Origin of the sequence: Streptomyces sp. NPDC096324 (assembly GCF_044763015.1) — a bacterium.
In the GTDB taxonomy this organism is placed as follows: domain Bacteria; phylum Actinomycetota; class Actinomycetes; order Streptomycetales; family Streptomycetaceae; genus Streptomyces.
This window is the reverse complement of the sequence record NZ_JBIWFK010000007.1, coordinates 282,422-339,832: the sequence shown is the minus strand read 5'-3', so window position 1 is coordinate 339,832 and position 57,411 is coordinate 282,422. Positions and strand designations below refer to the sequence as shown.

The 57,411-nt window shown below is 72.2% G+C and carries 48 protein-coding genes (2 of these 48 only partly in view); 24 read left to right on the top strand and 24 right to left on the bottom strand.

All coding sequences use genetic code 11. The features are described 5' to 3' along the window. On the bottom strand, nt 1–615 hold the 5' end (the start) of the coding sequence (locus ACIQ7M_RS21375; protein WP_403646522.1) for a fatty acid--CoA ligase family protein. 1,014 nt of this gene lie to the left of the window's left edge; 615 of the gene's 1,629 nt are visible here — the first part of the coding sequence; it begins with the start codon at nt 613–615; its stop codon lies off the left edge, out of view. Between the two features lie 98 nt (nt 616–713). On the opposite strand from ACIQ7M_RS21375, the gene ACIQ7M_RS21370 reads away from it, so the two are divergent. The 3 genes from ACIQ7M_RS21370 to ACIQ7M_RS21360 all read left to right on the top strand — a co-directional run bounded on the left by ACIQ7M_RS21370 (nt 714) and on the right by ACIQ7M_RS21360 (nt 3,211). Next, nucleotides 714–1,862, top strand: coding sequence for a lipid-transfer protein (locus ACIQ7M_RS21370; RefSeq protein ID WP_386977949.1), 1,149 nt, complete (start codon nt 714–716; stop codon nt 1,860–1,862). Nucleotides 1,863–1,997: 135 nt separating this feature from the next. Next, the gene (locus ACIQ7M_RS21365; protein ID WP_403646972.1) at nt 1,998–2,423 is read left to right on the top strand and encodes a Zn-ribbon domain-containing OB-fold protein; all 426 of its coding nucleotides are present in this window, start codon (nt 1,998–2,000) and stop codon (nt 2,421–2,423) included. Then, on the top strand, nt 2,420–3,211 hold the full coding sequence (locus tag ACIQ7M_RS21360) for an enoyl-CoA hydratase/isomerase family protein (protein WP_389844467.1): 792 nt from the start codon (nt 2,420–2,422) through the stop codon (nt 3,209–3,211). The genes ACIQ7M_RS21365 and ACIQ7M_RS21360 overlap by 4 nt, the downstream gene beginning before the upstream one ends. 327 nt (nt 3,212–3,538) lie before the next feature. On the opposite strand, the gene ACIQ7M_RS21355 is transcribed toward ACIQ7M_RS21360, so the two are convergent. After that, entirely contained in the window at nt 3,539–5,866 is a 2,328-nt protein-coding gene (locus ACIQ7M_RS21355; RefSeq protein ID WP_355759601.1) for a serine/threonine-protein kinase, read from the bottom strand. 392 nt (nt 5,867–6,258) lie between these two features. After that, the gene (locus ACIQ7M_RS21350) at nt 6,259–6,993 is read right to left on the bottom strand and encodes a VOC family protein (protein ID WP_386977943.1); all 735 of its coding nucleotides are present in this window, start codon (nt 6,991–6,993) and stop codon (nt 6,259–6,261) included. Between the two features lie 499 nt (nt 6,994–7,492). Between ACIQ7M_RS21350 and ACIQ7M_RS21345 the strand changes: the two genes are divergently transcribed. Beyond that, entirely contained in the window at nt 7,493–8,140 is a 648-nt protein-coding gene (locus ACIQ7M_RS21345; RefSeq protein WP_355759605.1) for a TetR family transcriptional regulator, read from the top strand. A gap of 206 nt (nt 8,141–8,346) precedes the next feature. Here ACIQ7M_RS21345 and ACIQ7M_RS21340 read toward each other — a convergent pair whose 3' ends face one another. Beyond that, on the bottom strand, nt 8,347–8,910 hold the full coding sequence (locus ACIQ7M_RS21340; protein WP_403646517.1) for a nitroreductase family deazaflavin-dependent oxidoreductase: 564 nt from the start codon (nt 8,908–8,910) through the stop codon (nt 8,347–8,349). 86 nt (nt 8,911–8,996) lie between these two features. Next, complete coding sequence (locus ACIQ7M_RS21335) at nt 8,997–10,184, bottom strand: acyl-CoA dehydrogenase family protein (RefSeq protein ID WP_403646514.1); 1,188 nt, start codon at nt 10,182–10,184, stop codon at nt 8,997–8,999. Nucleotides 10,185–10,322: 138 nt separating this feature from the next. On the opposite strand from ACIQ7M_RS21335, the gene ACIQ7M_RS21330 reads away from it, so the two are divergent. After that, nucleotides 10,323–11,516, top strand: a complete 1,194-nt coding sequence (locus tag ACIQ7M_RS21330; RefSeq protein ID WP_403646511.1) for a thiolase C-terminal domain-containing protein — start codon at nt 10,323–10,325, stop codon at nt 11,514–11,516. 179 nt (nt 11,517–11,695) lie between these two features. Next, entirely contained in the window at nt 11,696–12,352 is a 657-nt protein-coding gene (locus ACIQ7M_RS21325; protein WP_403646508.1) for a pyridoxal 5'-phosphate synthase, read from the top strand. 51 nt (nt 12,353–12,403) lie between these two features. Here the strand turns inward: ACIQ7M_RS21325 and ACIQ7M_RS21320 are convergent, their stop codons facing one another. After that, the gene (locus ACIQ7M_RS21320; protein WP_403646505.1) at nt 12,404–13,294 is read right to left on the bottom strand and encodes a GNAT family N-acetyltransferase; all 891 of its coding nucleotides are present in this window, start codon (nt 13,292–13,294) and stop codon (nt 12,404–12,406) included. 88 nt (nt 13,295–13,382) lie between these two features. Between ACIQ7M_RS21320 and ACIQ7M_RS21315 the strand changes: the two genes are divergently transcribed. After that, nucleotides 13,383–14,009, top strand: coding sequence for a GNAT family N-acetyltransferase (locus ACIQ7M_RS21315; RefSeq protein WP_386977926.1), 627 nt, complete (start codon nt 13,383–13,385; stop codon nt 14,007–14,009). Between the two features lie 84 nt (nt 14,010–14,093). On the opposite strand, the gene ACIQ7M_RS21310 is transcribed toward ACIQ7M_RS21315, so the two are convergent. Beyond that, nucleotides 14,094–14,471: a Zn-ribbon domain-containing OB-fold protein gene (locus ACIQ7M_RS21310; protein ID WP_403646501.1), complete on the bottom strand. Its 378-nt coding sequence runs from the start codon at nt 14,469–14,471 to the stop codon at nt 14,094–14,096. A 62-nt stretch (nt 14,472–14,533) separates the two neighbouring features. Next, complete coding sequence (locus ACIQ7M_RS21305) at nt 14,534–14,986, bottom strand: DoxX family protein (protein WP_355759621.1); 453 nt, start codon at nt 14,984–14,986, stop codon at nt 14,534–14,536. 351 nt (nt 14,987–15,337) lie between these two features. Here ACIQ7M_RS21305 and ACIQ7M_RS21300 point away from each other — a divergent pair, with 351 nt between their 5' ends. Then, nucleotides 15,338–16,537, top strand: a complete 1,200-nt coding sequence (locus ACIQ7M_RS21300) for a flavin-containing monooxygenase (RefSeq protein ID WP_403646499.1) — start codon at nt 15,338–15,340, stop codon at nt 16,535–16,537. Between the two features lie 202 nt (nt 16,538–16,739). Here the strand turns inward: ACIQ7M_RS21300 and ACIQ7M_RS21295 are convergent, their stop codons facing one another. Continuing rightward, nucleotides 16,740–17,798 (bottom strand): PucR family transcriptional regulator, encoded by a 1,059-nt coding sequence (locus ACIQ7M_RS21295; protein WP_403646497.1) that lies wholly within the window; start codon nt 17,796–17,798, stop codon nt 16,740–16,742. 238 nt (nt 17,799–18,036) lie between these two features. On the opposite strand from ACIQ7M_RS21295, the gene ACIQ7M_RS21290 reads away from it, so the two are divergent. The 4 genes from ACIQ7M_RS21290 to ACIQ7M_RS21275 all read left to right on the top strand — a co-directional run bounded on the left by ACIQ7M_RS21290 (nt 18,037) and on the right by ACIQ7M_RS21275 (nt 26,323). Continuing rightward, nucleotides 18,037–18,450, top strand: coding sequence for a hypothetical protein (locus ACIQ7M_RS21290; RefSeq protein WP_403646495.1), 414 nt, complete (start codon nt 18,037–18,039; stop codon nt 18,448–18,450). Between the two features lie 102 nt (nt 18,451–18,552). After that, on the top strand, nt 18,553–20,586 hold the full coding sequence (locus ACIQ7M_RS21285; RefSeq protein ID WP_403646492.1) for an SPFH domain-containing protein: 2,034 nt from the start codon (nt 18,553–18,555) through the stop codon (nt 20,584–20,586). Nucleotides 20,587–20,660: 74 nt separating this feature from the next. Beyond that, entirely contained in the window at nt 20,661–25,583 is a 4,923-nt protein-coding gene (locus tag ACIQ7M_RS21280; protein ID WP_403646489.1) for a DNA repair ATPase, read from the top strand. A gap of 275 nt (nt 25,584–25,858) precedes the next feature. After that, entirely contained in the window at nt 25,859–26,323 is a 465-nt protein-coding gene (locus ACIQ7M_RS21275; RefSeq protein ID WP_403646486.1) for a CBS domain-containing protein, read from the top strand. Nucleotides 26,324–26,333: 10 nt separating this feature from the next. Here ACIQ7M_RS21275 and ACIQ7M_RS21270 read toward each other — a convergent pair whose 3' ends face one another. Next, on the bottom strand, nt 26,334–26,738 hold the full coding sequence (locus ACIQ7M_RS21270; protein WP_403646483.1) for a MerR family transcriptional regulator: 405 nt from the start codon (nt 26,736–26,738) through the stop codon (nt 26,334–26,336). A gap of 405 nt (nt 26,739–27,143) precedes the next feature. On the opposite strand from ACIQ7M_RS21270, the gene ACIQ7M_RS21265 reads away from it, so the two are divergent. From ACIQ7M_RS21265 to ACIQ7M_RS21245, 5 genes are all read left to right on the top strand, one after another. Then, nucleotides 27,144–28,655, top strand: coding sequence for a SulP family inorganic anion transporter (locus ACIQ7M_RS21265; protein ID WP_403646480.1), 1,512 nt, complete (start codon nt 27,144–27,146; stop codon nt 28,653–28,655). A 219-nt stretch (nt 28,656–28,874) separates the two neighbouring features. Next, the gene (locus ACIQ7M_RS21260) at nt 28,875–29,474 is read left to right on the top strand and encodes a hypothetical protein (protein WP_403646969.1); all 600 of its coding nucleotides are present in this window, start codon (nt 28,875–28,877) and stop codon (nt 29,472–29,474) included. After that, nucleotides 29,471–30,769 carry an SLC13 family permease gene (locus tag ACIQ7M_RS21255; RefSeq protein WP_403646477.1) on the top strand — a complete coding sequence of 433 codons (1,299 nt, stop codon included), beginning with the start codon at nt 29,471–29,473 and terminating at the stop codon, nt 30,767–30,769. Before ACIQ7M_RS21260 ends, ACIQ7M_RS21255 begins: the two co-directional genes overlap by 4 nt. Nucleotides 30,770–30,933: 164 nt before the next feature. Beyond that, complete coding sequence (locus ACIQ7M_RS21250) at nt 30,934–33,159, top strand: acetate--CoA ligase family protein (protein WP_403646475.1); 2,226 nt, start codon at nt 30,934–30,936, stop codon at nt 33,157–33,159. A gap of 106 nt (nt 33,160–33,265) precedes the next feature. Continuing rightward, nucleotides 33,266–34,117, top strand: a complete 852-nt coding sequence (locus ACIQ7M_RS21245) for an enoyl-CoA hydratase/isomerase family protein (RefSeq protein ID WP_403646966.1) — start codon at nt 33,266–33,268, stop codon at nt 34,115–34,117. A 37-nt stretch (nt 34,118–34,154) separates the two neighbouring features. On the opposite strand, the gene ACIQ7M_RS21240 is transcribed toward ACIQ7M_RS21245, so the two are convergent. After that, entirely contained in the window at nt 34,155–35,123 is a 969-nt protein-coding gene (locus ACIQ7M_RS21240) for a hypothetical protein (RefSeq protein WP_403646472.1), read from the bottom strand. Between the two features lie 179 nt (nt 35,124–35,302). Here ACIQ7M_RS21240 and ACIQ7M_RS21235 point away from each other — a divergent pair, with 179 nt between their 5' ends. Then, nucleotides 35,303–35,917 (top strand): flavin reductase family protein, encoded by a 615-nt coding sequence (locus tag ACIQ7M_RS21235; RefSeq protein ID WP_403646470.1) that lies wholly within the window; start codon nt 35,303–35,305, stop codon nt 35,915–35,917. Between the two features lie 40 nt (nt 35,918–35,957). Here the strand turns inward: ACIQ7M_RS21235 and ACIQ7M_RS21230 are convergent, their stop codons facing one another. Further along, a complete protein-coding gene (locus ACIQ7M_RS21230) occupies nt 35,958–37,319 on the bottom strand; it encodes an MFS transporter (protein ID WP_403646467.1) in 1,362 nt (453 codons plus the stop codon). A gap of 71 nt (nt 37,320–37,390) precedes the next feature. On the opposite strand from ACIQ7M_RS21230, the gene ACIQ7M_RS21225 reads away from it, so the two are divergent. Further along, nucleotides 37,391–38,392 (top strand): GlxA family transcriptional regulator, encoded by a 1,002-nt coding sequence (locus ACIQ7M_RS21225; protein ID WP_403646464.1) that lies wholly within the window; start codon nt 37,391–37,393, stop codon nt 38,390–38,392. Between the two features lie 52 nt (nt 38,393–38,444). Here ACIQ7M_RS21225 and ACIQ7M_RS21220 read toward each other — a convergent pair whose 3' ends face one another. From ACIQ7M_RS21220 to ACIQ7M_RS21210, 3 genes are all read right to left on the bottom strand, one after another. Further along, on the bottom strand, nt 38,445–39,494 hold the full coding sequence (locus ACIQ7M_RS21220) for a Zn-dependent alcohol dehydrogenase (protein WP_403646461.1): 1,050 nt from the start codon (nt 39,492–39,494) through the stop codon (nt 38,445–38,447). A 75-nt stretch (nt 39,495–39,569) separates the two neighbouring features. Then, on the bottom strand, nt 39,570–40,742 hold the full coding sequence (locus ACIQ7M_RS21215; RefSeq protein WP_403646458.1) for an acyl-CoA dehydrogenase family protein: 1,173 nt from the start codon (nt 40,740–40,742) through the stop codon (nt 39,570–39,572). Nucleotides 40,743–40,786: 44 nt separating this feature from the next. After that, entirely contained in the window at nt 40,787–41,698 is a 912-nt protein-coding gene (locus ACIQ7M_RS21210; RefSeq protein ID WP_355765400.1) for an SDR family NAD(P)-dependent oxidoreductase, read from the bottom strand. 96 nt (nt 41,699–41,794) lie between these two features. On the opposite strand from ACIQ7M_RS21210, the gene ACIQ7M_RS21205 reads away from it, so the two are divergent. Further along, a complete protein-coding gene (locus ACIQ7M_RS21205) occupies nt 41,795–42,730 on the top strand; it encodes a cyclase family protein (RefSeq protein WP_403646454.1) in 936 nt (311 codons plus the stop codon). Between the two features lie 586 nt (nt 42,731–43,316). Here the strand turns inward: ACIQ7M_RS21205 and ACIQ7M_RS21200 are convergent. From ACIQ7M_RS21200 to ACIQ7M_RS21185, 4 genes are all read right to left on the bottom strand, one after another. Further along, on the bottom strand, nt 43,317–43,763 hold the full coding sequence (locus ACIQ7M_RS21200) for an ATP-binding protein (protein ID WP_403646451.1): 447 nt from the start codon (nt 43,761–43,763) through the stop codon (nt 43,317–43,319). Between the two features lie 494 nt (nt 43,764–44,257). Continuing rightward, a complete protein-coding gene (locus tag ACIQ7M_RS21195; RefSeq protein ID WP_403646448.1) occupies nt 44,258–45,298 on the bottom strand; it encodes an acyl-CoA dehydrogenase family protein in 1,041 nt (346 codons plus the stop codon). 9 nt (nt 45,299–45,307) lie between these two features. Then, the gene (locus ACIQ7M_RS21190) at nt 45,308–46,462 is read right to left on the bottom strand and encodes an acyl-CoA dehydrogenase (RefSeq protein WP_386983801.1); all 1,155 of its coding nucleotides are present in this window, start codon (nt 46,460–46,462) and stop codon (nt 45,308–45,310) included. Further along, nucleotides 46,462–47,649, bottom strand: a complete 1,188-nt coding sequence (locus ACIQ7M_RS21185; protein ID WP_403646444.1) for an amidohydrolase family protein — start codon at nt 47,647–47,649, stop codon at nt 46,462–46,464. Before ACIQ7M_RS21185 ends, ACIQ7M_RS21190 begins: the two co-directional genes overlap by 1 nt. 162 nt (nt 47,650–47,811) lie before the next feature. Between ACIQ7M_RS21185 and ACIQ7M_RS21180 the strand changes: the two genes are divergently transcribed. Further along, nucleotides 47,812–49,344, top strand: coding sequence for a class I adenylate-forming enzyme family protein (locus tag ACIQ7M_RS21180; RefSeq protein WP_403646441.1), 1,533 nt, complete (start codon nt 47,812–47,814; stop codon nt 49,342–49,344). Nucleotides 49,345–49,747: 403 nt separating this feature from the next. Here the strand turns inward: ACIQ7M_RS21180 and ACIQ7M_RS21175 are convergent, their stop codons facing one another. Beyond that, nucleotides 49,748–50,260: an EF-hand domain-containing protein gene (locus tag ACIQ7M_RS21175; protein WP_355765418.1), complete on the bottom strand. Its 513-nt coding sequence runs from the start codon at nt 50,258–50,260 to the stop codon at nt 49,748–49,750. A 264-nt stretch (nt 50,261–50,524) separates the two neighbouring features. Further along, the gene (locus tag ACIQ7M_RS21170; protein WP_403646436.1) at nt 50,525–50,908 is read right to left on the bottom strand and encodes an STAS domain-containing protein; all 384 of its coding nucleotides are present in this window, start codon (nt 50,906–50,908) and stop codon (nt 50,525–50,527) included. Nucleotides 50,909–51,314: 406 nt separating this feature from the next. Between ACIQ7M_RS21170 and ACIQ7M_RS21165 the strand changes: the two genes are divergently transcribed. Together ACIQ7M_RS21165 and ACIQ7M_RS21160 are read left to right on the top strand one after the other, a co-directional pair. After that, entirely contained in the window at nt 51,315–51,896 is a 582-nt protein-coding gene (locus ACIQ7M_RS21165; protein ID WP_355765424.1) for a sigma-70 family RNA polymerase sigma factor, read from the top strand. A 119-nt stretch (nt 51,897–52,015) separates the two neighbouring features. Continuing rightward, nucleotides 52,016–53,305, top strand: coding sequence for an MDMPI N domain containing protein (locus ACIQ7M_RS21160; RefSeq protein WP_403646963.1), 1,290 nt, complete (start codon nt 52,016–52,018; stop codon nt 53,303–53,305). A gap of 111 nt (nt 53,306–53,416) precedes the next feature. On the opposite strand, the gene purU is transcribed toward ACIQ7M_RS21160, so the two are convergent. Beyond that, nucleotides 53,417–54,301, bottom strand: a complete 885-nt coding sequence (gene purU, locus ACIQ7M_RS21155; RefSeq protein WP_355765427.1) for a formyltetrahydrofolate deformylase — start codon at nt 54,299–54,301, stop codon at nt 53,417–53,419. A gap of 102 nt (nt 54,302–54,403) precedes the next feature. Next, nucleotides 54,404–54,904, bottom strand: a complete 501-nt coding sequence (locus tag ACIQ7M_RS21150) for a hypothetical protein (protein WP_355765429.1) — start codon at nt 54,902–54,904, stop codon at nt 54,404–54,406. A gap of 117 nt (nt 54,905–55,021) precedes the next feature. Here ACIQ7M_RS21150 and ACIQ7M_RS21145 point away from each other — a divergent pair, with 117 nt between their 5' ends. Beyond that, nucleotides 55,022–56,323 carry an ABC transporter substrate-binding protein gene (locus ACIQ7M_RS21145; protein ID WP_403646431.1) on the top strand — a complete coding sequence of 434 codons (1,302 nt, stop codon included), beginning with the start codon at nt 55,022–55,024 and terminating at the stop codon, nt 56,321–56,323. A 100-nt stretch (nt 56,324–56,423) separates the two neighbouring features. On the opposite strand, the gene ACIQ7M_RS21140 is transcribed toward ACIQ7M_RS21145, so the two are convergent. After that, nucleotides 56,424–57,411, bottom strand: the 3' portion of a protein-coding gene (locus ACIQ7M_RS21140; protein ID WP_403646428.1) for a hypothetical protein. It continues 674 nt past the right edge of the window; the window shows 988 of its 1,662 coding nt (coding positions 675–1,662); its start codon lies beyond the right edge, outside the window; its stop codon occupies nt 56,424–56,426.

The window sequence follows — 57,411 nt, the reverse complement described above, 5'->3', positions numbered from 1 at the left end:
GCCCGAGGTGAAGACGATGTCCGAGGGGGAGCCGCCCGACACGGCCTCCCCGCGGCGGCGCACCTCGTCCCGGCCGACGCCCTCCCCGTCCGCGAGGAAGTCCTTGAACGTACGGAAGTCGGCGGGGGCGTCGTCCGCGAGGACCACCACCCGCTCCAGGTGCGGAAGGCCGGGGAGCGGGCCGGCGCCGGGTCCGGGGGGCGCTCCCCCGGCCGCTTCCCCGGGCTCCCCCGCCGCCCGGCGCAGCGAGGCCACGTACGACGTGCCGAGGAACGTTCCCGTCACGAAGAGCAGCCTCGCCCGGCTCCTGGCCAGGACGTACGCCGCCTCGGCGCCCTTGAAGCGGGTGTTGAGGGGGACCAGGACCGCCCCCGCGGACACCGCGCCGAGGGCGGCGACGATCCAGTCGAGGGTGTTCGGGGCCCAGATGGCCACGCGGTCGCCCGCGCGGACGCCGCTCGCCACGCAGGCGGCCGCGGAGCGTTCGACCCGCGCCCCCAACTCCGCGTAGGAGACGCGTATCCGGCCGTCGACGACGGCCTCGCGGTCCGCGAAACGGGCCGCCGCCGACCGTACGAGTCCGGGGACGCCGCCCCACTCCAGGTCACCGCGCATCGTGTACCTCCCGCCGGAGCACCACTAGCTGACTGACCGTCAGATTAGCTGTAGCCTGACGGACTGTCAGCAGCCGGGACCGTGTGCGGAGGTCACCCATGCCAGGGCTCAAGGACGCCACAGCCGTCGTAGGAATCGGGCAGACCGCCTTCGCGAAACGACTCCCGGAGTCCGAGAAGACGCTGGCCTGCCGCGCGGTCCTCGCCGCCCTCGACGACGCCGGCATCGCACCCGAGGAGGTCGACGCCCTCGCCTCCTACACCATGGAGGAGACCGACGAGGTGGAGGTCGCCAAGGCCGTCGGGCTCGGTGACCTCACCTTCTTCAGCAAGGTCGGCTACGGCGGCGGCGGTTCCTGCGCCACCGTCGCGCACCTGGCCGCGGCCATCACCGCCGGCCAGGCGACCGTGGGCGTGGCCTGGCGCTCGCGCAAGCGGGGCAGCGGCCCGCGCCCCTGGAAGAACACGGCCGTCCAGCTCCCCACCCCGGCCCAGTGGACCCGGCCCTTCGGACTGCTGCGGCCCGCCGACGAGATCGGCATGCTCGCGCGCCGGTACATGCACGAGTACGGGGCCACCCGCGACCACCTCTTCAACGTGGCCCTCGCCTGCCGCAACCGCGCCAACCAGAACCCGGCCGCGATGATGTACGAACGTCCGCTGACCCGCGAGATGTACATGACCGCCCGCTGGATCAGCGAGCCGCTCTGCCTCTTCGACAACTGTCTGGAGACGGACGGCGCGCTCGCCTGCGTGATCGTGTCCGCCGAGCGGGCCCGCGACTGCCGGCAGCGGCCCGTCTACGTCCACTCCGCCGCGCAGGGCCTGCCCGCCCAGCACCACGGGATGGTCAACTACTGGAACGACGACCCGCTCACCGGGCCCGCCTGGACCGCCGCCCGGCATCTGTGGAAGCACGCCGACCTCACCCCCGAGGACGTGGACGTGGCACAGATCTACGACGCGTTCACGCCCCTGATACCCCTCTCGCTGGAGGGATACGGCTTCTGCGGGCGCGGGGAGGGCGCGGCCTTCACGGAGGGCGGCGCGCTGGAGATCGGCGGACGGCTGCCGGTCAACACCGGGGGCGGCGGGCTCAGCGAGGCCTACGTGCACGGCTTCAACCTCATCAACGAGGGCGTGAAGCAGTTGCGGGGCACGAGCACGGCACAGGTGCCGGGAGCGGCGACCTGTCTGGTCACGGCGGGGGAAGGGGTCCCGACCTCCGCCCTCCTGCTGAGGAGCTGAGGAGCCGGGATGGCCGACATGACAGAGACGACCGGGGCGGACGTGAGCACCCGGGCCGGCACGACCGCGACGGCCGGCGACGGCGTGCGTACCGGGGACGACGGACGGGACGGGAGGGACGGGACCGAGGAGCCTCTGCTGTCCCCCGTCCCCGACGACGACGGGGCGCCCTTCTGGGAGTACGCCGCCCGGGGCGAACTCCGCGTCCAGGCCTGCGCCGACTGCGGTGAACTCCGCTTCCCGCCGCGCCCCTGCTGCCCGCACTGCCACTCCTTCGCCGACGAGTGGCGCAGGATGAGCGGGCGGGGCCGGATCTGGTCGTACGTCGTCCCCCATCCGCCGCTCCTGCCCGCCTACGCCGCGCTGGCCCCGTACAACGCGATCGTGGTGGAGCTGGACGAGGCGCCGCGGATACGGCTGGCGGGGAACCTGGTGAGCGGGCCGGACGCGCCCCTCGGCTCGGTTCCGGCGGGGCGGCTCCGGATCGGGGCCCGGGTGCAGGCGGTGTTCACCGAGGTGAGCGGCGTGACCGTGCCGCGCTGGGTCCTGGAGCGGGCGTGAGCGGGGAGGCGGGAGGCGGCGGGCTCGTGGTGAGCGTCGACAAGGACGCCGGGGTCGCCGTCCTCACGCTCGACCGGCAGGACCGGCTCAACGCCATCGACCTCCCGACGGCCGCCGAACTGGTCGCCGCCTGGCGCGAGTTCCGGTTCGACGACACGGTACGGGCGCTCGTCGTGACCGGCGCGGGACGACGGGCCTTCTGCACCGGGATCGACCGCGGCGCCGAGGTGCCGCAGCCGGGCTCCCCGTACATGGTGGACGATCCGCTCGCCGCGATCGGACCGAAGGCCAACGGGCTGTGGAAGCCGGTGATCGCCGCCGTGAACGGGATCGCTTGCGGCGGCGCCTTCTATCTGCTGGGCGAGGCGGAGTTCGTCGTCGCCGACGAGGAGGCCACCTTCTTCGACCCGCACACGACGTACGGGATGGTCAGCGCGTACGAGTCGGTCTACCTCGCGCAGCGGATGCCGTTCGGGGAGGTGGCGCGGATGGCGCTGATGGGGACCGCGGAGCGGGTCTCCGCGCGCCGGGCGTACGAGGTGGGGCTGGTGTCCGAACTGACGGCGCCGGGCGAGGCGTTGGCGGCGGCCGTCGCCTGCGCGGCGGTCATCGCGTCCTACCCGTCCGAAGCCGTCCAGGGGACGGTGCGGGCCCTGTGGTCGGCGCAGGAGGCGACCCGGGCGGCGGCCCTGGCGCACGCTCCGCAGCTCGTCTCCCTGGGGAACCTGCCCGCCGAGCGGCAGGCGGAACTGTTCTCGGCACGCAGGCCGGGATTCCGGCTGCGCTGAGGGCCCGTGGGACGGCGGCCGGCAGAACGCCGCTCCCGCCGGACCGGAGGAACCCTCGCACCGCACCGGAGCGGACCGGTCCGGCGCTCGCTCCCTGTGGCGGGCCGGTCACGCGGGGCGTAGCCTCGGCAGCCGGAACGGCTTCCGCAGGCCGTCCGCGTGTACGACGGCCGCCGTCCGGAGACCCTTCCGTGCCCGGTACGGCGGCCGTCACAGAGGCTCGGGCGCGATGGCGTCACGGAGTGCGGCCCCGGTCCCGGCGGGCGGTGTCCGCCCGTCCCGACGGCCGTCCCGACGCCCGGGCGTCTCCCGTGGTGCGAGCGCGGCTCACGTGGTGCGAGCGGTCCCGGTGCCCTTCTCCGCGTCCAGCGCGTACACGCAGCGGTCCTTGCTGCACGCGTACACGACACCGTCCTTGACCACGGGTGCCCCGGTGATCTCGCCGCCGGTGGCCAGCTTCCAGCGCAGGCGCCCGTCGTCGGCCTTCAGGGTGTACAGGAGGTGGTCCGTGGAGCCGAAGTGGATACGGCCGTCGGCCACCGCCGGAGCGCCCACCAGGTCGCCCCCGGCCTGGAATCTCCACTTCGGGGTGCCGGTGACGGCGTCCAGCGTGTACAGGCCCTTGCCGCTGCCCACATGGACGTGTCCGGCGGCCACCAGGACCGGCTCGGTGGAGGCGCGGGACTCGGTGGCGATGCGCCAGCGGTCGCGGCCGTCGGTCGCGTCGAGGGCGTACACCGTGCCGAGGTAGTCGGCGAGGTAGACGCCGCCGCCCGTCACCGCCGGGCCCGGGGCGAAGGTGGGCGGGCAGAGGAAGACCGCCGGAGCCTCGAAGTGCCAGCGGACGTGACCGCTGGCCACGTCGATCGCGAGGACGCGGGTGCCCGCGGAGATGTAGACGTAGCCGTCGGGCGCGTGGGTCATGCGGACCGGGACGCCGCTGCAGGACGCCGCGTCGCCGATCGGGTACGACCAGCGCTCCTCGCCCGTACGGGCCTCCAGGGCGCGCAGCCGGGCGTCCTTCCAGACGTACACCGTGCCGTCGTGGATCGACGGACCGGACTCCGGGGACTCGAAGTCCGTCTGGGCGCCGCTGATCTCCCAGAGCTTCTGTCCGTTCGCGGCCTCCCACGCCTGCACGCCGCCGCCGCGGGTGCCTGTGAGAACCGTTCCGCGGTCGGCCTGGAGGGAGTACACCCAGGCGTCCGTGGACAGGCGCCACAGGTCCGCGCCCTCCCTGGCTTCGAGCGCGTACAGCGTCGGCCCGTCGGAGGCGTGGATGCGGCCGTCCGCCACCGCCATCGACCAGGCCACGTCTCGCGTCTTGAAACGGCGCCGCCCGGTCGCCACGTCGAGGGCGTGGACCTCGAAGGAGGTGACGTAGACGAGGTCGTCGGCGACCGAGGGCGTGCCCCATACGTCGTTCGACATGCGGAAGCGCCAGGGGCGCCAGCCCGCCGACGCGTCGGGCGTCGGGGGCGCGACCGTGGGGACGGGCGCCGGTTCGGCGCCGTTCACGCCGATGCGCGGCCGGGACCAGGACGCCGCGAGCCCGGCCTCCGGCGGCGGCGCCTTCACGGCCGCGGCACGGGCGTCGAGGACCCGCGGGCCGGGACCGATGGGCACCTTGCCGCCCGCGAGGCGCACGGGACCGGTGTCGGGCGCCCCCACGGGCACCGGGGCGTGCGAGGGGGGCGGGGGCACGGGACGCCCCCCGCCGCTGCGACCGCTTCCCCCGGCCGGCTGCTTGACCGGCGGACGGCCGCCGCGACGCGTCTCGATCAGGCCCACCGCGCGCTCGGGCAGCCAGGCCGAGGCCGTACCGCTGTCGTCGGAGCCGGAGCCGAAGAGGTGGGGCGCGAGCTGGGCCTGGAGGTCGGCGGGGTTGGGGCGGGCCGTGGCGTCCATCTGCATGCAGGACTCGATGAGCGGGCGCAGCTCGTCGGGCAGGCCTTCGAGGTCCGGACCCTCGCGGAGCAGCATGAAGACCGTCTCGACGGGGTTGGCGCCGTGGAAGGGGGCGTGACCGGTGGCGGCGAAGACGAGCATCGAGCCGAGCGAGAAGACGTCGCTCGCGCCGGTGACGCTGCGCGAGTCCTTCGCCTGCTCGGGAGACATGTAGGCGGGGGTGCCGACGGCGACGTTGGTCATGGTCAGACGGGTGTTCGAGACGCCGGACGCGATGCCGAAGTCGATCACGCGCGGCCCGTCCTCGACCACGAGGACGTTCGACGGCTTCAGGTCGCGGTGGACGAGTCCGGCGCCGTGGATCGACTGCAGCGCCTCCGCGACACCAGCCGCCAGCCAGCGCACGGCCTGGGCCGGGAGCGGCCCGCACTCGTTCACTATCTCCTCGAGCGAGGGCGCGGGCACATAGGCTGTGGCCAGCCACGGCACGGCGGCGCGGGCGTCGGCGTCGACGACGGCGGCCGTGTAGAAGCCCGACACGGCACGGGCCGCCTCGACCTCGCGCGAGAAGCGGACCCGGAACAACTGGTCCTCGGCGAGCTCGGTCCTGACCGTCTTGATCGCCACGCGCCGGCCCGAGGCCGAGCGCGCGAGATAGACCAGCCCCATGCCGCCGGCACCCAGCCGTCCCAGCACCTCGAACGGCCCGATCCGGCGCGGATCGTGCTGCGTCAGCTGATCCACCACTTGCCTGCCACCTCCCCGTACGGGTCACGTCATCCACGTATGAACGCGGCCCAGTGCAGCGTCTCACCACCGCACCGCCATGGCGGCACGCACCCCGATTCTTCCTGGCCGAGCCGCCGGTTGCGAACCCGGGGCCGGATCGGGGTGTCTTGTGACAAAACAACCGCCCCGGCAGGAGTACGGCCGCCAGGGCGCCATGGTTCAGGGCCGAAATGCGCCCCTCACCCCAGAAGTACCCCGCTCAGGGCCCCGGAAGTGCCGTCCCTCACGTCGAAAAGCCGTGCCCCTCCCCGCAGAAGCGTTTCGGCCTTCGCGGGCGAAGTACCCCCGGAATCCTTCAACGTTGAAGGACCCTCAGCGCCGACGCGGCGTCACGGCTGGTCGAGGCACCTTCAGCGTTCGAGCACCGCGAACGACGCACCCTGATTGTCGCTGACGACGGCCACCCGCCCGTACGACGTGTCGAAGGGTGTCACCTGGACACGGCCGCCGAGCCTGTTCACCGTCCCGAGTGTCCGCTCGCAGTCCTCGACTCCGAAATGGACGAGGAAATGGGGCGGCATCTCGGCCGGAAAGACGCCCGTCACGGGAACGCGGCCGAAATCGGGGGTCGCGTCGGGCCCGAACAGCGCGTCGTGGAACAGGGCGCCGTAGAAGCGGTCGACCGTCGCGGTGTCGCGGGCGTACAGCTCGGCCCAGCAGAACGTGCGGCGCTCGTGCCGCTTGGCGAAGCCGGCGTGCGTGCCGGGCTGCCAGAGGCCGAAGACGGCGCCCTCGGGGTCGGTGGCGAGGGCGGCGGTGCCCAGCTCGCCGGACAGGCCCACCGCCGTGGGCACGGCGATGATCCGGCCGTCCGCCGCCACGATCCGCCGGGCGAGCGCCTCCGCGTCCGGCGTCGCGAAGTACACCGTCCACACGGTGGGCATCCGCCCGTCGAGCTTGGGCGTGAGGGCCGCGACCGGCTCACCGTCCAGCTCCGCCCAGCCCTCCGGGCCGGACTCCTCGGGGAACGTCCAGCCGAAGAGCTCGCCGTAGAAGCGCTTGCCCGCCTCCACGTCGGGGAGCTGGGCGTCGACCCAGCAGGGCACACCCTCGGAGAACCCTGCGACAGCGGCTGATTCGGCCATGCGGCCAAGCTAACGGCCCTTCCGGCATCCCGCAGAGCGTGCGCACCTGCCCCGGTGACGCCCCGTCCCTGCTCAGGGGCCCCGCGCGGGGATCCGTGGGGCTGCCCGGCGGCGTTCCCGGCAGCCTGCCCGGTGGTGTTCCCGGGGCGTTCCCGACGGCCTGCCCGGGGCCTTCCCGGCGGGCCTGCCCGGTGGTGTTCCCAGGGCGTTCCCGACGGCCTGCCCGGAGGCGATCCCGGCGTGCTCCCGGCGGTGATTCCGGCGTGGTTCCGGCGGCGTTCCCGGCGGCGTTCCCGGCGGCCTGTGCGGCGGGCTTGTCCGGGTGTTCCCGGGCGCCTTCGGTGAAGGTGTCCGGGAACCCGCGGAAGCCCTGCCGCGCCCCTCGTCGAAACCGCTCCGAAGCCTCGCCGAACCCGCTCCGAACCCCGGCGATGCGCGGCCGCACCCCATTTGCAGTCGGCCGAATCGCGCTCCGATCACCCCTCGGTAAGCTGACGGCATGACAGGACAAGTGCGTACCGTCGACGGCCGCGTGGCCGGACGACGTGGGCAGGCGACCCGGCAGAAGCTGCTCGACTGCCTCAGCGAGATGCTCAGCTCATCGCCCTACCGGGATGTCAAAGTCATTGACGTCGCCCGGAAGGCAGGCACTTCACCCGCGACCTTCTACCAGTACTTCCCGGACGTCGAAGGCGCCGTCCTGGAGATCGCGGAGCAAATGGCCGCCGAGGGCGCCGCGTTGACCCAGTTGCTCGAAGGCCGTTCCTGGGTCGGCAAGGCCGGCTGGCAGACCGCGCAGGAACTCGTCGACGGCTTCCTGGAGTTCTGGCGGAAGAACGACGCGATTCTGCGCGTCGTCGATCTGGGCGCCGCCGAGGGCGACAAGCGGTTCTACAAGATCCGCATGAAGATCCTGAACTCCGTCAACAACTCCCTGACGGATTCGGTCACCGAGCTCCAGGCCAAGGGCAAGGTCGACAAGGACGTGAACCCGGCCGCGATGGCCGGTTCCCTCGTCGCCATGCTCGCGGCGGTCGCCTCGCACCAGAAGGGTTTCCAGACCTGGGGCGTCAAGCAGGCCGAACTCAAGCCGAATCTCGCGCTGTTGGTGTACCTGGGCGTGACCGGGAAGAAGCCGACGAAGTAGTTTCCCGCGCCTGAGCGCCCCAGCTCCTGTCATGCGGGCGGCAGTTCGTTCCGGAGGAACCTTCCGGTGGACCGCCGCCCGCTGCGCTGCGCGGACGCAGAGGGACCCCGGACACCGAGGAACCGCCGACCCCGCGCCCCCACCGGACCGCCCTCTCAGCCCGGCTGGCCTCTCAGCCCGGCCGCCCCCTCAACCCGGCCCGCCTCTCATCCCGACCGGCCTTCGCCCTCCGCCGGTTCGGCCGGCACAGCGCGGCGCACGATCCTGAAGAGCCGTATCTCCCGGTCCACCCGGGCCTGATAGGTGGCGTACGGCGGCCAGAACGCCAGCACCGTCCTCCAGACCGCGTCCCTCTCCGCGCCCGTGAGGAGCCGGGCGGTCACGGGAATGTCCTCGCCCTTCCAGTTGATGACGGCGTCGGGCCGGGCGAGCAGGTTCGCCGTCCAGGCGGGATGGTCAGTGCGGCCGAAGTTGGACCCGACGAGAATCCACCCGGTCCCACCCGCACCGCCCACCGAACCCGAACCCGACGCCCCAGCCTCCGACTCCGCCCCCGCCTCCGGCATGCAGGCCAGTGGGGTACGACGCTCCAGACCGCTCTTGGCACCGCGCGCGGTGAGGACGACCCCCGGCAGCATCTGGGCGCTGAGCAGCACCTTCCCCCGTGTGAGCCGGTGCACGGCACGGTCGAGGGCCGGGATGAGGTGCGGGGCGGCCTTGGCGAACATCCGGGTGGAGGACACCCTCTGCACCAGCCGCACACCGGGCATCCGTCTCGCCCCGGTCCCCGTCCCCGCCCTCTTGCCCGCTCCGCCTTCCGCGCCACCGCCCGTACGCGAACGCCCGGCCGCCGCCATCACACCGTCACCTCTCCGCCGTCGAAGAGCCGCGCCGCGTCGGCCGCGTGCGCGCGCAGCCGGTGGACGGGGCCGAAGAGCAGTTCGTCGCCCGAGGCGCGCTTGAAGTAGAGATGGACGTCGTGCTCCCAGGTGAAGCCGATGCCGCCATGGAGCTGGACGCCCTCGGAGGCGGCGGTGCGCAGCGCCTCCAGCGCCTGGGCCAGCGCGAGCCCGCCCACCCGCTCGCCGCCCGTCCCGGCGGCCCACGCCGCGTAGTAGGCCGCCGAACGGGCCGACTGCACGCCCACGTACACGTCCGCGAGCCGGTGCTTGACCGCCTGGAAGGAGCCGATCGCCCGACCGAACTGCTCACGCCTGCCCACGTGTTCGACGGTGCGTTCCAGTACGCGGTCGGCGGCGCCCACGGCCTCCACGGCGAGGACGGCGGCGGCGGTGTCCCCGACGGCGGCCAGCGCCCCGGGCACGTCGGCGTGGTCGTCACCCAGCAATGCGGCCTCGACGTCGCGGAGTTCGAGCCTGGCCTGCGGCCGGGTCGCGTCCAGGGAGGTCTGCCGCGTGCGTACGAGCCCGTCGGCGTCGTCCCTCACCAGGAACAGCAGCGTCCGTGACCGCGCGAACCCGCCGGTGTGCGCGGCGACCAGCAACAGCCCGGCACTGTGCCCGTCGAGCACCTGCGCCGCCTGCCCGTAGAGCCGCCACACTCCGTCCGCCCGGCGCGCCTGGACACCCCCGGCACGGCCGCCGCCGGCCCAGTCGCCCTGGTTGTCGCCGGTCAGGGCGAGGGCGGTGGCCAGGCCCGTGCCGGGGACGGCGAGGGCGGCGGTCAGCGCACCCGAGGCCAGCGAGGGCAGCAGGGCGGTGCGCTGCGCCTCGGTGCCGAGGGCCAGGATCAGCGGGGCGGCGAGGACGGCCGAGGACAGCAGGGGCGAGGGGGCGAGAACGCGCCCCGACTCCTCGCAGGCCAGGGCGAGTTCGGTCGCCGAGCAGCCGACACCGCCGTACGCCTCGGGGAGGGCGAGCCCGGGCAGCCCGAGCTCGCGCGCGAGGCTCTCCCAGAGAGCCCGGTCGTAGCCGGAGGGGGTCTGTTCGGCGGCCCTCAGCTCCTGCGCTCCGCACCGCTTCGCCAGCACCTCCCGCAGCGTGCGGCGGATCTCCTCCTGCTCCGCGGTGAGACGGACGTCCATGGGCGGGCTCCTCCCTCGTCGGGGGGCTGATCCGGACAAGCTGATCTGACGGGCCGTCATGTTAGGGCGGAGGGTCCCAGAAGCACAGGGGTGCGACGGCCTCCCGGCAGGCCACTTATCTGATGTACCGTCAGATTCATGACGCATGCCACCCCTGGCCACAGCCGTCGGAAGGTCGCCGTCGTCGGCATATCCCTGTCCGACTGCGGCCGCGTGGACGAGGCGACCCCGTACGCGCTGCACGCGCAGGCCGCGCGCCGCGCACTGGCCGACTCCGGCCTGGACCGCTCGGTGATCGACGGTTTCGCCTCGGCGGGCCTCGGCACCCTCGCTCCCGCCGAAGTGGCGGAATACCTGGGACTGCGCCCCACGTGGGTCGACTCGACCTCCGTCGGAGGGTCCACCTGGGAGGTCATGGCGGCCCACGCGGCCGACGCCGTCGCGGCGGGCCACGCGAACGCCGTCCTGCTCGTCTACGGCTCCACCGCCCGCGCCGACATCAGGGCGGGCCGCCGCACCGGCAACCTGTCGTTCGGTGCGCGGGGCCCCCTCCAGTTCGAGGTCCCGTACGGCCACACCCTCATCGCCAAGTACGCGATGGCCGCGCGCCGCCACATGCACACGTACGGCACCACGCTCGAACAGCTCGCCTCGGTGGCCGTCCAGGCCCGCGCGAACGCGGCCCGCAACCCGGAGGCCATGTTCCGCGACCCGGTCACCGTCGACGACGTCCTGTCCGGGCCGATGATCGCGGACCCGTTCACCAAGCTGCACTGCTGCATCCGCTCCGACGGCGGCGCGGCGGTGCTGCTGGCTGCCGAGGAGTACGTGCGCGACTGCCGTACGGCCCCGGTGTGGGTGCTCGGGACCGGCGAACACGTCTCCCACACCACCATGTCCGAGTGGGCCGACTTCACCGTCTCCCCGGCGGCGGTGAGCGGCCGGCTCGCCTTCGAGCGCGCCGGAGTCCGCCCGGCCGAGATCGACTTCGCCGAGATCTACGACGCCTTCACCTACATGACCCTCGTGACCCTGGAGGACCTCGGCTTCTGCGCCAAGGGCGAGGGCGGCGCCTTCGTGGACGCGGCGAAGGGGCGACTGCTGGTGGACGGGGACCTGCCGGTGAACACGGACGGGGGCGGACTGTCGGCCCAGCATCCGGGCATGCGCGGCCTGTTCCTGCTCGTGGAGGCCGTACGGCAGTTGCGCGGTGACCTCCCGCAGGAGCGCCAGGTGCGGCGCCCGGACGGCACCCTGCCCGAGCTGGCGGTGGCGTCCGGGACGGGAGGCTGGTTCTGCTCGTCGGGGACGGTGGTGCTGGGGCGGGGGTGAGGAGCCCGGGGTGAAGGCCCCGGGATGCGCGCCCTGGGATGCGTGCCCACCCGCCGCGCGCCCTGGGGCTGCGGGTACTGCCGTGGGATCGCGGGTGCTGCCGTGCGGTCGCGGGTACTGCCGTGGAATCGCGGATGCTGCCGTGGGGCGTCGGCGCGCCCCGGGTGATACTCGGAGCCATGGAACCGGACCTTCATGAGCTGCTGAGATCGCTGCGGGTGTGGGACACGGAGCTGCCCGGCTTCGCCCCGGAGGACGCTCCGGCGGACCCGCTGACCCTGTTCACCCGGTGGTTCGCGGAAGCGGTGGCGGCCGGTCAGGCCGAACCGCACACGATGACCCTCGCGACGGCCGACGAGGACGGTTCGCCCGACGTCCGGACGGTGATGCTGCACGGCGCGGACGACGACGGCTGGGCGTTCGCCTCGCACGTGACGAGCCGCAAGGGACGCCAGCTCGCCGCGCGGCCGTACGCGGCCCTCGGCTTCTACTGGCCCGCGCGGGGCCGCCAGATCCGGCTCCGCGGCCCGGTCACGGCCGCCTCGCCCGAGGAGAGCCAGGCGGACCTGCACGCCCGCTCCACGGGGGCGCTGGCCGCGGCCCTGGTGGGCCGACAGAGCGAAGTCCTGCCCTCACGCGCCGAGTTGGACCGGGCCTCGGACGCGGCCTGGGAGCGGGCCGAGAGCACCCCGGACTCCCCCGCCCCCACCTGGACGCTCTACCGCCTCCGTCCGGACGAGGTCGAGTTCTTCCAGGGTGACGCCCGCCGGCGCCACGGCCGGCTCGTCTACCGCCGTACGGAGACCGGCTGGGCCACCGAGCTGCTGTGGCCGTGAGCCGCCCGGCCCCGCACACCCGGCCGGGCCACCCGGACCCGCACACCCGCCCTACCCCTGGTACCCCTCGCACCCCTCGTACGTGAAGTCGTACGCCGCGAAGTCGGAGACGGGGCGGTAGCCGATGCGCTGGTACAGGCCGTTGCTGGTCGGGTTGGCGAGGTCGGTGAAGAGCAGCACCTCCCGGACCCCGGAGGCGACCGCGGCGCGGCTCACCTCGGCGGTGACGGCACCGGCGTACCCCCGGCCGCGCAGATGCGCCGGGGTGTAGACGGGGGCGACCCGGAGCTGTCCGGCGACGGGCGGTGTCACGCCCGCCATGGCGACGGGAGTGCCCTCGGGGTCCTCCCAGAGGGTGATGCCGCCGTACGAGATCCGGTCGTCGGCCCAGGCGCCGCCGTCGCGGTGGGCACCCTCGCCGATGGCCTCGGCGAACTCCGTGTACCAGCGGGCGAGCAGGTCCCGGTCGCCCGCGTCCGCGATCCTGGGACGGCCGGGCGGTGCGGGCTCGGGCACCGCCAGGTCGCCCAGCCGGTAGAGCCGCTCGCTCCGGAGCGGCACCGTCCTCGCCCCGGTCCGCCGCTCCCATGCCCCGGCGAAAGCCGCGACGGTGTCCGTGTCGGCGTTGACCCCGGGCACCTCGATCTCCGCGTCCGCCAGCAGCGCGGCGAGGGTCTCGGCGCCCCGCTCGTCCAGCGGGGTGAGGTTCAGCCGGTACGGCGGCGTACGGAAGAAGGCCGCCTGGACCGCCCCGTCCCGCTCCAGGGCTCCGAAGACGGGCGCCTCCTTCCCGTACGGGTTCACCCCCCGCCTGCGCAGCGCTTCCGTCACGGTCAGCGCGACGGTGTGCCGCGCGGGCCGCGACCGGAGGAAGTCTCCGGCCCGGGCGAGAAACGCGTCGAGGTCGTGGGTGAGCTGCCAGGCGTACGTCACGGAGGTCATGTCGGATGATCCCTCGCGGCCACGGAGCCGTGCCTCCGAATTTCCTCCAGGGAGTGACCCGTGGGACCGGAGCGGCTTGAATGGCTGGATGACCGACGCGCATGTGCAGTTCTCCGTGCAGCCCGCCCCCGAGCTGACGGGCCTCGGTCTGCGGCTGCGCCCCTGGGACCCGGAGTCCGACGCCGACGTGTCGGCGTATCTGCGCGGGCTGTCCGATCCCGAACTCCAGCGCTGGAACACCCCGCTCAGATTCGTCCGGGACATCGGCACCGCCCGTGAGTCGCTGCGGACCCGTGTGGCGGCGGCGGTCGGCGGCACCGGGATCTCCTTCTGCGTCACCGAGGCCGAGACCGGCGAGACGCTGGGCCACATCGGCGTCAACGAGATCGACCACGTCATGAGCTGCGCCCGCGTCGGCTACTGGGTCCTCCCGGAAGCTCGCGGCGGCCGGGTCGCCACCCGTGCCCTCACCCTCGCGACCCGCTACGGCTTCACCGACCTCGCCCTGCACCGCCTCGAACTGGGGCACGCCGTGGGCCACGAGGTGTCCTGCCGGGTCGCCGAGCGCTGCGGATTCCGGCACGAGGGGACTCTGCGCGGCGCGATGTTCGAGGCGGGCCGCCATGACGCGTTCCGCGACGTGCACCTCCACGGCCGCCTCGCGACGGACCCCGAGCCGGCACCCGACCGAAAGCCGTCACCCACCGGCACGTGAGCCGGCACCCACCGGCACGCGAGGCCGCACCCGACCGGAAGCCGTCACCCACCGACACACGAGACGGGCCCCGACCGGAAGCCGTCACCCACCGGCACGTGAGGCGGGCCGGAACACGGGAATCCCCGCCCGGAAGGCGACCTCCAGGTCCATCCCGATCCGCAGCGCCGCCTCCTCGCAACCGATCACCTCGGTCATCATCCGGGGCCCCTCGGCCAGGTCGACGACGGCGGCCGCGTACGGCACGCGCTCGCCGAACGGGGGCAGGTCGTTGCGGTGGACGACGGACCAGGTGTAGAGCGTGGCGCGTCCGCTCGCGGGGCGCCAGCTCACGTCCTCGGACCAGCAGTGCGGGCAGAACTCCCTGGGGTAGTGGTGAACGCGGTCGCAGGCCGCGCAGTACCGGATCAGCAGCCGCCCCTCAGCCGCCGCGTCCCAGTACGGCCGGGTGAACGCGTCCACCTCGGGAACGTCGGCCCCGGCCTCGGAGCCCCCCGCTCCCGACGGCCCCCGCGATGTCCCGCTCACCGGAAGAGTCCCAGGGCGTCGTCCAGGGACCACGTCTGCCAGGACATGGCGAACAGGCCGACGGCCGAGACCAGCGCCATCATCGCGTTCTGCCCCTGCTCCGCCCAGTCGTGGATCATGAGGGTGAAGTAGAGGAGGTTGAGGAGCAGCCCCGCGACCAGCGCGACCGGGGTCAGCAGCCCGACCACGAGCCCGAGACCGAGAGCCAGCTCCGCGTACACCACGACGTACGCCATCGTCCGGGGACGCGGCGCGACGATCGTGTCGAACCCCGAGCGCACGGCGTTCCACCGGTGCTTGGAGGCGACATCCGCCGCCCACGCGATGCCGGTGCCGCGCTCGAACCAGCCCTTCTTGTCCTTGTGCCGCCAGCTCTCGAGCCACCAGAGGCCGAGCCCGATACGGAGCACGGCCAGCCACTCCGCCCCGTCGAGCCAGATCGTGTCCATGGCCGAACCTCCCGCGAAGGCACCATATCTGACGGAACGTCAGTTTCAATGCCTCGGAACGCCCACGCAAGAGCCCGGCACCGGCCAGCGGCGAAGTGCGCGACCACCCCGCCACCGCCCCCTCCCGCTCCACCCCTCACAGGGGGCGCGCGAAGCCGAACCCGCGCTCCGGCGAAAGACGTACGCCCCACCGCCCACCTGCGACAACAGCGCACTTTTCACACACGCCCACCCCATCGAAGTGACCTACGCCACCGGGCCCACCCACCCCTCCCACAGTCGTGACCACTTCGCAACCGATTCCGGTCTTGACCGAGACCTATCAAGCTGAACCGTGATTACGCTCGCGCTATGGCCGACTCGACTGCTTCCACGACCCCCCACACGGTGCCCTCCCACGAGGACCGCCCCGTGTACGTGATCGGGGGCGGCCCCGGGGGTCTCGCGGCGGCGTACGCGCTGCGCGCCCGGGGCGTACGAGCTGTCGTACTGGAGAGGTCGGACGAGGTCGGCGCGTCCTGGCGGGGCCACTACGACCGGCTGCACCTTCACACCACCCGACGACTGTCCGCGCTGCCGGGGCTGTCGATGCCGCGCTCGTTCGGCCGCTGGGTCTCGCGGGACAACGTGGTGCGCTACCTGGAGAAGTACGCCGAGCACCACGGCCTGGAGATCGTCACGGGCGTCGAGGTCTCCCGCGTCGAGCCCGCCCCCGGCGGCGACGGCTGGCTGCTGCACGCCACCGGCGGACGTGAGCTGACGGGCAGCGCGGTGGTCGTCGCGACCGGCTACAACCACACCCCGCGCGTCCCCGACTGGCCCGGCCGCGACACCTACACCGGCGAGCTCCTGCACGCCGGCGAGTACCGCAACCCCGCCCCCTACGCGGGCCGCGACGTCCTCGTCGTCGGCATCGGCAACACCGGCGCCGAGATCGCCGTGGACCTGGTCGAGGGCGGCGCCCGGCGCGTACGGCTGTCCGTCCGCACCGCGCCGCACATCGTGCGCCGCTCGACGGCGGGCTGGGCCGCGCAGTTCACGGGCATCGCCGTACGACGGCTGCCGGTGCGGCTCGTGGACGCGCTGGCCGGGCCGATGGCGAAGCTGAGCGTGCCCGACCTGGCGGCCCAGGGCCTGCCCCGCCCCGACACCGGGCTCTACTCCCGCGTCAACGAGGGTTCCATCCCCGTCCAGGACGTCGGGCTCATCGACGCCGTCCGCAAGGGGAAGGTCGAGATCGTGGCCGCGGTGGAGGGGTTCGAGGACGACAAGGCCGTCCTCGCCGACGGGAGCCGGGTCGATCCCGACGTGGTCATCGCCGCGACCGGGTACTCGCGGGCGCTGGAGGGCATGGTCGGGCATCTCGACGTGCTCGACGGGCGTGGGCATCCGGTCGTCCACGGCGGGCACGCTCCGCGCAACGCGCCCGGCCTGTACTTCACCGGGTTCACCAACCCCATCAGCGGCATGTTCCGCGAACTCGCCCTGGACGCCGAGAAGATCGCGAAGGCCGTGTCCCACCACACGACGGCCCCCCGGCCCACCCGCTGAGCCACGGACGGTTCTCGCCCCCTCCGGATGCGGGCGGGTGTACCGGCGCGGCCCCGCCCCACCCACCGTCCGGCGCCGCGGGAGGCCGGCATCCCCGCCGGTGAAGGTCCCAACCCGCGGAACCACCTCGGCGCCGCCGAGCCGACGTGAGTACGCCTCGGCCGCTCAGGACGGTGCCCGTCACGGCGACCGGGAGCGGGCGTCAGATGTCCCGGGTGGGCCAGTCCAGCAGCCGCGCGCCGATCACCGCTGTCTGGAGCATGTAACGGTGGGCGGGATCGGCCGGGTTGGCCCCCGTCAGCTTGTGAATGCGTTCCAAGCGGTACGTCAGGGCGCGCACGCTCAGGCTCAGGCGCCTGGCGGCCTCGGCCGCTACGCAACCGCAGTCGAAGTACGCGGTGAGGGTGTCCAGAAGGACCTGGGCGCCACCGCGGGCGGTGGTGAGCGGGCCGAGGGCGTCGAGGACGAGGTCGGCCATGGCCTGCCGGTCACGGGTCAGGACCGGGTAGACGAGCAGGTCGGCAGCGCGCAGCACCGGGTCCTCAAGGCCCAGACGCTCAGCCAGTTCGAGCGCGTTGAGTCCCTCCTCGTAGGACTGGACGACGCCACCGGGGCCGGGCTGGGGCCGGCCGATGGCCACCCGGCCGCCGTCCGTCGCGGCATAGGCCTGCTTGGCGAAGTAGGCGAGGACATCGTCCTGATGGCCAGGAGCGATGCACAGCAGCCGCCCGGCCTTCGTGGTGATGAGGACCTCACGGTCGCCGAACCGGCCGATGACCGCCCGTTCGACCTGCCGCGGCACCGGGTCACCCTCGTCATAGGCGGCCGGCCCCTGCGCGACGGCGACGGCGTGCGCGTGCGAGAGGCGCAGCCCGAAGCGTTCGGCACGCTCGGCGAGGCGGCCCAGGTCGCTGCGGCCGTAGAGGAGGTCGTCGATGAACTCGCGGCGGGCGGCTTCCTCCTGGCGTACGGCGTGGTGCTGGGCGCGTTCGTAGCCGTCGGCGAACGCGTCTATCACCTGCTGCACGGCGGCGAACGCGGTGTCGGTGGAGCCGACCGCCTGGGGCCAGGCGGAGCGTGCGGCGGTAAGGTGCGCGCTGACGAGGGTGCGCAGTCCGTGGCCGGCTTCCGCGGCCTGTTCACCCAGGACGCGCCGGGACTCCATCTCCTCGCGGGTGAGACGTCTGCCGGTGACGGAGACCTCGGCCAGGATCTCGGCATAACCGCGCAGATAGTGCTCGGGATTCTCCCGGTCGGTCACGTCGCCCCTCGAATCTTGACGCGCTGGTGACGGATTCTTAGCGGCTCACCGGCATGCAGACCCTAGTGAAGACTGCCGGGAATCGGCAATGCGTGTACGTGCTTCCGCCGTGCACCATCAGTGCGGGGAGCACTGCGGAAGGTTCTGGTGCCGGACACCGGCAGAAGGGGTCCGGGCCAGAACCGGAGGGGATCTGTGCGCCGCCGAGGTGTGCGACGTACGGGAAGGGGGCCGGCAGGTGCGGACGTTCATGGAGGCGGCCACGGGCCTGCCCGGCATCCTGTTCACCGCGGCCCTCGTCGTGGTCGTCTGCTTCTGGCTCCTGGTCGCCGTCGGTCTCGTGGACGTGGACAGCTTCGACACGGACGTCGACCTCGGCGCCTGGAGCATGGACGGGGTGCCCGTGTCGGTCGCCCTCTCGCTGCTGACCGCATTCGCCTGGTCCCTCAACGTAGGCGTCACGGTTCTGATCGCCGCCCTGGCCACCCCGGGAGCCGCCACCGGCGTTCTGCGCATGGGGACGGCGGCCGGCGCGCTGCCCGCCGCATGGTGGCTCACCTGTCTGTTCCTGCGGCGCCTGCGTCGGCTCGTCCCCCACGAACCCGTGCCACCGAGCCCCTCCGGCACGTCCCGGGGACCAACCCGCCCGTGACGTGCCCGGAGCGCCGAGCCGCGCTGTCCGAGCCGCCTTCCGGTGGTCGTGTCCCACCTCCGCAGCACACGCCTTTTCCCTTACCTCACAAGGACTCATGCCATGGTTGCCATCGGCGCCCTCGCCGCCGTCCTGCTGTTCGTCGCCCTCGTCGTAGTGCTCGCCTTCTCCCGGCTCTTCCGCAAGGTGGAACAGGGCAAGGCGCTGATCGTCTCCCAGGCGCGAACGGTCGACGTGACCTTCACCGGGCAGATCGTGCTGCCGGTGCTGCACAAGGCCGAGGTCATGGACATCTCGGTGAAGACCATAGAGATCACGCGCACCGGCCGTGAGGGACTGATCTGTCGCGACAACATCCGCGCGGACATCCGTATTTCGTTCTTCGTCCGGGTCAACAAGACGGTCGAGGACGTCATCAAGGTCGCGCAGGCCGTCGGTACCGCGCGGGCCAGTGACCGGGACACGCTGCAGGAACTGTTCCACGCGAAGTTCTCCGAGGCCCTGAAGACCGTCGGCAAGCAGATGGACTTCACCGACCTCTACACCAAGCGCGAGGAACTGCGTTACCAGATCATCGAGTTGATCGGCGTCGACCTCAACGGCTACCACCTGGAGGACGCGGCGATCGACTACCTGGAGCAGACGCCTCTGACCCAGCTCGACCCGGCGAACGTCCTGGACGCGCAAGGCATCCGCAAGATCACCGAACTGACGGCGATCGAGCACGTCCGCACCAACGAGGCCCAGCGCAACGAGCAGAAGGAGATCACCCGCCAGGACGTCGACGCACGTGAGGCGATCCTGGAGCTGGAGCGCCGGCAGGCCGACGCCGAGATCAAGCAGAAGAGGGAGATCGACACCGTACGCGCACGCGAGGAGGCGGAGACCGCGCGGGTGGTGGAGGAGGAGCGGCTGCGCGCGCAGGGCGCGTTCCTGCGCACCGAGGAGCAGTTGGGCATCCAGCGGGAGAACCAGGCGCGCGAGGTCGCCGTCGCCGCGAAGAACCGGGAGCGGGTGATCGCCGTCGAGAACGAGCGCATCGAGAAGGACCGGCTCCTCGAAGTCATCGGGCGCGAGCGCGAGACACAGCTGACCCGGATCGCCGCGGAGAAGGAGGTCGAGGCGGAGAAGCGGGACATCGCCGAGGTCATCCGTGAACGGGTCGCCGTGGACCGCACGGTCGCCGAGCAGGAGGAGTCCATCAAGAAGCTCCGCGCCGTGGAGGCGGCCGAGCGGGACCGGCAGGCCGTCATCATCGCCGCCGAGGCCGAGGCGCAGGAGAAACTGGTCAAGGACATCAAGGCCGCGGAAGCCGCCGAGCAGGCCGCCACACACCGCGCCGCCGAACAGATCACCCTCGCGGAAGCCCAGTTGAGGTCCGCGGACCTGGAGGCCAAGGCCAAACTGCGACTGGCCGAGGGCATCCAGGCCGAAGCGGCCGCCGAGGGGCTCGCGGCCGTCCAGGTCCGCGACAAGGAGGCCGAGGTCATCGAGAAGGCCGGCCGCGCCGAGGCCGTGGCCACCGAGGCCCGTCTGCGCGCCGAGGCCGAGGGCTCGCAGGCCAAAGCCCTGGCGGAGGCCATGGCCATCGGAGAGAAGCTCAAGGCGGAGGCGGCCGGTCTCACGGAGAAGGCCACAGCGATGGCCGCTCTCGACGACGCCTCGCGCGGACACGAGGAGTACCGTCTGCGCCTTCAGGCGGAGAAGGAGATCCGGCTCGCCGGTCTTGACGTCCAGCGCCAGGTCGCCGAGGCCCAGGCCACCGTGCTCGCCACCGGACTGGAGAACGCCGACATCGACATCGTCGGCGGCGATTCGGTCTTCTTCGACCGGCTGATGTCCTCCATCGCTCTCGGCAAGGGAATCGACGGCTTCGTCGAGCACTCGCGGACCGCGCAGACACTCGCCAGGCCGTGGCTGGACGGCACGTCGAGCTTCACCGACGACCTGAGCCGGGTACTCGGCTCGGTGTCGACGGCCGACGTGCAGAACCTGACCGTCTCCGCGCTGCTGATGAAGCTCGTGAAGTCGGACGGCGCGCTCGCGGGACCCGCGCAGCGGCTTCTCGACCAGGCAGGGGAACTCGGCATCGCCGAAACCCCGCTCGCCGCGCTCAACGGCACCACGAGGGTCTGACGGCCGCGACCGCCGGAGCTGCCGCACAGGGGACGGCAGCTCCGGCTCGTCCCTCCTGAAAGGAAGCAAGCATCATGGCAACCGGCCCGCAGACGGGGACACCCGGGACCGGGGCGTACGACGCCGTCGACAGGGGCACGTACGAGGTGCTGCGTGAACGGCTCGCCGTCCAGGCCGCCGAACTCGCCGCCCGCGCAGAGGCGCTCAACGCCCGCCGCGTCGAGGAGTTCGGATCGGTGCGGCTGGGGCTCAGCGGCAGCGGGCGGCTGCGCACCGAGCACCCGTGCGTGCCCCGTGACGTCGTCGCCGTCGGGAACTCCTTGCTCTTCGGCTGTGTTCCGCACCTCGCCGTCCAGCCGGAGACGGCGGTGGGTGACGTCTTCGCCCTGTACGACAGGAATCTGAACCGCCTCCCCGAGAACGCGGTCCCGGGGCTGCTCGACGATCCGGCGTTCGTACGGGAGTTCGCCGCGCTGTACCGCTACTTCCGGCAGACCCGACTTCTCCGGCTCCGCCGTGTGGACGGCAGACTGCTGGCCGTCTTCCAGACAGGCGAGAAGGCCGGCGACATCCGGGTGCTGCGCTGGGCGTTGACCGCCGACGGGCAGGCATCCTTCCTGGACGCGCGGGGCGACCGCGACGATGTCCTGCCGCCGTCGCACGACGTCGCCTGGACCACGGCGACGCGCGAGGACCACGTTCCCGGCCGCCACCCGCAAGTCTCCGTCCTGGGTGAGGTCCTCGTCTCGACCGTCGGCGGTTCCCTCACCGTCCGGACGGTGAACGGTACCGAGGCCGGAGAGGTGATCCACGAAGAGCCGGTCGACGAGCCGCTGCAGTCGCCGGCCGACGCGGACATCGCCCACGCCCGCGTGGGCGCCCTCGCCCTGCTCCGGATCCGCCCGTACAAGGAGGACATCCACCGGTATCTGGTGTTCAACACGCTCACCCGTTCCGTGGCCCGCCTCGACGGCATCGGTCAGGCGTGCCGTCGGCTGCCCGAGGACCAGGGCATCGTGTTTCCCGGGGGATACTGCCTGGCCACGGGCGCCCACAAGGCGTACGACCTGGACACGACACACCTGGAGTTCGAGCGTGAGGTGCGCTCACCCAACGGCGAGGACGTGCTGTACGCGTTCCACGCGCGGGCGGAGTGCCGCAGTCTCCTGCTGTCGTACAACATGATCCGCAAGGAGGTCGCCACGCCGCTCTCGTGCCATGGCCCGGCACTCTTCGACGACGGCACCCTCGTGACGCTGCGCGCGGACAGTCATGAGCCGGCGCGTGTCCACCCTCTCCAGCTGTGGCGCTCTCCCTATGTGTCCGACCTCCACGCGGCCACCGTGCCAACCGGTACCGGGCCGCTTGCGCGTGTGGGCAACGCCGACCTCGTCCGCGGCATCGCCGACTGCCTGTCCGTCACACGAGCCGTGGCCGAGACCACGCCGACGGCCGAGATGTACGAGGCGTTGTCCGCCGCCTGTGTCCGCACGGCGGACGCCTTCCACTGGCTCGGCGACGGCGAACTGGGCGATCTGCGCGGCCCGTTGGAGGCGGTCCGAGGCACGGCCGACCAGGTGCTGGCCGAGTTCGAGAACGTCCAGGCCCTGACCCGGCGGGCTTCGGACGCCTTTGACGAGGCGACGGACCGGATCGCCGCGGTGGTACGCCGACTGCGCGGCGAGACCCCGCGCGGGGCGGCAGCCTGGGTGGACGGCCTGACGGAACTGCGCCACGCACAGGGCCACTTGCTGAACCTCAAAGAACTGCGCCACTGCGACACCTCCCGCGTCGACCAACTCGCCGCGGACGTGGCAGCGGACCTCGGGTCCTTCGGGCAGCGCGCCGTCGCCTCCCTGGCCCGCGAGGATGCCTTCGCCACGTACCACGCGGACGTCGAACAGCTCGTCGCGGACGCCGAGTCGATCGCCACCGTCGCCGAGGCGACGCCCCTGGCGGTCCGGCTGGACGAGCTCGCCGGGGGACTGAAGACGGTGACCGAGGTCGTCGCCGGGGTCGACGTCGCCGACGCCACGGTCCGCACGTCCGTGCTGGAGCGCGTGTCCGAGGTACTGGGGGGCGTCAATCGGGCCCGCGCCACCCTCGACAACCGCCGCCGCGCGCTCCTCGGCCACGAGGGGCGCGCGGAGTTCGCCGCCGAGACCACCCTGCTGGGCCAGTCGGTCACCGCCGCGCTCGCGGTGGCCGACAGCCCCGAGGCGTGCGAGGAACAGCTCGCCGGCATTCTGGTCCGCCTGGAGAACCTGGAGTCCCGCTTCGCGGAGTTCGACGGCTTCCTCGGCACGCTGGCGGACAAGCGCACCGAGGTCTACGAGGTGTTCTCCGCCCGCAAGCAGACGCTGGCCGACGCCCGTGCCCGCCGGGCCGAGCAACTGGTCACCTCGGCCGGACGGGTCCTGGAGACGATCCTCCGACGTACGGCGACACTCCCGGACCCCGACGCGGTCCCCACGTTCTTCGTCTCCGACCCCATGGTCGCCAAGGTCCGCCGCACGGCGGACGAGCTGCGCGAGCTCAGCGACACCGTGCGGGCTCAGGAGCTGGAGGACCGCTTGAAGGCCGCCCGGCAGGAGGCGACCCGCGCCCTGCGTGACCGCACCGACCTCTACTCCCACGACGGCCGCACGATCCGCCTCGGCAGCCACGCCTTCGCCGTCAACACCCAGCCCCTCGATCTCACCCTGGTACCGCACGCCGACGGCCTCGCCTTCGCCCTCACCGGCACCGACTACCGCTCACCCGTCACCGACCCGGACTTCGCCACGGCGCGCCCCTACTGGGACCGGCACCTGCCGTCCGAATCCCCCGAGGTCTACCGCGCCGAACACCTCGCCGCCCGCCTATTGAGGGAGCACGGTCCCGCGTCCCTCGCGGCGGCGGACCTGCCCGCCCTGGTCCGGAAGGCCGCGCAGGAGGCGTACGACGAGGGCTACGAGCGCGGCGTGCACGACCACGACACGACCGTGATCCTCACCGCGCTGCTCCCGCTGTACGAGCGGGCCGGCCCCCTGCGCCACGAGCCCGCCGGCCGCGCCACCGCCCAGCTGTTCTGGGCCCATGGCGCCACGGTGCAGTCGCGCGCCACCTGGGCGCGGCGCGCTGTCTCGCTCGCCCGGGCCCGGGACGCCTTCGGCCCCGCCTCCGGCATCGCCGAGCTGGAGGACGAACTGGCGGCAGCGATCACCATCTGGTCCCCGCACGACGAAGCGACCGCGTCCGCCGCCGCCCGGTACCTGTTCGAGGAACTGACAAGCGGCCCCGAGGGCTTCGTGCTCGGCACGGCCGCCCGCACCCTGCTCGACAAGTTCCGCCACACCGTGGGCACTTCGGCGTACGGCGAGGACCTGAGGGAACTCGTCGACCTCGCCGCCCGCCGTCAGCTGATCGAGGCGTGGCTGACCTCGTACGCCTCCTCCACCGGAGCGGACATCGCCCCCGGAGACCTCGCCGAGGCGGTGGCTGCGGAGCTGTCCCCGGACCTGCCCCGCTACACGTCGGATGCTTCCGTGACGGTCCGAGCCGAGGGCCTGCTCGGCACCCACCCGCGCGTGACCCGCCGTTCCCTGCCCCTGCGCCTCGACGAGTTCCTCGCCCGGACGGACAGATTCCGCGAGGTGGACTCCCCCGCCTTCCGTGCCTACCAGCGCCGCCGCACCGCCCTCGTGTCCGCCGAGCGATCCCGTCTGCGCCTCGATGACCACCGGCCGCGCGCCATGGCGTCGTTCGTCCGGGGCCGCCTCATCGACGAGGTCTACCTCCCCCTCATCGGCGACAGCCTGGCCAGGCAATGGGGCACGGCCGACGAGACCGGGCGCACCGGCACGGGCGGCCTCCTGCTGCTCGTCTCCCCTCCGGGCTACGGCAAGACGACCCTCATGGAGTACGTCGCCGACCGTCTCGGTCTCCTGCTCGTCAAGGTCAGCGGCCCGGCGCTGGGACACGGTGTCACCTCCCTGGACCCTGCGCAGGCGCCGAACGCCACGGCCCGGCGGGAGGTGGAGAAGATCAATTTCGCCTTGGCGGCGGGCGGCAACACCCTGCTCCACCTCGACGACATCCAGCACACGTCCCCGGAGCTGCTGCAGAAGTTCATCCCGCTGTGCGACAGCACGCGCCGTATGGAGGGCGTGCGGGACGGCGAACCCCGCACCTACGACCTGCGGGGCAAGCGGTTCGCGGTCTGCATGGCGGGCAACCCCTACACCGAATCCGGCAGCCGCTTCCGGGTGCCCGACATGCTCGCCAACCGCGCCGACGTGTGGAACCTCGGTGACGTACTGACCGGCAGGAAAGATGCCTTCGCCCTCAGCTTCGTGGAGAACGCGCTCACCGCGAGCCCTGAACTTGCCCCGTTGGCGGGCCGCGACCGCGCCGACCTCGACCTGCTGATCCGGCTCGCCACCGCCGACCCCAGCGCACGCGCCGACAGGCTCATCCACCCGTACACGCCGGCCGAGACGGAGCGCATCCTCGCCGTCCTGCGGCACCTGCTCACCGCACGCGAGACGGTCCTCGCGGTCAATGCCGCCTACATGGCCTCCGCCACCCGGGCCGACGGCGCCCGTACCGAGCCGCCTTTCCGGCTCCAGGGCTCCTACCGCAACATGAACAAGATCGTCCAGCGCATCAAGCCGGTCATGAACGCGGCAGAGCTGTCCGCGGTCATCGACGACCACTACACGGCCGAGGCCCAGACCCTCACCACCGGCGCCGAGGCCGGCCTCCTGAAACTCGCCGAACTGCGAGGCACGCTCACCACCGCGCAGGCCGACCGCTGGGCCGAGGTGAAAGCCGCGTACGCGCGGACACAGACGTTCGGCGGCCCCGACGACGACCCCCTGGTCCGCGCCGTCGCGGCCCTCGGCCTGCTCGCCGACCGGATCGCCGCCGTCGAGTCGGCCATCACCGGCGCCGCCGGCTCCCGCCCCGCACTCCGAAGCACCGACCCCCGGCATGCGGCCGTGCAGGAGTCGTGATGACCCCCTTCTTCGTGCCGCTCGCCGCTGCCCTCGTGGTCGTCGCGCTCAGCACGGTCGTTCTCGTCCGCCGGGACCGGCGGACGATGACGCACCGTCCGCTGCACCACGAGCACGAGGAGGACCGAGTTCGTGGAGCGCGGAACCGTCGCCCGCAGGCCCGCACGACCCACGTCGGTCGGTTGTATCGTGCTTCTGCGGCCAGGTGCTTCGGGGCGGACACCGAAGCGGCGTGAAGGCCGCGGCTGTGCCGAGGACCGAGACGGGAGCCGGGTGTGCGCGCACGCGACTTGGCGGAGAAGTACGAGACCGTCGGCCTGGAGAGTGACGCCATGGACGCCGCCCGGCTGATGGCCGAACACCGGCTTCCCGCGCTGCTGGTGGTGGACGACCAGGGCGCGCCGAAGGCGATTCTCCCCGCCTCGCAGATGATCAAAATCCTGGTCCCGGGATACGTCATCGAGGACCCCACCCTCGCCGCGGTGGTCGACGAGCGTCACGCCGACCGGCTGTGCGCCGCGCTGAAGGACCGCAAGGTGCGCGACTGCCTCTCCAAGACCACACCGCCGCCGGTCGTCGCGGCCCCGGACGACACCGCGCTGGAGGTCGCCGCGCAGATGGCACGGGCCCGCAGCCCGCTGGTGGCCGTGGCGGAGAAGGACAAGGCGGGCGTACACCTCCTGGGCGTCATCACCGCCTCCCACCTGTTGGAACGCCTCCTCGCCGCAGGCGCCGCCTGAACGCCCGGAGTCAGGAGTCGCCGGCCTCCGGCAGGCGTTTACGGAGGGTGGCGGCGAAGTCCTCCGCGCGTGACAGCTGGACCCGCAGCTTCTCGACCTGTTCCGTCGCGGCGTGCTCGTAGACGCGCAACCGTTCCAGCAGCGCCTCACCCTCGGCGGAGCCGACGCCGGTACCCGCGTCCAGACGGTCGGTGACGTCGAGCAGGTCACGCATCTGCTCCAGGGTGAAGCCGAGAGGCTTCATACGCCGGATGACCATGAGGCGGGCGACATCGTTCTCGGTGTAGAGGCGGAAGCCCCCCTGGGAACGGGCAGAGGGCACGACCAGGCCGGTCTCCTCGTAATGCCGGATGGTGCGCAGAGACAGCTCGGTCCGCGCGGCCACCTCGCCGATCTGCATGTGCCTGCCGTCCACGCCCGTGATCCTCCGACCTCTCTCGTCCCTGTCGGAGTCGGCCCGGACGGGCACCACCGATCTCTACCCTAACGTTAAGGTAGAGTTGCCGTCGGCCGTCGCGGCGTTCGCCGCCCCGCCCCTGCCGCACCGGGGGCCGACGCCGCCCCCCGGTGAAGATCCGATTCTCGCAGGAGAGAAGCGTGCGCGAGCCCGTGACGCCCGGCGCCGTCTCCCCGCCGTGACGCGTCGCCCCCGTATGTGAGCCCCCGGGCGCCACCGCGTGGGCTCCTTCCGTTTCCTCCCGGCCTTCCGGCTCCGCACTCAGGAGCCGTCCGCGGGGCGCCGACCCGGCCCCTCCGCGTCCTGCCGCACGTCCCCGGCCTGCCATGGGGCCGCGCCCGAGCACGACAGGTTCCCGATCTCTTGTCTTCCGCCGCTACCGCTGTCTCCCCAGCCACTCGGCTGCGGGATCTGAAGCCCGACTGGCTCTCCGACCCTAAGGTCTGGCGCACCGAGGTCCTGGCCGGCCTGGTGGTCGCCCTGGCTCTGATTCCCGAGGCGATCTCGTTCTCCATCATCGCCGGCGTCGATCCGGCGATCGGCCTGTTCGCCTCCTTCACCATGGCCGTCACCATCTCCGTCGTCGGCGGTCGCCGGGCGATGATCTCCGCCGCGACCGGTGCCGTGGCCCTGGTCATCGGCCCGCTCAACCGCGAGCACGGCTTCGGTTACCTGGTCGCCGCCGTCATCCTGGCCGGTGTCATCCAGATCGCGCTCGGCGCGCTCGGCGTCGCGAAGCTGATGCGGTTCGTCCCCCGCAGCGTGATGGTCGGCTTCGTCAACGCTCTCGCCGTCCTGATCTTCATGGCCCAGGTCCCCGAGATGCACGACGTCCCGTGGCCGGTCTACCCGCTGATCATCGGCGGCCTGGCGTTGATGGTGTTCTTCCCGAAGATCACCAAGGTGATTCCCGCCCCGCTCGTCTCCATCGTGATCCTCACCGTCATCACCCTCGCCGCGGGAATCGCGGTGCCGACCGTCGGGGACAAGGGCGCGCTGCCGTCCTCGCTGCCCGTGCCCGGCCTGCCAGACGTGCCGTTCACCATGGACACGCTGACCACGATCGCCCCCTACGCGCTCGCGATGGCACTGGTCGGCCTGATGGAGTCGCTGATGACGGCCAAGCTGGTCGACGACATCACCGAAACCCATTCCTCCAAGACCCGCGAGTCCATCGGCCAAGGCATCGCCAACATCGTCACCGGTTTCCTCGGCGGCATGGGCGGCTGCGCCATGATCGGCCAGACGATGATCAACGTGAAGGTGTCGGGCGCCCGCACCCGCCTCTCGACCTTCCTCGCGGGGTCGTTCCTCATGGTGCTCTGCGTCGTCTTCGGCCCGGTCGTCTCCGACATCCCGATGGCCGCCTTGGTCGCCGTCATGGTCATGGTGTCCTTCGCGACCTTCGACTGGCACTCCATCGCGCCCAGGACCCTCAGGCGGATGCCCGCCGGCGAGATCGCCGTCATGGTCATCACCGTCGCCTGTGTCGTCGCCACCAGCAACCTGGCCATCGGCGTCGTGGTGGGCTCCGTCACCGCCATGGTCATCTTCGCCAGGCGCGTCGCCCGCCTCGCCGATGTCACGGCCGTCACCGACCCCGACGGCACCACGGTCGTCTACTCCGTCACCGGCGAACTCTTCTTCGCCTCCTCCAACGAGCTCGTCGGCCGGTTCGACTACTCCGGCGCCCCGGACAGGGTCGTCATCGACCTGACCGCGGCCCACGTCTGGGACGCCTCCTCGGTCGCCGCGCTCGACGCCGTCGAGACCAGATACCAGCAACGGGGCAAGACCGTCGAGATCATCGGGCTCAACGCCCCCAGCGCTCTCCTGCACCGCAGGCTCACCGGCGAACTCGCGGCCGGTCACTGATCCTCACCCCGTGCGGCCGATGGTGCTCCCGGGCACTGTCGGCCGGGGTTCCGGTGCTGGGGCCCGCTTCCTGCCGGGGACCGGCAATCCCACCGCTCGTGGGGTGCCCGCCGGCAACCTGTCAAAGGCGTGTCAAGGAAAGGTAAGGTTCCCCGTGGTGTGCCGGGAAGCCTGGTCGGCGAGCAGGGGATGACTCTCTCTTCCGATCGGGGTGGCGGCATGGCGCTGGTGGTGGTGTTCGGTGTCGCGCTGCTGGTGTCGGCGCTGTTGTCGGGTCTCGCGGCGCGTACGGTGCTGTCGACCTCGCTCCTCTTCCTCGTCGGCGGTGCCCTCGTCGGCAACGGTTTCCTCGGCCTGATCCACATCACCCCGGACAGCGCGATCGTCTCCGTGACGGCGGACCTCGCCCTCTCAGCGGTGCTCCTCACCGACGGCATGCACGTCTCCCTGCGCGCCAACCGGCGCAACCCGGCGCGAGCCCTGGGCCTCGGCATGCCGCCGGCCTTCGCCTTCATCTCACCCGAGGCCAAGGCTTCCTTCGAGTCCCGGACGGAACGTCCGGTCGCCGCCTGGTTCGGTCCGAAGGGTTTCGCCTCCGTGGTGTACGGGCTGCTGGTGCTGCCGTCCGGCATCCCCTGGGCGGACAAGGCGTTCACGCTCGTCGCGGTGTGCGTCGCCTTCTCGATCATCGCGCACGGTTCCACCGACGTGCCGATCGCGCGGGCCTTCGACGTCGACGACCCGGTGGGGATCCCGGACGGGGACGACAGCGGAAACAGCGGGGTCCCTCACCCTCTCGCAGGAACTGGAGCAACGTGAACGACTGGCACAGCTGGGCGGCGATCGTCGTGTTCGTCGGCGCGTACGCCCTGATCATCAGCGAGAAGATCCACCGCGTCGCCGTGGCCCTCGGCGGCGCGGGTCTGATGCTGGCGATCGGGGCGACCGACGACGTCTCGGCGTTCTACTCGCAGGACTCCGGCATCGACTGGAACGTCATCTTCCTGCTCATGGGCATGATGATGATCGTCGGCGTGCTGAAGAAGACCGGCATGTTCGAGTACCTGGCCATCTGGTCCGTGAAGAAGGCGAAGGCCAGACCCTTCCGGGTCATGGCGATGCTCGTCGTCATCACGGCGGTCGCTTCCGCACTCCTGGACAACGTCACCACGGTCCTTCTGATCGCCCCGGTGACGCTGCTGGTCTGCGAGCGCCTCGCCCTGCCGGCCGCGCCCTTCCTCATCGCCGAGGTGTTCGCCTCCAACATCGGCGGAACCGCGACCCTCGTCGGCGACCCGCCGAACATCATCATCGCCAGCCGGGCCGGCCTGACCTTCAACGACTTCCTGGTCCATCTCGCCCCGCTGGCCGCACTGCTGGTCGTCGTCCTCGTCGCGCTGTGCCGGGTGATGTTCCGCAGGTCGTTCGTCTACGACGAGGACCGCGCCGCCGAGATCATGGCCCTGGAGGAGCGCGAGGCCATCAAGGACCCCCGACTGCTGGTCCAGGGACTGATCGTCCTCGCCCTCGTCGTGGCCGGGTTCGTCCTGCACCCGGTGCTCCACTACGAACCCAGCATCGTCGCCCTGCTCGGTGCCGGCCTCCTCGTCGCCGTCTCGACGGCCGAGACGAGCGAGGTCCTGTCCGAGGTCGAGTGGCCCACCCTCGCGTTCTTCGCGGGCCTGTTCATCATGATCGGCGGGCTGATCGACACCGGCGTGATCGACCAGGTCTCCAAGGCGCTGGCCGACGCCATCGGCACCAACGAACTCGTCGGCTCCCTCACCCTGCTGGGCGCCTCGGCCGTGCTGTCCGGAGTCGTCGACAACATTCCCTACGTCGCCACGATGGCCCCCATCACCAGCGACCTGGTTCACAACATGGGCGGCGGCGGCGACCACGTCATGTGGTGGGCCCTCGCCCTCGGTGCCGACCTGGGCGGCAACGCCACCGCCATCGGAGCCTCGGCGAACGTGGTCGTCCTCGGCATCGCCGAACGCAACCGCCAGCCCATCACCTTCTGGCAGTTCACCAAGTACGGCCTGATCGTCACCGCCGTGACGGTGGCGATCTCCCTCGGCTACGTGTGGCTGCGCTACTTCGCCCTCGCCTGAGCGAGGAGCACCCGGGAGAACCCCGTTCCGACGCCGCCGAGAACCTGCGGCCGGGGACCCAACAGAAGCCCACTCCTGCACAACGGTTCCTGACATGACGCCAGTTGCGTAATCTGACAGTGCGTCAGTTAACAATTGGCTGTCACACAGGAGCGGGCGGACCGATGCTTGGATCAACCCACGGCACCCTCACCACCGACTCCCGCCGGGCCAGGGTCATCGCCTGCGGCGAGCAGCCCTCCCCGGTCGTGCACGGACGCCCGGCCGAAGTCGACGACCTGGACGTCAGCGGACGCCCGCTGTACGCCACCGTCCCCGACCTGGACCGTTTCTTCCGTCCCGAGTGCGTGGCCGTCATCGGCGCCTCGGACGCCGAGGGACGGCCGAACACCGGGATCACCCGCCAGCTCATGGCCTGGGCCGAACGGGTCGGCGCCCGCCTCCACCCGGTGCACCCCACCCGCCGTACCGTCTTCGGCCTCCCGTGCCTCCCTTCCGTATCGGACGTACCGGAGCAGGTGGACCTGGCGGTGCTCCTCGTCGCCGACCCCCTCCCGGTGATCCGCGAACTCACCGAGGCCAAGGTGAGGTTCGCGGTCGCGTTCGCGTCCGGATTCGCCGAGACGGGAGCCGAGGGCGCCGCCGCACAGACCCGCCTCGCCGCCGCCGTGCACGGCTCCGGCCTGAGGCTGCTCGGCCCCAACACCAACCTCAACGCCTTCGAGCACTTCCGCGACGACCTCGACGGCCCCGCGGTCGCCCTCATCACCCAGTCCGGCCACCAGGGCCGGCCGGTGTTCGCGATGCAGCAACTGGGCGTCCGCCTGTCCCACTGGGCACCCACCGGCAACGAGGCCGACCTGGAGACGGCGGACTTCATCTCCTACTTCTCCGAGCGCCCCGAGATCGGCGCCATCGCCTGCTACGTCGAGGGACTCAAGGACGGCCGCTCGTTCCTGCTCGCCGCCGACCGCGCCGCCCGGCGCAAGGTGCCCGTCGTCGCGGTGAAGGTCGGCCGCACCGAGACCGGCGCCCGCACCGCCGCCTCACACACCGGAAAGCTGACCGGCGCGGACGCGGTGGTGGACGCGGCGATGCGACAGTACGGCGTGATCCGGGTGGACGGACTCGACGAACTCCAGGACACCGCCGCCCTGTTGGCGCGGGCCCGGGCACCCCGGGCGGACGGGGTCGTCGTCTATTCGATCTCCGGCGGCACGGGCGCGCACTTCGCGGACCTGGCGAGCGGGGCGGGCCTCAACCTGCCGGTCCTCTCGGAGGCCAAACAGGCCGAGCTGCACACCTGGATACCCAACTACCTGAACGTCGCGAACCCGGTCGACAACGGCGGGCACCCGGTCGGCGACTGGCGCGGCCGGAAGATCATCGACGCGATCCTCGCCGACCCGGCCGTCGGCGTACTGATCTGCCCGATCACCGGCCCCTTCCCCCCGATGAGCGACAAGCTGGCGCAGGACCTGGTGGACGCGGCGGAACAGACGGACAAGCTGGTGTGCGTGGTGTGGGGCTCGCCGGTCGGCACGGAGGCCGCGTACCGGGAGACGCTGCTCGGCTCGTCCCGGGTCGCCACGTTCCGTACGTTCGCCAACTGCATCACCGCCGTCCGCGCCCACCTCGACCACGCGCGGTTCACCGCCGCCTACCGCTCGCCCTTCGACGAGGCCCCGCGCACCCCGTCGCCCTCCTTCCGCAAGGCGCAGGCCCTGATGCGCCCGGGCCAGCAACTGAGCGAGCACGGCGCCAAGCAGTTGCTGCGGGCGTACGGGATCCGTGTGCCGCGCGAGCAGTTGGTGACCAGCGCGGCGGCGGCCGTGCGGGCGGCGAGCCAGGTCGGCTACCCGGTGGTCATGAAGGCCTCCGGCGCTCAGATCGCCCACAAGACCGAACTCGGCCTGGTCAAGATCGGGCTGACCTCCGCCAGCCAGGTCCGCGACGCCTATCGCGAGCTGACCGACATCGCCCGCTACGAGGGCATCTCGCTCGACGGGGTCCTCGTCTGCCAGATGGTCGAGCGGGGCGTCGAGATGGTCGTCGGTGTCACCCACGACCAGCTCTTCGGGCCGACCGTCACCGTCGGGCTCGGCGGAGTTCTCGTCGAGGTGCTGCGGGACTTCGCCGTGCGCGTGCCGCCATTCGGCGACGACCAGGCGCGGGCCATGCTGTCCGAACTTCGCGGGCGGGCGCTGCTCGACGGGGTGCGTGGGGGCCCGCCGGTGGACGTGGACGCGCTGGTCGAGGTCGTGATCCGGGTCCAGCGGATGGCGCTCGAACTCGGGGACGAGATCGCGGAGCTGGACATCAATCCGCTGATGGTGCTGCCCCGCGGACAGGGGGCCGTGGCCCTGGACGCGCTGGTGCTGTGCCGCTGAACCGAGACCGCCCGCCCCCCTGACCCGCGCCCACCATCGTCCCCGTCCCCGTCCCCGCACGAAACGGAGCACGGTCATGACCGACCCCTTCACGACGGACCCCTCCATGACCGACTCCCCCCGTGCGCCCCACGAAGCTCCCGAATCCCCCGCACCAGCCCAAAAGCCCCTCGACTCATTGATACGTCACACCACTGACAACGCCGTCTCATGGATCACCCTCGACCGGCCCGAGGCCATGAACGCGCTCACCTGGGACCAGCGTGAGCGCGTGATCGAGCTGCTCACGGCGGCGTCCGCCGACCCCGACGTACGGGCCGTGGTCATCACCGCCACCGGCCGCGGCTTCTGCGCCGGAGCGGATCTGCGGGCCGGTCCGCCCGCCGGGAAGCGGGTGCCCGGCGACGTCGCCCGCACCATCCGGCTCGGCGCGCAGCGTCTGATCGCCGCCGTCCTCGACTGCGAGAAGCCGGTGATCGCGGCGGTCAACGGCACGGCGGCCGGGATCGGCGCGCACCTCGCCTTCGCGTGCGACCTCGTCCTCGCGGCCGAACCGGCCCGGTTCATCGAGGTGTTCGCGCGACGCGGTCTCGTGCCGGACGGCGGCGGGGCCCATCTGCTGCCCCGCCTCGTCGGCCCGCAGCGGGCCAAGGAGCTGATGTTCTTCGGGGACGCGCTGAGCGCGGCGGACGCCGAGCGGATAGGGCTCGTCAACAGGGTCGTACCGGCTGAGGAGTTGGAGAAGACGGCGCGCGCCTGGGCCGAGCGGCTCGCCGCCGGTCCCACCCGCGCGCTCGCGCTCACCAAGCAACTCGTCAACGCCTCCCTCGACACTGACCGCGCCACCGCCTTCGCCGCGGAGGCCGCGGCGCAGGAGATCAACATGACGACGGCGGACGCCATCGAGGGCGTGACGAGTTTCGTGGAGCGCCGGTCCCCCCACTTCAAGGGCCGCTGACAACCCAGCCCCGGCACACCCGCACGCGGGCCCCCGCTCACCCCCGTCGCAATATGCGCAGATCCCCCGCGTCGGGGTCGCCGAAGAGGACGAAGAGTTCCGGGTGGGTGTCGGTGCCGCCGATGGTCCAGTAGGTGTCGTGGCCGCAGTCGCCGACGCGCACGACGACGCCGTCCCGGCGCTCGGAGTCGGGCCCGTCGGCGTAGGGGTCGTAGCGGCCCGCGGTGTCGAGGAACCACGTGGCGGCGCCGTCGCAGCGCGTGAACTCCTTGGTGGTCACGTCCCCGAACTCGGGCTGGGCGGGCACGGACGAGAGCTCGGCCCCGCCGCCTGCGCGCAGCCGCAGCACCGCCCCGTGATCGCCGCGCCAGACGCCGGTGACCTGGTCGGCGCCGAGCTTCGGGGGCTCGTACTCCTGGATGAGTCCCGTGGCCAGGCCCACCGTGCCCGCCGCCACGACCAGGACGCACGCCCCGAGGGCCAAGAGCGCCGAGCGGAACCAGACGCGCCCGCGGTCCGGCGGGTGTCCGCCGGACCGTTCGCGCCACCGCGCCCCGGCGGCCGCCAGGACGGGCGGGACACCGGACACGGCGAGCGGCAGGGCCCCGGCGCCGGTGGGGTCGAGGCCTAGGAGGAGGACCGCGAGCGCGGTCCAGAAGGTGCCGAGCAGCAGGACGAAGCCCAGGTGCCAGGCGCCCTCGGGGCCGGGTGCGCGGCGGCGCGCCAGACGGGCGAGTGTGGCCGCCGGCATCGTGAACGTCACCGCGTGCAGCAGGCCCAGAGCGGCGAGCAGGGGCGGCCCGAAAACCAGCACGCACAGCAGCCCGACGGCGGCGAACCCGCCGCCGAGGCCCGCGCCGTGGTCGTCGTCGCCGAAGGCGCCGACCCACCGGACGGCGAGCGCGACCGCGCACTGCGCCGCGCAGACCGCGGCGGCGAGATGCACCTCCGCGCCGGTCCATGCCGACCGGGCGCGCGTGAGCCTCCCGGAGTTCGCCGACCTCATGGGGCGAAAGATACGCGGGCGAAACACGGTGCGCCGCGAGGGGGTTGGCTCCGTCCGCCCCGGTCCGCCTCGCCGGGAGGACCGTTCCGGCCCGCCGCCCCGGCCCGCCGTACCGCCGTGCCGCGGGCCTCGCGAACCCCTTCCTATCTGACAGCCCGTCAGCTTCAATGGTGGATGTGATGGGACACGCAGGGATGGCGGCCGCCGCCGTCCGCTACCTCAGGTCGGCCGGGGCCCCCACCGTCGCGGGGCCCGTCGAGGCGTTGCCGCGCCCGGATCTGCGCGCGGTCCGCGAGGACGAGCGGGCGCCGGTCGATCCGGCCCGGTTCCGTCAGGTGCTGGGTCACTTCGCGACCGGCGTGACCGTCGTGACGGCACCCGCCGCGGACGCCGGGGATCCGGCGGGCCCGGCCGGCTTCGCCTGCCAGTCGTTCGCCTCGCTCTCCCTGGACCCCCCGCTGATCTGCTTCATGGTCGGCCGTACGTCCACGACGTGGCCGCGCATAGCCCGCGCCGGCGTCTTCTGCGTCAACGTACTCGGCGCGCACCAGGGCGACCTGTGCCGCGGCTTCGCGGTGAGCGGTGCGGACAAGTTCGCCGGGGTGGTCCACGACGCCGCTCCGGTGTCCGGCTCGCCCCGCCTCGCGGGTGCCGCGGCCTGGATCGACTGCACCGTCCACGCGGTGCACACGGGCGGGGACCACCTCATCGTGGTGGGCCGGGTGGACGCCCTCGGCGCGAGCGACGACGACGTACCGCCCCTGCTCTTCCACAAGGGCCGCTTCCTCACCTGAGCCTGAGGCCCCGTACCCGAGGCCGTACGCCCGAGGACCGTCACGCGGCGGCCGGTCCCACCACCGACGCCGCCGATGCCGCCGATGCCCCCGGGCTGACCGGGCTCCCCGGACGACGCCGACGGATGACCAGGGCCATCAGCGCGGCCGCGGCGCACAGCGCGCCCGAGGCGTACCAGACCACGTCGTACGAGCCGAAGCGGTCGCGGGCGACACCGCCGAGGAAGGCGACGAGCGCGGCGCCGACCTGGTGCGAGGCGAGCACCCAGCCGAAGACGATGGCGCTGTCCTCGCCGTACTGCTCACGGCACAGGGCCAGGGTGGGCGGGACGGTGGCGACCCAGTCGAGGCCGTAGAAGACGATGAAGAAGATCATCGGCGGGTGTACGGCCGGGGCGAGCAGCATCGGGAGGAACAGCAGCGAGATGCCGCGCAGGGCGTAGTACACCGCCAGCAGGCGGCGCGGCTCGAAGCGGTCGGTGAACCAGCCCGAGGCGATGGTGCCGATCACGTCGAAGACGCCGACGACCGCGAGGAGCGAGGCCGCCGCGGTGATGGGCATGCCGTGGTCGTGGGCGGCGGGCACGAAGTGCGTCTGGACCAGGCCGTTCGTCGAGGCGCCGCAGATCGCGAACGTCCCGGCCAGCAGCCAGAAGGGGCCGGTGCGGACGGCGGAGAACAGTACGGCCACCGCGCGCCGGGCGGCACCGCGCACCGGCTCGGGCTTGGGCACGAACTCCGTCGCCCCGTACGGCATCTGACCCACGTCGGCCGGGTGGTCGCGCAGCAGCAGCCAGACGAAGGGGACGACCGCGAGGGCGGCGAGGGAGACGGTCACCGCGGCCGGGCGCCAGTCGTGCTCCGTCACGATCCAGGACAGCAGCGGCAGGAAGATGAGCTGGCCCGAGGCCGAGGCGGCCGTCAGGATGCCGGTGACCAGGCCCTTGCGTCCGGCGAACCAGCGGTTGGTGACCGTGGCCGCGAAGGCGAGGGCCATCGAACCGGACCCCAGGCCCACCAGCAGGCCCCAGCACAGGAGCAGTTGCCAGGCCGCCGTCATCCACACCGTCAGCCCCGAGCCGACCGCGATCACGGTGAGGGCGACCGCCACCACGCGCCGGATGCCGAAGCGGTCCATGAGCGCCGCCGCGAACGGCGCCGTCAGTCCGTACAGCGCGAGGTTGATCGACACGGCCGCGCCGATCGTGCCGCGCGACCAGTGGAACTCCTCGTGCAGCGGGTCGATCAGCAGTCCGGGAAGCGACCGGAAGGCGGCCGCGCCGATGATCGTCACGAAGGTGACGGCGGCGACGAACCAGGCGCGGTGGATGCGGTGGGAGGTGGCGGGGCGGACGGGCCGGGAGTCCTCCGGGGCCTGCGCGGCTTCGGTTGTCTGGGTCACGCCATAGAGCTTCGGGGAACGGGCACCGGTGAACCACTGGCCCGAGAGACAGCATTCGCTAGGATCGGGCCATGGCCCTTCCGGATACGTTGCCTCCGCACCGCGTCGTCGTCCTCGCCCTCGACGGCCTGATCCCCTTCGAACTGGGCATTCCGCAGCGCATCTTCGGCAAGGCACGGGACGCGGAGGGACGGCCGCTGTACGAGGTGGTCACCTGCTCGGTCCGGCCGCCGGGCCCGGTCGAGACGGACGCGGACTTCTCGGTCCTCGTCGGCAACGGGCCCGAGGCGCTGGCCGGCGCCGACACCGTCGTCGTACCGGCCTCGTACGAGCTGGGACCCGTGCAGCGGGAGGGCATCCTGACCCCGGAGCTGGTGGCCGCCCTCGCGCACATCCGCCCCGGCACCCGGCTCGTCTCGATCTGCACCGGCGGCTACGTCCTCGCCGCCGCCGGGTATCTCGACGGCCGCCCCGCCACCACGCACTGGATGCACGCCGAGCACTTCCAGCGGCTCTTCCCGCGGATCGACGTCGACGCCGACGTGCTCTTCGTCGACGACGGAGACGTCCTCACCTCGGCCGGGGTCGCGGCCGGGATCGACCTGTGCCTGCATCTCGTACGCCGCGACCACGGCGCCGCCGTCGCCAACGAGGTGGCGCGCCGGACCGTCGTACCGCCGCACCGCGACGGCGGCCAGGCGCAGTACATCCAGCGCCCGGTCCCGGAGGCGCGCTCGGCCGGCACGACCGCCGCCCGCGCCTGGGCGCTCGGCCGCCTCCACGAGCCGATCCAGCTCCGGGACATGGCCGAGCAGGAGTCCATGTCCGTGCGCACCTTCACCCGGCGCTTCCGCGAGGAGGTCGGCGCCAGCCCCGGCCAATGGCTCACCCGGCAGCGCGTGGAGCACGCCCGCCATCTCCTGGAGTCCAGCGACCTGTCCATCGACCACGTGGCCCGCGACGCCGGCTTCGGCACGGCCCAGTCGATGCGCCAGCACCTCCAGGCGACCCTCGGCGTCACCCCGACCACCTACCGGCGCACCTTCAGATCCGGCACGGTGGCCGACCGATGACCCCCGGACGGCCGGCCCCGGCCCCCTCCGCCCCTCCCCGCGCGAGGGCGTCCTAGAACGTCAGCACCGCCCGCGCCACCTTCCCCGCGTGCGCGTCCTCGGCCGCCCGTTCGAAGTCCTCGACCGGATACGTCGCCGTCACCAACTCGTCGAGGAGCAGGCGGCCTTCGCGGTAGAGCTCGGCGTACAGGGCGATGTCCCGCTGTGGCCGGGACGAGCCGTAGCGGCAGCCGAGGATGGACTTGTCGAGGTACATCGAGGAGACCAGGAAGGACGCCTCGGCCGTCGCCGGGGGGACGCCGAGCAGGACGGCCTGGCCGTGCCGGTCGAGCGCGTCGACGGCCTGGCGGACGAGGTCGACGCGGCCGACGCATTCGAAGGCGTGCTGGGCACCGGTGGGCAGGATGTCCTTCACCCCGTCCACCGAGGTCAGGAAGTGCGTCGCGCCGAACTGCCGGGCCACGGACTCCTTGGCCGGGTTGGAGTCGACGGCGACGATCCGCAGCGCGCCCGCGAGCCGGGCGCCCTGGATGACGTTGAGACCGATGCCGCCCGTGCCGATGACCAGGACGGTGTCGCCGCGGTCGACCCGGGCCCGGTTCAGGACCGCTCCGACCCCTGTCAGGACCCCGCAGCCGATCAGCGCGGCCGAGGCCGGCGGGATGTCCTTCGGGATCCGGACCGCCTGCACCGCCTTCACCACCGTGCGTTCCGCGAAGGCCGAGTTGGCGGCGAACTGGTAGAGCGGCTCGCCCGAGCGGGTGAACGGCCGCTGCGGCATGCCGATCGCCTTGCGGCACATCGTGGGCCGTCCCCGGTCGCACTCGGCGCAGGTCCCGCAGTTGGCGAGGGTGGACAGCGCCACATGGTCGCCGGGCCCGACATGGGTGACGCCCACGCCCACGGACTCCACCACGCCCGCGCCCTCATGGCCGAGCACCACGGGGACGGGGAAAGGGATGGTCCCGTCCACCACGGACAGATCGCTGTGGCAGAGCCCGGCCGCGGAGATCGCCACCCGCACCTCACCGGGTCCTGGATCCCGTACCTCCAGGTCGTCCACGACCCGGGTCCTTCTCCCGTCGAAGATCACGCCTCGCATCGCGCCGGCTCCCCTCTTCCCGGGCCGCCCCGGGCTGTTCCTGGGCTGTTCCTGGGCTGTTGGTTCCGGGGCAGGTCAGGGCCCGCCCCGGGGCTCCTTCGGCAGGCCGAGCGCGCGCTCGGCGATGATCGTGCGCTGGATCTCGTCCGAGCCGCCGTAGATCGTGTCGGCCCGGCTGAAGAGGAACAGGTGCTGGGAGGCGTCCAGTTCGTAGGGCAGCGCGGCCGACCAGTCCCGCGGACCCACCGCCGCCGCGGCCCCCCGAACCTGGACCGCCACCTCGCCGAGCCGCCGGTGCCAGCCGCCCCACAGCAGCTTGGCCGCACTCGGCGCGCCCGGTCCCCCGGCACTGCCCGGACCGCCCAGGGTGCGCAGGGCGTTCCACCGCATCGTGCGCAGCTCGGCCCACAGGCGCACGAGCCGGTCGCGTACGACGGGATCCCGGGCCGCTCCCGTGGCGACGGCCGCGCGCAGCACCCGCCCGAGCTCCTCGGCGAAGCCGATCTGCTGGGCGAGCGTGGAGACTCCGCGCTCGAAGCCGAGCAGGCTCATGGCGACCTTCCAGCCCTCGCCCTCGCCGCCGACCACGTGCCCGGCCCGCGCCACCGCCCCGTCGAAGAAGACCTCGTTGAAGTCGCTCGTGCCCGTGAGCTGGCGGATCGGACGGACCTCGACCCGGCCGGGCTGGTCCATGGCGACGAGGAGGAAGGACAGCCCGCGGTGGCGTACGGACCCCGGTTCGGTGCGGGCGAGCACGAAGCACCAGTCGGCCTCGTGGGCGAGCGAGGTCCAGATCTTCTGCCCCGTGACCCGGTACGCCCCCGGGGACCCGGCCGCCGCGTCCCGTACGGCGGTCGTGCGGACTCCGGCCAGGTCCGAGCCGGCGCCGGGCTCGCTGTACCCCTGGCACCACAGCTCCCGGCCCTCGGCGACCGGCGGCAGGAAGCGGCGCTTCTGTTCCGGTGTCCCGTGCGCGATGAGCGTCGGCGCCAGCAGGTTCTCGCCGATGTGCCCGGAGCGGGCGGGCGCCCCGGAGCGGGCGTACTCCTCGGCCCACACGACCTGCCGGGTCAGGTCCGCGCGCCGGTTGCCGTACCCGTCCTCCGCCCAGCCGAGGCCGATCCAGCCGGCCTTCCCGAGTTCCCGCTCCCAGCCGCGGCGCCCGGGGGTGCCGGCCAGGTGCTCCCCCAGCCAGGCCCGCACCTCGCGCCGGAAGGCCTCGTCCTCGGGACCGAATGCGAAATCCACGCGCTCTCCTCCCCACCGGACCCGGGCACCCGGACCGGGAACGGTCACGCGTTGGGGCGCGCCTTGTCCGCGGCCGCCCTCGCCATCGCCTCGAGTTGCTCCAGCAGCGGCATCGGATCGACGCCGACGGTCCCGGGCAGGAAGTCGGCGATCCGCTCCGGGGTCCAGGCGCCCTCGGCGTATCCGGCGCGCAGTTCGCGCGGCTGGGCCCATACGGCGATCTTGGGTCCGGCGATCGTGTAGACCTGCCCGGTGATGCGTGCCTCGCGGGCCCTCTCCGACAGCAGGTAGACCACGAGCGCGGCCACGTCCTCCGGTTCGCCGATCTCCTTCAGCTCCATCGGTACGTTCGCCGACATGCGCGTACGGGCGACGGGCGCGACGGCGTTCGCGGTGACCCCGTACTTGTGCAGGCCGAGGGCCGCGCTGCGCACCAGCGAGATGATCCCGCCCTTCGCCGCGCTGTAGTTGGCCTGCGCCACCGACCCCTGGTGGTTGCCGCTGGTGAAGCCGATCAGGGTGCCCGAGCCCTGTTTGCGCATCACCGCCGAGGCGGCGCGGAAGAGCGTGAACGTGCCCTTGAGATGGGTGGCGACGACCGGGTCCCACTCCTGCTCGGACATGTTGAACAGCATCCGCTCGCGCAGGATGCCGGCCACGCACACCACTCCGTCGATCCGCCCGTACGAGGCGAGCGCGGTGTCGACGACGCGCTGCCCGCCCGCCATCGTCGAGATGTCGTCGGCGACCGCGACCGCCTCCCCGCCGGCCGCCTCGATCTCCTTGACGACGGTCTCGGCGACCGAACTCGTGGGCTCGCCGCCCTCGACGGACACGCCGTAGTCGTTGACGACGACGCGCGCGCCCTCGGCGGCCGCGGCGAGGGCGACCGCCCGGCCTATCCCCCGGCCCGCGCCCGTGACGGCGACGGCCTTGCCCGCAAGGAAGTTCCCCATGCCCGGCCCCTTCCCGCAGTTTCTGACGGTCCGTTAGATTCAACTCGGATTCTACGACCCGTCGGATGCCTGGAGACAAGACCCCGGGGAGGACTCATGTCGCAGTCGGCGCTTCATCCGGAGTTCCACGAGATCGCCAAGCGCGTCAACAACTGGGGGCGCTGGGGCACCGACGACGAGATCGGGACGCTGAACCTCGTCACGGACGAGGTGGTGCGGGAGGCCGCCGCGACCGTGCGGACGGGACTCCGGGTGCCGCTCGCCCTGCCGCTCCAGCAGGACGGTGTGCAGACCGGGATGATCCCGGGGCGGGTCAATCCGCTGCACGCGATGGTGCAGATCAACCAGGAGATCTTCGGCCCCGGCACGGTGGCGTGCAGCGACGACGCCGTGACCATGGGCCTCCAGGCGGCCACCCACTGGGACGCGCTGCCGCACGTCTCGCACTCCGGCAGGCTCTACAACGGACGCCCCGCCTCCACCGTCACCCCGCACGGCGGCGCCGAGTTCAGCGGGATCGAGAAGCCGCGGCACATCGTCTCGCGGGGCGTCCTGCTCGACGTGGCGCGGGCGCGTGGCGAACACCGGCTGGCCGGCGGGCACGCCGTCACCCCCGAAGACCTGGAGGCGGCGGAGGAGTTGGCGGGCACGCGGGTGCGGGCGGGCGACATCGTGCTCGTACGGACCGGGCAGATCCAGGTGTATCTGGCGGGCGACAAGCACGGGTACGGGTATCCGTCGCCGGGCCTGTCGGTGCGCACCCCCGAGTGGTTCCACGCGCGCGATGTCGCGGCGGTCGCCAACGACACCCTGACCTTCGAGATCTTCCCGCCCGAGATCGAGGACCTGTGGCTGCCAGTGCACGCGCTCGACCTGGTCGAGATGGGGATGCTGCAGGGCCAGAACTGGAACCTCGAAGAGTTGTCCACAGCCTGTGGACAAGAAGGCCGGTACGCCTTCCTGCTGTCGGCGATGCCGGAACCGTTCGTCGGCGGCACCGGCACACCGGTGGCGCCCGTGGCGATCCTCTGACACTCGCCCCCCACGAGACCGGTCCGCACCACGCGACCGGTCCGCACGGCATCGGTCCGCACGCGACCCGTCCACACGAGACCGGCCCAGGGCCTGCCACACGAAGGCATGCCGTACGAGGGCCGACTGGCGGCGCGCTTCCCCCACTCTCGACTGCGCCCGGCCGAAGGTCCCCACCTCACCCCGGGCACGGCATCGCGCGCCGCCATCCGCCTCCGGCGTACCCGCCCTGCCTCCCCTGGCCGTGGGGGAGCTGACGCCGAATCACGACCCACACTCGCCGAGGGCCCCCGTCACCGGAGCCCTCGTCGTCCCCTCGCGGCGAATCGCTGAACACAAGCGTGATCAAACGGACACGTCACGTCAACAGTCGATCGGGGATTTGCAGCGATTCATCCTATTTGAGACAGCGCGTACAGAAGCACGACCCGGCGCATTCGGCCACCACCGCGGCCGTGTACAGCGGTTTCGTGCATACATGCACGAAACGCGAGAGCGCGCGGGGAGGACAGGCCACGTCGCCGAACCCGGCCACGCCACACGGCGACAGCAGGGAAGGGGGCGGGTCGGGACGGACGGACCGGCCCTAGACCGCCTCGTACGCGAAGCCGCCGTAGGCGCCGTAAGGGGAGTCCTGTGCGGCGTCCGAGGCGCAGCGGTCCAGCTCGCACCAGATGCGCTTGCCGGCACCCTCGGGATTCCAGCCCCAGCGGTCCGCGAGGCCGTCGACCAGTTCCAGGCCGCGGCCGTTGGTCTCGTCACCGTCCGCGTGCCGGGGCATCGGCGGCCTGGCGCTGGAGTCGGCCACTTCGAGACGCACGGTGGCGGCTCCGGCACCACCTGGCAGACACAGGCGCAGCACGGCCGGACACCCGGTGTGCACCACGGCGTTGGTGACAAGTTCCGAGACGAGCAGGATCAGCGTCTCGGCCAGTGGTTCATCGGCGTCTATCCCGGACCCGGCGAGCCTCGAACGGGCCCACAGCCGGGCTCGCCCCACCTCTGCGGGGTCGGGCCGGATCTCCAGCTGCACTTGAAGCACCTGCACCGCTCACACCATCCGAACCGGCGGACACATCGCCTCGCGCCTCACAAGGGCCACGATCGTAGCCATTTTCTGCATGGCCAGAACAAGGATCACGGAACGTGATTCCCTTGCGAGACAGCATGGTTGACGTACAGTCACCCCAACAAGCGCTTCGGGCATATTCCAGCGCGAAGGAGTACGCGTGCGGCATACTGTGCGACGCTCGCCACGGGGAGTCGAACAGGCAGGTACGGGGGTCCGCACTGCCTCACGAGCGGCGCGCATCGCCGGGTCCGGCGCGGCCTCGGGGGCAACACCGGGATGGCTCAGCCTCAGAACCACTCGCATCCCACACAAGGTACCGGAGCCCGGCGCCGACTCCAGGCCGTGACAAGTCACGCCTAGGACACAACCCGGTCTCAACACTCCGTGATCCTGGTTTGCCACGATCCGCGACATCCACCCCCGTTCCTCCCGCGACACCCCAGGACAGCGGCCTTCTACGCCTCGGCGGCCACCAGATCGTCCGCCAGCTCCTCCTCACTTTGCGTAGCGCCACCGGCACGATGCGTCCGTGTCCAGGCCCTCTTCAGGTGCAGATGGACGTCGGACTCCCAGGTGAAACCCATGCCGCCGTGCACCTGGAGACAGTCACGGGCGCCGCGCACGGCGGCCTCGTCGGCGAGCACACGGGCGGCCGCGACATCCACCGGGTCCACGGTGACCGAGGCGGCGTAGACGGCCGCGCGGGCCACCTCGACCCGCGCGAGCATGCCCGCGCACAGATGCTGTACCGCCTGGAAGGCGCCGACGGGCTGCCCGAACTGCTCGCGCGTCCGGGCGTGTTGCACGGCGGTCTCGCAGGTTCGGGCGGCGCTGCCGAGCTGTTCGGCGGCGGTGAGGAGCGAGACGAGCAGCCTGTCCGGCGCCGGGGCCGTCCCGGGTGCGCCGCGTCCGGCCGGCCGGACGTCGGTCACGGGCAGCCGGTGCAGGGGCGTCAGTGGGTCCAGCGAGTCCAGCCGCTCGGCCCCGGTGGCGTCGCCCCGTACGACATCGGCCTCGTCCAGCCATTCCACGAGCCCGCGGTCGGCGGACGTCACGACCACCTCCCCGGCGGCCGCTCCGGGCACGGCGCCCGCGGCGAGATGGGTGGCGATCAGCGGTCCCGGCAGCAGGACCCGCCCCGCCTCCTCGAAGGCCAGCACGGCCTCCGGGAGGCCCTGCCCGACGCCGCCCTCGGCCTCGGGAAGGCGCAGCGCGAAGAACCCCGCGGCGCCCAGCTCGCGCCACAGCTCCCGGTCGAGCACGCGCACGCCCTCCGGGCGCCCCTCGCCCACCCCTGGGATCGCGGCCTTCCCCTCTGTCCTGCCCTTCCCTTCCGTCCCACCGGTCTCCCCTGTCCCGCCGGTCTCCCCCGTCCCGCCCTTGCCGTCCGCCCGGTCGACGGCCGCGCGCAGCGCCTCCCGCCCGAACCGACCTTCGAGCAGTTCGCGTACGCCCTGCCGCAGGGCCCGTTGATCATCCGTCAGCCGGAAGTCCACCGGTCGAACTCACCTCCCCCTGGGAAGACCGAGGATCCGCTCGGCCACGATGTTCCGCTGGATCTGCGAGGTACCCGCCGCGATCGTGTACGACAGGGACGAGAGCCGGTCCAGCGTCCACTCCCGTCCCAGGTCCAGGGCCTCGGGGCCGAGTACCTCCGCGGCGGCGTCGAACAGCTCCTGACGGGCGTGCGAGTACCTCAGCTTGAAGACCGAACCGCCGACGCCGGGCACGCCCCCGGTGCTCTGCGCCTCGCTGACGTTCCACTGGGTGAGCCGCCACAGCGCGCGGAACTCGGCGTTCAGCCTGCCGAGACGGCGGCGCAGGACGGCGTCGTCCCAGCGGCCGTTCTTGCGCGCCTCCCGCGCCACCTCGGACAGGACGCGGCGGCAGGCGACCACCTCGCCGACGAAGGCGGTGCCGCGCTCGTAGGAGAGCGTCACCATGGTCACGCGCCAGCCGTCGTTCTCGGCGCCGACCCGGTTGGCGACCGGGACGCGCACCTCGTCGAGGAAGACCTCCGCGAACTCGGTGGAGCCCGCGAGCGTCCGCAGCGGGCGGACGGTGATGCCGGGCGCGTCCATCGGCATCGCGAGCCAGGTGATGCCCCGGTGCTTGCGCGCGGCGGGGTCCGTCCGCACCAGCAGCTCGCACCAGTCGGCCACCTCGGCGTGGGAGGTCCAGATCTTGGAGCCGCTCACCACGTAGTCGTCGCCGTCGCGCCACGCGCGCGTGCGCAGCGACGCGAGGTCGGAGCCGGCGTCCGGTTCGCTGAAGCCCTGGCACCAGACCTCGTCGCCGCGCAGCACGGGCGGCAGCCAGCGCGCCCGCTGCTCCGCGCTCCCCTCGGAGGCGATGGTCGGTCCGGCGTGCAGCAGCCCGACGAAGTTGGCCCCCACATAGGGGGCGCCCGCCTTCTCGGTCTCCTCCAGGTAGATGAGGTGCTGCGTCGGCGTGGCTCCCCGGCCGCCCGCGTCGACGGGCCAGTGCAGGCCCGCGTACCCGGCGTCGTACAGCATGCGCTGCCAGCCGAGGTCGTACGCCCGTCTGGCGGGCCAGTCGCGGGGGGACGGTTTCGGCGGCAGCGCCGGAAGGACCGAGGCGAGCCAGGTCCGCAGGCGCGCGCGGAACTCCTCCTCCTCGGGGGTGTACGTCAGGTCCACTACAGGTCCAGGTCCAGCATGCGGATGGCGTTGCCCCGCATGAGCTTGTGGACGGTCTCGTCGTCGAGGCCCTTCACATGGTCGAGGGCGACCTCCTTGGTGTGCGGGAAGGTCGAGTCGACGTGCGGGTAGTCGGTCTCGAAGGTGGCGTTGTCGCGGCCCACCACGTCGAGGGACGCCACTCCGTGCTTGTCGCGGAAGAAGCAGCAGAAGATCTGGCGGTAGTAGTACGTCGACGGGGGCTCCGGGATCAGGTCCCTGACCCCGCCCCACGCGCGGTGCTCCGACCAGACGTCGTCCGCGCGTTCCAGGGCGTACGGGATCCAGCCCATCTGGCCCTCGGAGTAGGCGAGTTTGAGGCGCGGGAACTTCACCAGGACGCCGCTGAACAGGAAGTCCATCATGGAGGCCATCGCGTTGTTGAAGGACAGCGAGGCCTGGACGGCGGGGGGTGCGTCGGGGGACGCGGCCGGCATCTGCGAGGACGAGCCGATGTGCATGTTCACGACCGTCCCGGTCTCCTGGCAGACCGCGAAGAACGGGTCCCAGTGACCGGAGTGGATGGAGGGCAGCCCCAGATAGGTGGGGATCTCGGAGAAGGTGACGGCCCTGACGCCCCGGGCGGCGTTGCGGCGGATCTCGGCGACCGCGAGGTCGATGTCCCACAGGGGGATGAGGCACAGCGGGATCAGCCGGCCGCCGCTGTCGCCGCACCACTCCTCGACCATCCAGTCGTTGTACGCCCGCACGCAGGCCAGGGCGACCTCCTTGTCGTGGGCCTCGGCGAAGGTCTGGCCGCAGAAGCGCGGGAAGGTGGGGAAGCAGAGGCTGGCCTCGACATGGTTGAGATCCATGTCCTTGAGCCGCTCGACGGGGTCCCAGCAGCCGCGCCGCATCTCCGCCCGGGTGATGCCCTCCAGCGTCATCTCGTCGCGGTCGAAGCCGACGGCGGCGATGTTCCGCTTGTACGGGAACTTGAGGTCCTCGTAGATCCACCAGTCGGTCGGCGGGCCGTCCGGGTCCATGGTGATCTGGTACTTGCCGCCGACGTAGGCGAGTTCGCCGATGCCGGCGGTGAGCGGCCTCGGTCCCCGGTCGCGGTACTTCCGCGGCAGCCAGGTCTCGAAGAGGTGCGCGGGCTCGATCACATGGTCGTCGACGCTGATGATGCGGGGCAGTTCGGTCATGGTCCCCTCCGCCTGGCGTACGTTTCTGATGACCCGTCAGATTCAATTCCACAAGCAGGCTAGCTCCGCGCCTATGGACCGACAAGGCACCGGGCCCTACGCTCTGCCACGATCTGACTGCCCGTCAGTTATCGGTGAAGAGAACGACCACAGGGGGCCGAAGTGAACGACACCGCACACGCCCTGAGTTCCGCGCGCACGCTGTGGGAACTGGTCGACCGCCGGGCCGGCCTCACCCCCGACCGGCCCGTCCTGCTCCAGGGCGACCGCTCCCTGAGCTTCGGTGAGCTGCGCGACCGCGCCGAGCGGGTGGCGGCGGGCCTCCACGACAAGGGCGTACGGCCGGGCACGGTGGTCGCCTGGCAGTTGCCCACCCGGATCGAGACCGCCCTGCTGTCCTTCGCGCTGGCCCGTCTCGGCGCCGTGCAGTCGCCGGTCATCCCCTTCTACCGCGACCGTGAGGTCGGCTTCGCGCTGCGGGAATCGAAGGCCGAGTACGTCGCCGTCCCGGGCGAGTGGCGCGGCTTCGACCACACCGCGATGGCCCACCGGCTCGACGCGAAGAACGTCTTCGAGGCGTACGACACGCTGCCCGACGGCGATCCCGCCGTCCTTCCGCCCCCGCCCGCCGACGGAACCTCCGTCCGCTGGATCTACTGGACCTCGGGCACCACCTCCGACCCCAAGGGCGTGCTGCACACCGACCGTTCACTGATCGCGGGCGGCTCCTGCCTCGCCCACGCGCTGCGGCTGTCCGGGGGCGACGTCGGCTCGATGGCCTTCCCGTACGCGCACATCGCCGGTCCCGACTACACGGTGATGCTGCTGCTGTACGGCTTCCCGGCCGTGATGTTCGAGCACTTCGCGCTGCCCGCCGCCCTGGACGAGTACCGCAGGCACGGCGTGACGGTGGCGGGCGGGTCGACCGCGTTCTACTCGATGTTCCTGGCCGAACAGCGCAAGAGGCCCGGGGAGCCGGTCATTCCCACGCTGCGGCTGCTCGCGGGCGGCGGGGCCCCGAAGCCGCCCGAGGTCTATCACTCGGTCGTCCGGGAGATGGGCGTGCAGCTCACCCACGGGTACGGGATGACCGAGGTCCCGATGATCACGATGGGCGCGCCGGACGACACGGCCGAGAACCTGGCCACCACGGAGGGCCGGCCCCCCGAGGGCATGGAGATACGGATCGTGGACGCGGCGGGCGCCGACCGGCCGTGCGGGGCCGACGGCGACGTGCGGCTGAGGGGGGAGGCCGTGTGCCGGGGATATCTGGACCCGGCGCAGACCGCGGAGGCGTTCGACGGGGACGGGTTCCTGATCACCGGGGACGTGGGGCATCTGACCGGGAGCGGTCACCTCGTCCTGACCGGCCGGGTGAAGGACATCATCATCCGCAAGGGCGAGAACATCTCCGCGAAGGAGATCGAGGACCTGCTGCACCGGCACCCGGCGGTCGGCGACGCCGCCGTGATCGGACTGCCCGACGCCGAGCGCGGGGAGCGCGTGTGCGCGGTGGTGGAGCAGCCGCCGGACGCGCCCGAGCTGACGCTGGCCGAGGTGACGTCGTACCTGCGCGGGGAAGGGCTGTCCGTGCACAAGCTGCCGGAGCAGCTGGAGGTCGTGGACGCCCTTCCGCGCAACGAGGCGCTGCGCAAGGTACTCAAGTACCGGCTCAGGGAGCGCTTCTCGGAGTGAGCCCCCGCGCCGACTCCCACCGGCCACCCCGGGCACCCAGACCCCTCCGACTGCCCCGGCCGCTCCCGGCGGCCCCGGACCTCCGAGCACCCCGGACTCCGACTGCCCCCGGCCGCTCCCGGTTGTCCCGGACCTCCGGTTGCCCCGGGCTCTCCGACTGCCCCCGGCCGCTCCGACTCCCCCGGACTTACCGGTGGCCCCGGGCCATGCGACTTCTCAACGGTTGCTCGGGACCCGCCGGCCACCCCGGCTGCCCTGGATCCGCCGGCCGCTCCGGAGCCTCCGGCTAACCCGGCTACCCCAGCTACCCGGACCGTCCGGTCGGCCCGGGTGCTCCGGCCATCCCAGGTATCCCGGGCCCCGCCGGCCGGCCCGCCTGGCCGGGTTGGTCCGGCCGGTCCGGCTACTCCGGCACCGTGAAGTAGCGGGCGAAGCCGCTCACGATCTCCGTCTCGCCGATCCGTCCGTCGGCGTCCGAGTCCAGAGCGGCGGCCACGCCGACGGCGACGTCCTCGCCCACTCCCAGCGCCTTGAGGACGCGTGTGACCTCCCCGACCGTGGCCGCGCCGGCCCGTTCGGTGTCCGCCACGGCGAGGGCCGCGTGCAGGAAGGGACGGGCGATCTCCGCGAACCGCTCGGGGTTGTCGCGCAGCCGCTTCACGGCGCCGCTCACGAACTCCTCACGCGTGATCCGCTGGTCACCGTCACGGTCCGCTATCCCGGCCATACCCTGCCAGAACGCCTCGGCCCCGATGTAGAGGGCCTGGCCCTTGTCCGACCGGGCGGTCGTGCCGAACTCGGCGAGGACGGACTTGGCCGCGGCGCTGAAGTCCTCCCGGTCGATGTAGCCGTTGCCGTCCTGGTCGAAGCCGGCGAACCGGGCGGCGATCCTGCGCTCGTACTCGGAACTGACCATGGTGTGTTCGGACCGCCTCACTACTCAGCCGGCCTCGGCCGGACTGCGGTTCATCTGGGACGGAGCGTACGACGACCGAACCGTCCGGGGTGCCGGAAAGCGACGGTTGTACCAAGACCGCAAGAATTCCGAGACACGGGAGAGGAACCGGAAACGGACCGGAAAGGGACCCCGACGGGACCGGATCGGGGCGGGCGGAGGGCGTGGAGGGGGCGGGAATCGGCCGTCGGCGGGCCGTCGAACCGAGCGGTCGTGACCGGGCCCTCAGGCCGACAGCGGGCGGGACTCCTCGTCCGTGGCCGCGTCGACGTCCGGGTACACGTCGAAGAGCCGGCGCACGCCGAGGGCCCCGAGGACACGGTTCACATGGGAGCCGTCCACCGCGCCCCGCGCGGGCAGGATCAGGCGCAGACGACCGCGGCAGGAGCGCATGAGACGGCGGACCGCGATCAGGACACCGACACCGCTGGAGTCGCAGAACACCACCTCGGACAGATCCAGGACGATGCTGTGCCGGCCCGCCGCCACCACGTCGTGGACGCTCTGCCGCAGCCCCGGCGACGTCACGAGATCGAGTTCGCCCGACACCCGCAGCACGGCCCACTCGCCGTCGGTCACGTCGGTCACGTGCGTCACTTCGAGCGTCACCGCCACGCCTTTCGCTCGCCTCGCCCAGCAGAAACGGAAGCACTCCGTACGCTTCCTTCCAGCGCGGCTGCCCCGCCGTAGTTCCATGAAACACGGATCCCGCCAGGAAGAAACGCCTGTCTACGGTCGAAAGTGCTTCGCGAGGGTTCACTTTCGGTCGCATACGGCCAGTTACGGTCAGGCACGGAGACGGAAGTGCCCCGCCTTTACCATTCACGGCCCGCCCAGGGGCGCACATTGACGCAAAGGGGCGTGCGCCGCCGGACGTGCCGACTACATTCAGGACAGCGGATGCGCACACGCTGGACGGCAGCACCGCATGGCTGGACAGCGACAGGGGACACGACCGGTACACAGGCCGGACGCAGGGACGAGCGCCGGGCACGACCAGGGGTGAGGGGGCCGTATGGCGACGCAGGACGCACCGCCCCGCTGGGACCGCAAGATGCAGCAGCGGCTCTCTCGCGGGGAGGCCGCCGCACTCGGCGAGCTCTACGACCGGTTCGCCTCGCTCGTGCACGGTCTCGCCCATCGCGTGCTCGGGGACGAGCGCGCCGCCGACGGGATCACCCGCGAGGTCTTCACCCATGTCTGGGAGAACCCCGACGCGTACGACCCGAAGCAGGGTCCGCTGCGCTCCTGGGTCGCCGGCCTGACCCACCGTCTGGCCGTCCAGCGCCTGCGCGCGACCGAGGCCGCCGCACTCGCCCGCGGCGGCGACGGCACCGCCGAGGAGCTGGAGCGCAAGGTGCGCAGCGCGTCCGTCGCCGCCCGCGCGGACTACATCGTCACGTCCATGCCCACCCCGCTGCGGACCGCCCTGGAACTGGCGTACTTCCAGCGCCGCGACTACCGCCAGGCGGCCGCCGATCTCGGCGTCACCGAGGACGAGGCCCGCCGCCGGCTGCGTCTCGGCCTCCAGCTGCTGTCCACCGCCCATGACGCCGGGCCGGCCGGCACACCGCCGGAACCCGGGGGTGCGCGGTGAGCGAGGAACCTGGCCGGTTCCCGTCGCCCGACGACGAGGAGGACCGCGCGGGCGGGTACGAGGACGGTCACAGGAACGGGCACGGGACCACGGACGAGAACGAGGACGGGCACAGCGGCATGCACGAGGACGGGCACGAGGACGCCGACGGCGGTGGCACCGCGCCGCTGCCGGGCGGGCCGCCGCGCATACCGCCGCCCCGCGCCTCCGTGGAGGACACCGGGCTGCCGCTGCCCGAACCGGCCCGCACCGACCGGCCGGGGCCGGTCCTCGAACACCGGGTCCTGAAGTCACTGCTGGGGGCCTGGGCGCTGGCCGCCTGCTCGGCGGACGAGACGACCGCCGTCGAGGACCACCTCGGGCACTGCGGCTCGTGCGCGGAGGAGGCGCTGCGGCTGCGCGAGGCGGTCGGGCTGCTGCACCCGGCGGAGAGCCTCGACCTGGACCCGGCGCTGCGCACCCGCGTCCTGACGAGCTGCCTGGACCGGCGCCCGCCGCGCATCCCGGTACCCGAGTGGGCCGCTCCGTACGACGCGGAGACCGCCCGTCTCGACGCCCTGCTCCAGGACATCGGCGGTTCCGAATGGCACGCGCCCGTGCGGCTGCGCTGGTTCGAGGGCGACGGGCCCCTGAGCCGTCGTACGACCGTCGCCGGGGTCATCGCCCATCTGCTGAGCGTCGACGGACTGGTCGCCGTCGCGCTGGGGCTGGACGACCCGGTCAACACGGCCGGGGAGGAGCGGCCGACACCGCAGGAGCGCACCGAGGCGTACTGGCGTTCCTCGCACGTCCCGCCCACCCGGTCCGTGCGCGGCCCCTGGCGGGAACAGAGCCACCGCATCGTCCGGAGCGTGTCGTTCGTGGAGGAGGGCGCCCCGGCCGCGGGCGGGGTCGCCGGCGGGGAGGCCTCCGGGCGGCTCACCGTGGCGTACGGCGGTTTCGAGCTGCCGCTCAGCGACTCGATGCTGGACCGGGCCTTCGAGTGCTGGGTGCACGCGGGGGACATCGCCGACGCGGTGGACTACCCGTACGAGCCGCCCGCTCCCCGGCATCTGCACCGGATGATCGACCTGGCCGCGCGGATGCTGCCCGTCTCCCTCGCCGAGCGGCGCCGGGCCGGTCTTTCGGCCCGGTCGGTCCGGCATCTCGTCACGGCCGGCGCTCCGGGACGCAGTCTGCGCCTGGAGATCGAGGGCTCCGGAGGCGGTGAGTGGCTCATCCCGCTCGACTCCCCCGGCGCCGTCGGCTCCGCCGACCACGAGGTGGCCCATGTCGCGCTGGACGGGGTCGAGTTCTGCCGCCTGGCCGCGGGCCACGTCTCCCCGGAGGAGGCGGCCGCCGGACAGGACGGCGACCGCGACGTCATCAGGGACGTCCTGTCCGCGGCGGCTTCGCTGAGCCGGATGTAGTCCGGCGTTCCGGAAGCCGGGCGGTCTGGCGGCCCGGAGGTCGGGCGGCCGGGGAGTCGGGGGTCCGGAGGTCGGGCGGCCGGGAAGTCGTGTGGGCAGGCGGCCCGGACGTCAGGCGAAGACGACCGTGCGGCGCCCGTTGAGCAGGATGCGGCGCTCCGCGTGCCACTTCACGGCGCGGGCCAGCGCCTGGCACTCCACGTCACGGCCGATGGCGACGAGCTGGTCGGGGGTGACGTCGTGGCCGACCCGCTCGACCTCCTGCTCGATGATCGGGCCCTCGTCGAGGTCGGCGGTGACGTAGTGCGCCGTGGCGCCGATGAGCTTGACCCCGCGGGCGTGTGCCTGGTGGTACGGCTTGGCGCCCTTGAAGCTCGGCAGGAAGGAGTGATGGATGTTGATGATGCGTCCGCTGAGCTGCTTGCACAGGTCGTCCGAGAGGACCTGCATGTAGCGGGCGAGGACGACCAGCTCGACGCCCTTCTCGCGCACCAGCTCCAGCAGCTGCGCCTCGGCGTCGGCCTTCGTGTCCTTCGTCACCGCGATGTGGTGGAAGGGAACGTCGTACGACCCCACCAGCTCCGCGAAGTCGGTGTGGTTGGAGACCACGGCGGCGATGTCGACGGGCAGCGCGCCGATCCGCGCGCGGAAGAGCAGGTCGTTCAGGCAGTGGCCGAACTTGCTGACCATGAGGACGACCCGCATCCGGTCCTCGGCCCGGTGGATCTGCCACTCCATGTGGAAGGCGTCGCCGATCGCCGTGAAACTCGCCCGCAGTTTCTCCACGGTCACCGGGGACTCGGCGGAGAAGTGGACGCGCATGAAGAACAGACCCGTGTCGTGGTCGCCGAACTGCTGGCTGTCCTCGATGTTGCAGCCGGTCATGAACAAGTAGCTCGACACGGCGTGCACGATGCCCTGCTTGTCGGGGCAGGACAGCGTCAGGACGTACTGCTCGGCGGACGGCACGGTCTCACGGGCGGACGGCTCATTCATGCGGGACAGGCTTTCATACCGGGCGCCCGCGCAGGAGTGCCGTCCCGCCACGCGGACGTCGCGCGGGACCCGGGCCGACGGCGTCGGGACGCCGCGCGGGACCTACGCCGACCGCGTCAGAATGCGCAGGACCTCGAGGGTGCGCGGAGGCGCGTCCGGGTCCTCCCCGTCGCTCGACGCCAGCCGCGTGTGCGCGGCGCGCGCGGCCTGCAGGGCGTCCGGCCAGCCCTGGTGGTCGAGATAGGCGGAGACCGGTGCGTCGGGTCCGACCTGGTGCATGATCCGCAGGACCCGCAGGACGGCACTGTCCACGAGGGCCGCCTCCTGGGAGTCCCGGAAGATCGTGCCGACGTATTTCTCGGCCGACCAGTTGTCCAGCCAGGTGTCCTCGACCAGGCGGTACACGGCGTCGGTGACGTCGCCGTATCCGTCGACGCCGGCGAGCCAGACGTCTCTCTGGAACGCGGGGTCGGAAAGCATGTGCAGCGCGGAGCGCACATTGCAGCGCCAGCGCCACCAGGGCATGTCGTTCAGTGGCATGCCGCCCATGGTGGATGAGCGACGGCCGCGGCGGGAAGAGTTCTCCGAGTCTTGCACGGTCATCGATCGTACGTTCTTCGTGAAAAACAGTTCATCGACCCCTGTAATTCACCTCTGCGTCACCTGGTGTCGACCACGGGTCACATAAATATTTTTGATGTGGCGGAATCGTGCATGCCCATGACCGGTAGGCGACGCACTCGCACCACCTCCCCCACTCCGCCCCGGCCCCGCAAGGCCAAGCTGCTGTACGCGAGCGCTTTACTGGCGTGCGCGTCGGTCGCCGTCGGATGCGGGGTCATCCCTGGTGCCACGGGGGGCTCCGGGGATGGCCCCGTCAAGGTGATGACCTGGGCCCCCGAGAAGACCAACGCGACGAACAAGCCCGGAATGCCGGCCCTGGCGAGGGCCTACGCGCGCTGGGTCAACGCCCACGGCGGCATCAACGGCCGCCGTCTCCAGGTCCTCACCTGCAACGACCACAACGACTCGGTCGCCGCCGCGCACTGCGCCGAGCGGGCCGTCGACGAGGACGTCGTCGCGGTCGTGGGCTCCTACAGCCAGCACAGCCGGGCGTTCCTCGCCCCGCTGGAGAGCGCGGGCATCCCCTACATCGGAGGCTTCGGCGTCACCGACGACGAGTTCACGAGCCCCGTCTCCTACCCCGTCAACGGCGGTCAGGGCGTCCTGCTGGCGGGCCTCGGCGAGCAGCTCGGCAAGAACTGCGGCCCCGTCTCGCTCATACGCCCCGACACCATCGCCGGTGACGAGCTGCCGGTGCTGCTCGACTCCGGTCTGAAGGCGCTGGGCCACTCGCGGGCCGCGGACCAGCGGGCGGCCGAGGACGCCACCGAGTACTCCCAGCCGACCCGGCAGGCGCTCGAACACGCGACGTCCGACCCGAGCAGGCCGGGCTGTGTGGTCCCCGCGCTCGGCGACCGCACGAACACCTTCATGGACTCCTTCCGGCGCGACGCCGAGGACTTCCCGAAGGTGCACACCGGTACGGTCATCGGCAACGTCGACCAGTCGCTCATCGACGCCACCGGCGGCAAGTCGGGCCCCTACGAGGGTTCGTACGTCACCGGCTGGTACCCGACCGCCGATGACTCGCGCTGGAACCCGATGCGCGCGGTGATCAAGGAACAGGCCTTCGGCGACAACCGGATCGACCCCGCCGACGCCGGGGTGCAGACCACCTGGATCGCCTACACCGTGCTGAAGAAGGCCATCGAGTCCCTCGGTGCCGGAGAGGTCTCGCCCCTCACCCTCCGACGCGAACTCGACAACGGCCTCAAGGTGGACACGGGCGGGCTCACCCCGGAGCTGAGCTGGCGCTTCGACGCGGACGCCGCCGCCGCCGACTTCCCGCGCCTGGTCAACGCCGACGTCACGTTCCAGGCCGTCAGCGGCGGTCAGCTCACCTCGCAGCGCAAGGGGTTCGTCGACATGACGAAGACCCTGGACGGGGAGACCGACTAGCCGGCCGGGGCCGGAACACCGCTCACGTCGAAGGCCCGGCCCCCGCACCGTTCGGTGCGGGGGCCGGGCCTTCGTGCGCGGCCGGAGCCGGTGTGCGCGGTCAGAGCTGGGTGCGGGCCCGCTGCGTCAGGCCGTACTGCGACGCGATGGAGTTCCACAGCGTCGCGGCCTTCCCCTTCTGGGCGGAGGCCGTGCCGCTGGCCCGGTCGCCCGCCTGGGTCTGCCCGGTGGTGCGGGCATGGCCCTTGCGGCAGCCCTTCTTGTCGTTCTTGACCTGGTCGGCCCAGGCCGCGTAGTGGTTGTCGGCCGCGGCGGAGGCCTTCCAGCCGCTGTTGAGGGCGGCGCTCAGCTCGTCGTGGTTCGGCAGCTTGTCGACCGAGAGGCCGGCGAGCCGGGTGACCAGCTCGCCGCGCTGCTTGGCGGCGTCCCGCAGATCACTGGCCGCCTGGTCGAGGTCGCCGCACGCCTTCACGTTCGCCACGGCGTTGATCACCGAGTCGCGGCTGCTGGCGCTGTCCGCGAGGAGCTTGTCCAGTTCGACGGCCTGCGCCTTCACCGGATCGGCACCGGCGGGCGCCGACGAGCCCGCCGTCGCGGGCGCGGTCGCGGCCACCGTCGTGCCGGTGTCGTCCTTGCCGTCGTCGCCACCGCCGCCACCGCTGAGCAGGGCACCGGCGCCGACACCGAGCACGATGATGCCGACGCCGACCGCCGCGATCAGCGGGAGGCGTGAGCCGCCGCGGCCACCGCCGCCTCCGTCACCGCCGGACTGACCGGCACGCCGTCCGGCGGCACGTCCACCGCCGGCGCCGGGCACCGGCTGGGCGCCGTACCGGTCACCCGGTCGGTAGGGGTCCTGCGGGCCGTACGGGTCCTGCGGGCCGCCCGCGTCGATACGGGGCAGCATCTGCGTCGACCCGGCCACCTCCGGCTCGCTGCGGAAGAGATTGTCGAACTCCGCCGGGGGCTGCCGCTCCTCGGGCGCGCCGGAGGGCATCCCGTAGGACCCCGAGGGCTGCGTGGGAACGGGCGGGATGTACTGCGTGGCGTCGGCGTCCGAACCGCCCCGAGCGGTCTGCCCCGGGTAG

Excerpts from the sequence above, each read along its gene's own strand:
- ACIQ7M_RS21370 (WP_386977949.1), top strand. The coding sequence starts at position 714 with ATGCCAGGGCTCAAGGACGCCACAGCCGTCGTAGGAATCGGGCAGACC.
- ACIQ7M_RS21350 (WP_386977943.1), bottom strand. The coding sequence starts at position 6,993 with ATGGCCGAATCAGCCGCTGTCGCAGGGTTCTCCGAGGGTGTGCCCTGC.
- ACIQ7M_RS21345 (WP_355759605.1), top strand. The coding sequence starts at position 7,493 with ATGACAGGACAAGTGCGTACCGTCGACGGCCGCGTGGCCGGACGACGT.
- ACIQ7M_RS21340 (WP_403646517.1), bottom strand. The coding sequence starts at position 8,910 with ATGCCCGGTGTGCGGCTGGTGCAGAGGGTGTCCTCCACCCGGATGTTC.
- ACIQ7M_RS21335 (WP_403646514.1), bottom strand. The coding sequence starts at position 10,184 with ATGGACGTCCGTCTCACCGCGGAGCAGGAGGAGATCCGCCGCACGCTG.
- ACIQ7M_RS21330 (WP_403646511.1), top strand. The coding sequence starts at position 10,323 with ATGACGCATGCCACCCCTGGCCACAGCCGTCGGAAGGTCGCCGTCGTC.
- ACIQ7M_RS21325 (WP_403646508.1), top strand. The coding sequence starts at position 11,696 with ATGGAACCGGACCTTCATGAGCTGCTGAGATCGCTGCGGGTGTGGGAC.
- ACIQ7M_RS21320 (WP_403646505.1), bottom strand. The coding sequence starts at position 13,294 with ATGACCTCCGTGACGTACGCCTGGCAGCTCACCCACGACCTCGACGCG.
- ACIQ7M_RS21315 (WP_386977926.1), top strand. The coding sequence starts at position 13,383 with ATGACCGACGCGCATGTGCAGTTCTCCGTGCAGCCCGCCCCCGAGCTG.
- ACIQ7M_RS21305 (WP_355759621.1), bottom strand. The coding sequence starts at position 14,986 with ATGGACACGATCTGGCTCGACGGGGCGGAGTGGCTGGCCGTGCTCCGT.
- ACIQ7M_RS21300 (WP_403646499.1), top strand. The coding sequence starts at position 15,338 with ATGGCCGACTCGACTGCTTCCACGACCCCCCACACGGTGCCCTCCCAC.
- ACIQ7M_RS21285 (WP_403646492.1), top strand. The coding sequence starts at position 18,553 with ATGGTTGCCATCGGCGCCCTCGCCGCCGTCCTGCTGTTCGTCGCCCTC.
- ACIQ7M_RS21280 (WP_403646489.1), top strand. The coding sequence starts at position 20,661 with ATGGCAACCGGCCCGCAGACGGGGACACCCGGGACCGGGGCGTACGAC.
- ACIQ7M_RS21260 (WP_403646969.1), top strand. The coding sequence starts at position 28,875 with ATGGCGCTGGTGGTGGTGTTCGGTGTCGCGCTGCTGGTGTCGGCGCTG.
- ACIQ7M_RS21250 (WP_403646475.1), top strand. The coding sequence starts at position 30,934 with ATGCTTGGATCAACCCACGGCACCCTCACCACCGACTCCCGCCGGGCC.
- ACIQ7M_RS21245 (WP_403646966.1), top strand. The coding sequence starts at position 33,266 with ATGACCGACTCCCCCCGTGCGCCCCACGAAGCTCCCGAATCCCCCGCA.
- ACIQ7M_RS21240 (WP_403646472.1), bottom strand. The coding sequence starts at position 35,123 with ATGAGGTCGGCGAACTCCGGGAGGCTCACGCGCGCCCGGTCGGCATGG.
- ACIQ7M_RS21235 (WP_403646470.1), top strand. The coding sequence starts at position 35,303 with ATGGGACACGCAGGGATGGCGGCCGCCGCCGTCCGCTACCTCAGGTCG.
- ACIQ7M_RS21225 (WP_403646464.1), top strand. The coding sequence starts at position 37,391 with ATGGCCCTTCCGGATACGTTGCCTCCGCACCGCGTCGTCGTCCTCGCC.
- ACIQ7M_RS21220 (WP_403646461.1), bottom strand. The coding sequence starts at position 39,494 with ATGCGAGGCGTGATCTTCGACGGGAGAAGGACCCGGGTCGTGGACGAC.
- ACIQ7M_RS21210 (WP_355765400.1), bottom strand. The coding sequence starts at position 41,698 with ATGGGGAACTTCCTTGCGGGCAAGGCCGTCGCCGTCACGGGCGCGGGC.
- ACIQ7M_RS21205 (WP_403646454.1), top strand. The coding sequence starts at position 41,795 with ATGTCGCAGTCGGCGCTTCATCCGGAGTTCCACGAGATCGCCAAGCGC.
- ACIQ7M_RS21185 (WP_403646444.1), bottom strand. The coding sequence starts at position 47,649 with ATGACCGAACTGCCCCGCATCATCAGCGTCGACGACCATGTGATCGAG.
- ACIQ7M_RS21175 (WP_355765418.1), bottom strand. The coding sequence starts at position 50,260 with ATGGTCAGTTCCGAGTACGAGCGCAGGATCGCCGCCCGGTTCGCCGGC.
- ACIQ7M_RS21165 (WP_355765424.1), top strand. The coding sequence starts at position 51,315 with ATGGCGACGCAGGACGCACCGCCCCGCTGGGACCGCAAGATGCAGCAG.
- ACIQ7M_RS21160 (WP_403646963.1), top strand. The coding sequence starts at position 52,016 with ATGCACGAGGACGGGCACGAGGACGCCGACGGCGGTGGCACCGCGCCG.
- purU (WP_355765427.1), bottom strand. The coding sequence starts at position 54,301 with ATGAATGAGCCGTCCGCCCGTGAGACCGTGCCGTCCGCCGAGCAGTAC.
- ACIQ7M_RS21150 (WP_355765429.1), bottom strand. The coding sequence starts at position 54,904 with ATGACCGTGCAAGACTCGGAGAACTCTTCCCGCCGCGGCCGTCGCTCA.
- ACIQ7M_RS21145 (WP_403646431.1), top strand. The coding sequence starts at position 55,022 with ATGACCGGTAGGCGACGCACTCGCACCACCTCCCCCACTCCGCCCCGG.